52 protein-coding genes and 1 pseudogene (1 of these 53 only partly in view) are annotated in these 57,671 nt (G+C 40.7%); 4 read left to right on the top strand and 49 right to left on the bottom strand.

What is annotated here, in order from left to right; genetic code table 11:
- Nucleotides 1–900 carry the 3' portion of a site-specific integrase gene (locus tag KCX82_RS09565; protein ID WP_319633346.1) on the top strand. Its footprint begins 231 nt before the window's first position, so 900 of the gene's 1,131 nt are visible here — the last part of the coding sequence; its start codon lies beyond the left edge, outside the window; it ends in the stop codon at nucleotides 898–900.
- 92 nt (nucleotides 901–992) lie between these two features.
- On the opposite strand, the pseudogene KCX82_RS09560 reads toward KCX82_RS09565, so the two are convergent.
- The 9 genes and pseudogenes from KCX82_RS09560 to KCX82_RS09520 form a co-directional block, all read right to left on the bottom strand.
- Nucleotides 993–1,085: pseudogene (locus tag KCX82_RS09560) on the bottom strand (GMP synthase (glutamine-hydrolyzing)); the annotation flags it as partial.
- A gap of 133 nt (nucleotides 1,086–1,218) precedes the next feature.
- Nucleotides 1,219–3,750 (bottom strand): Spaf_1101 family AAA-like ATPase, encoded by a 2,532-nt coding sequence (locus tag KCX82_RS09555; protein ID WP_227018238.1) that lies wholly within the window; start codon nucleotides 3,748–3,750, stop codon nucleotides 1,219–1,221.
- Between the two features lie 37 nt (nucleotides 3,751–3,787).
- Nucleotides 3,788–4,642 carry a hypothetical protein gene (locus tag KCX82_RS09550; protein WP_227018237.1) on the bottom strand — a complete coding sequence of 285 codons (855 nt, stop codon included), beginning with the start codon at nucleotides 4,640–4,642 and terminating at the stop codon, nucleotides 3,788–3,790.
- A 251-nt stretch (nucleotides 4,643–4,893) separates the two neighbouring features.
- Nucleotides 4,894–5,538, bottom strand: a complete 645-nt coding sequence (locus tag KCX82_RS09545) for a recombinase family protein (RefSeq protein ID WP_227018236.1) — start codon at nucleotides 5,536–5,538, stop codon at nucleotides 4,894–4,896.
- A gap of 232 nt (nucleotides 5,539–5,770) precedes the next feature.
- On the bottom strand, nucleotides 5,771–6,910 hold the full coding sequence (locus tag KCX82_RS09540; RefSeq protein WP_227018235.1) for a radical SAM protein: 1,140 nt from the start codon (nucleotides 6,908–6,910) through the stop codon (nucleotides 5,771–5,773).
- 296 nt (nucleotides 6,911–7,206) lie between these two features.
- Nucleotides 7,207–7,545, bottom strand: a complete 339-nt coding sequence (locus KCX82_RS09535; protein ID WP_227018234.1) for a hypothetical protein — start codon at nucleotides 7,543–7,545, stop codon at nucleotides 7,207–7,209.
- A gap of 220 nt (nucleotides 7,546–7,765) precedes the next feature.
- Nucleotides 7,766–9,295 carry a DEAD/DEAH box helicase family protein gene (locus KCX82_RS09530; protein ID WP_227018233.1) on the bottom strand — a complete coding sequence of 510 codons (1,530 nt, stop codon included), beginning with the start codon at nucleotides 9,293–9,295 and terminating at the stop codon, nucleotides 7,766–7,768.
- A 7-nt stretch (nucleotides 9,296–9,302) separates the two neighbouring features.
- Nucleotides 9,303–9,515, bottom strand: a complete 213-nt coding sequence (locus KCX82_RS09525) for a DUF5659 domain-containing protein (protein WP_227018232.1) — start codon at nucleotides 9,513–9,515, stop codon at nucleotides 9,303–9,305.
- A 493-nt stretch (nucleotides 9,516–10,008) separates the two neighbouring features.
- Nucleotides 10,009–10,497 carry a hypothetical protein gene (locus KCX82_RS09520; RefSeq protein ID WP_227018231.1) on the bottom strand — a complete coding sequence of 163 codons (489 nt, stop codon included), beginning with the start codon at nucleotides 10,495–10,497 and terminating at the stop codon, nucleotides 10,009–10,011.
- 172 nt (nucleotides 10,498–10,669) lie between these two features.
- On the opposite strand from KCX82_RS09520, the gene KCX82_RS09515 reads away from it, so the two are divergent.
- Nucleotides 10,670–10,909, top strand: coding sequence for a helix-turn-helix domain-containing protein (locus KCX82_RS09515; RefSeq protein ID WP_227018230.1), 240 nt, complete (start codon nucleotides 10,670–10,672; stop codon nucleotides 10,907–10,909).
- Between the two features lie 89 nt (nucleotides 10,910–10,998).
- Here KCX82_RS09515 and KCX82_RS09510 read toward each other — a convergent pair whose 3' ends face one another.
- On the bottom strand, nucleotides 10,999–11,283 hold the full coding sequence (locus KCX82_RS09510) for a hypothetical protein (protein ID WP_227018229.1): 285 nt from the start codon (nucleotides 11,281–11,283) through the stop codon (nucleotides 10,999–11,001).
- Nucleotides 11,284–11,389: 106 nt separating this feature from the next.
- On the opposite strand from KCX82_RS09510, the gene KCX82_RS09505 reads away from it, so the two are divergent.
- On the top strand, nucleotides 11,390–11,593 hold the full coding sequence (locus KCX82_RS09505; RefSeq protein ID WP_227018228.1) for a helix-turn-helix domain-containing protein: 204 nt from the start codon (nucleotides 11,390–11,392) through the stop codon (nucleotides 11,591–11,593).
- 155 nt (nucleotides 11,594–11,748) lie between these two features.
- Here KCX82_RS09505 and KCX82_RS09500 read toward each other — a convergent pair whose 3' ends face one another.
- The 35 genes from KCX82_RS09500 to KCX82_RS09330 all read right to left on the bottom strand — a co-directional run bounded on the left by KCX82_RS09500 (nucleotide 11,749) and on the right by KCX82_RS09330 (nucleotide 53,639).
- Nucleotides 11,749–12,699, bottom strand: coding sequence for a tyrosine-type recombinase/integrase (locus KCX82_RS09500; RefSeq protein ID WP_227018227.1), 951 nt, complete (start codon nucleotides 12,697–12,699; stop codon nucleotides 11,749–11,751).
- Nucleotides 12,700–12,830: 131 nt separating this feature from the next.
- Nucleotides 12,831–14,396, bottom strand: coding sequence for a glutamine-hydrolyzing GMP synthase (gene guaA, locus KCX82_RS09495; RefSeq protein ID WP_227018226.1), 1,566 nt, complete (start codon nucleotides 14,394–14,396; stop codon nucleotides 12,831–12,833).
- A 15-nt stretch (nucleotides 14,397–14,411) separates the two neighbouring features.
- Nucleotides 14,412–15,920 carry an IMP dehydrogenase gene (locus KCX82_RS09490; protein WP_227018225.1) on the bottom strand — a complete coding sequence of 503 codons (1,509 nt, stop codon included), beginning with the start codon at nucleotides 15,918–15,920 and terminating at the stop codon, nucleotides 14,412–14,414.
- A gap of 49 nt (nucleotides 15,921–15,969) precedes the next feature.
- Nucleotides 15,970–16,422 (bottom strand): M15 family metallopeptidase, encoded by a 453-nt coding sequence (locus KCX82_RS23230; protein ID WP_405127688.1) that lies wholly within the window; start codon nucleotides 16,420–16,422, stop codon nucleotides 15,970–15,972.
- A 567-nt stretch (nucleotides 16,423–16,989) separates the two neighbouring features.
- On the bottom strand, nucleotides 16,990–18,354 hold the full coding sequence (locus KCX82_RS09480) for a sigma-54-dependent transcriptional regulator (RefSeq protein WP_227018223.1): 1,365 nt from the start codon (nucleotides 18,352–18,354) through the stop codon (nucleotides 16,990–16,992).
- The gene (locus KCX82_RS09475) at nucleotides 18,351–20,372 is read right to left on the bottom strand and encodes an ATP-binding protein (RefSeq protein WP_227018222.1); all 2,022 of its coding nucleotides are present in this window, start codon (nucleotides 20,370–20,372) and stop codon (nucleotides 18,351–18,353) included. The genes KCX82_RS09480 and KCX82_RS09475 overlap by 4 nt, the downstream gene beginning before the upstream one ends.
- On the bottom strand, nucleotides 20,365–21,795 hold the full coding sequence (locus tag KCX82_RS09470; protein ID WP_227018221.1) for an APC family permease: 1,431 nt from the start codon (nucleotides 21,793–21,795) through the stop codon (nucleotides 20,365–20,367). The genes KCX82_RS09475 and KCX82_RS09470 overlap by 8 nt, the downstream gene beginning before the upstream one ends.
- Nucleotides 21,796–21,990: 195 nt before the next feature.
- Entirely contained in the window at nucleotides 21,991–23,475 is a 1,485-nt protein-coding gene (locus KCX82_RS09465; RefSeq protein ID WP_227018220.1) for an APC family permease, read from the bottom strand.
- Nucleotides 23,476–23,766: 291 nt separating this feature from the next.
- Nucleotides 23,767–25,737 carry an NAD(P)/FAD-dependent oxidoreductase gene (locus tag KCX82_RS09460; protein WP_227018219.1) on the bottom strand — a complete coding sequence of 657 codons (1,971 nt, stop codon included), beginning with the start codon at nucleotides 25,735–25,737 and terminating at the stop codon, nucleotides 23,767–23,769.
- Between the two features lie 68 nt (nucleotides 25,738–25,805).
- The gene (locus KCX82_RS09455) at nucleotides 25,806–27,479 is read right to left on the bottom strand and encodes a thiamine pyrophosphate-binding protein (RefSeq protein WP_227018218.1); all 1,674 of its coding nucleotides are present in this window, start codon (nucleotides 27,477–27,479) and stop codon (nucleotides 25,806–25,808) included.
- Between the two features lie 163 nt (nucleotides 27,480–27,642).
- On the bottom strand, nucleotides 27,643–28,434 hold the full coding sequence (locus KCX82_RS09450) for an aspartate/glutamate racemase family protein (RefSeq protein WP_227018217.1): 792 nt from the start codon (nucleotides 28,432–28,434) through the stop codon (nucleotides 27,643–27,645).
- A 96-nt stretch (nucleotides 28,435–28,530) separates the two neighbouring features.
- Nucleotides 28,531–29,910, bottom strand: a complete 1,380-nt coding sequence (locus tag KCX82_RS09445) for a sodium-dependent transporter (RefSeq protein ID WP_227018216.1) — start codon at nucleotides 29,908–29,910, stop codon at nucleotides 28,531–28,533.
- A 169-nt stretch (nucleotides 29,911–30,079) separates the two neighbouring features.
- Nucleotides 30,080–31,282: an NAD(P)/FAD-dependent oxidoreductase gene (locus KCX82_RS09440; protein WP_227018215.1), complete on the bottom strand. Its 1,203-nt coding sequence runs from the start codon at nucleotides 31,280–31,282 to the stop codon at nucleotides 30,080–30,082.
- Entirely contained in the window at nucleotides 31,279–31,563 is a 285-nt protein-coding gene (locus KCX82_RS09435; RefSeq protein WP_319633345.1) for a (2Fe-2S)-binding protein, read from the bottom strand. Before KCX82_RS09435 ends, KCX82_RS09440 begins: the two co-directional genes overlap by 4 nt.
- Before the next feature lie 39 nt (nucleotides 31,564–31,602).
- Entirely contained in the window at nucleotides 31,603–32,097 is a 495-nt protein-coding gene (locus KCX82_RS09430) for a 4Fe-4S binding protein (RefSeq protein WP_319633344.1), read from the bottom strand.
- A gap of 34 nt (nucleotides 32,098–32,131) precedes the next feature.
- Nucleotides 32,132–33,247 (bottom strand): NAD(P)/FAD-dependent oxidoreductase, encoded by a 1,116-nt coding sequence (locus KCX82_RS09425; RefSeq protein WP_227018213.1) that lies wholly within the window; start codon nucleotides 33,245–33,247, stop codon nucleotides 32,132–32,134.
- A complete protein-coding gene (locus KCX82_RS09420; protein WP_227018212.1) occupies nucleotides 33,244–33,567 on the bottom strand; it encodes a (2Fe-2S)-binding protein in 324 nt (107 codons plus the stop codon). Before KCX82_RS09420 ends, KCX82_RS09425 begins: the two co-directional genes overlap by 4 nt.
- 151 nt (nucleotides 33,568–33,718) lie before the next feature.
- Nucleotides 33,719–34,861: a YkvI family membrane protein gene (locus KCX82_RS09415; RefSeq protein WP_227018211.1), complete on the bottom strand. Its 1,143-nt coding sequence runs from the start codon at nucleotides 34,859–34,861 to the stop codon at nucleotides 33,719–33,721.
- Between the two features lie 262 nt (nucleotides 34,862–35,123).
- Nucleotides 35,124–35,510 (bottom strand): RidA family protein, encoded by a 387-nt coding sequence (locus KCX82_RS09410; protein ID WP_227018210.1) that lies wholly within the window; start codon nucleotides 35,508–35,510, stop codon nucleotides 35,124–35,126.
- 50 nt (nucleotides 35,511–35,560) lie between these two features.
- On the bottom strand, nucleotides 35,561–36,559 hold the full coding sequence (locus KCX82_RS09405; protein ID WP_227018209.1) for a C-terminal binding protein: 999 nt from the start codon (nucleotides 36,557–36,559) through the stop codon (nucleotides 35,561–35,563).
- A gap of 47 nt (nucleotides 36,560–36,606) precedes the next feature.
- On the bottom strand, nucleotides 36,607–37,767 hold the full coding sequence (locus KCX82_RS09400; protein WP_227018208.1) for an iron-containing alcohol dehydrogenase: 1,161 nt from the start codon (nucleotides 37,765–37,767) through the stop codon (nucleotides 36,607–36,609).
- Between the two features lie 81 nt (nucleotides 37,768–37,848).
- A complete protein-coding gene (locus tag KCX82_RS09395; protein ID WP_227018207.1) occupies nucleotides 37,849–39,126 on the bottom strand; it encodes an aspartate aminotransferase family protein in 1,278 nt (425 codons plus the stop codon).
- A 19-nt stretch (nucleotides 39,127–39,145) separates the two neighbouring features.
- Nucleotides 39,146–40,522, bottom strand: a complete 1,377-nt coding sequence (locus KCX82_RS09390; protein ID WP_227018206.1) for an acetyl-CoA hydrolase/transferase family protein — start codon at nucleotides 40,520–40,522, stop codon at nucleotides 39,146–39,148.
- A 123-nt stretch (nucleotides 40,523–40,645) separates the two neighbouring features.
- Nucleotides 40,646–41,824, bottom strand: a complete 1,179-nt coding sequence (locus KCX82_RS09385) for a thiolase family protein (protein WP_227018205.1) — start codon at nucleotides 41,822–41,824, stop codon at nucleotides 40,646–40,648.
- Between the two features lie 56 nt (nucleotides 41,825–41,880).
- Complete coding sequence (locus KCX82_RS09380) at nucleotides 41,881–42,648, bottom strand: enoyl-CoA hydratase/isomerase family protein (RefSeq protein ID WP_227018204.1); 768 nt, start codon at nucleotides 42,646–42,648, stop codon at nucleotides 41,881–41,883.
- A gap of 41 nt (nucleotides 42,649–42,689) precedes the next feature.
- Nucleotides 42,690–43,544: a 3-hydroxyacyl-CoA dehydrogenase family protein gene (locus KCX82_RS09375; RefSeq protein WP_227018203.1), complete on the bottom strand. Its 855-nt coding sequence runs from the start codon at nucleotides 43,542–43,544 to the stop codon at nucleotides 42,690–42,692.
- A 37-nt stretch (nucleotides 43,545–43,581) separates the two neighbouring features.
- Nucleotides 43,582–44,349 carry an acyl-CoA dehydratase activase gene (locus tag KCX82_RS09370; RefSeq protein ID WP_227018202.1) on the bottom strand — a complete coding sequence of 256 codons (768 nt, stop codon included), beginning with the start codon at nucleotides 44,347–44,349 and terminating at the stop codon, nucleotides 43,582–43,584.
- A 12-nt stretch (nucleotides 44,350–44,361) separates the two neighbouring features.
- Complete coding sequence (locus tag KCX82_RS09365) at nucleotides 44,362–45,492, bottom strand: 2-hydroxyacyl-CoA dehydratase subunit D (RefSeq protein ID WP_227018201.1); 1,131 nt, start codon at nucleotides 45,490–45,492, stop codon at nucleotides 44,362–44,364.
- On the bottom strand, nucleotides 45,492–46,715 hold the full coding sequence (locus tag KCX82_RS09360; protein WP_227018200.1) for a 2-hydroxyacyl-CoA dehydratase subunit D: 1,224 nt from the start codon (nucleotides 46,713–46,715) through the stop codon (nucleotides 45,492–45,494). Before KCX82_RS09360 ends, KCX82_RS09365 begins: the two co-directional genes overlap by 1 nt.
- Before the next feature lie 260 nt (nucleotides 46,716–46,975).
- Nucleotides 46,976–48,703 (bottom strand): sigma 54-interacting transcriptional regulator, encoded by a 1,728-nt coding sequence (locus tag KCX82_RS09355; RefSeq protein ID WP_227018199.1) that lies wholly within the window; start codon nucleotides 48,701–48,703, stop codon nucleotides 46,976–46,978.
- Between the two features lie 247 nt (nucleotides 48,704–48,950).
- Nucleotides 48,951–50,585 carry a chaperonin GroEL gene (gene groL, locus KCX82_RS09350; RefSeq protein ID WP_227018198.1) on the bottom strand — a complete coding sequence of 545 codons (1,635 nt, stop codon included), beginning with the start codon at nucleotides 50,583–50,585 and terminating at the stop codon, nucleotides 48,951–48,953.
- A gap of 48 nt (nucleotides 50,586–50,633) precedes the next feature.
- Nucleotides 50,634–50,918, bottom strand: a complete 285-nt coding sequence (gene groES / locus KCX82_RS09345; protein ID WP_227018197.1) for a co-chaperone GroES — start codon at nucleotides 50,916–50,918, stop codon at nucleotides 50,634–50,636.
- Nucleotides 50,919–51,129: 211 nt separating this feature from the next.
- On the bottom strand, nucleotides 51,130–51,816 hold the full coding sequence (locus KCX82_RS09340) for a DUF554 domain-containing protein (protein WP_227018196.1): 687 nt from the start codon (nucleotides 51,814–51,816) through the stop codon (nucleotides 51,130–51,132).
- Nucleotides 51,817–51,894: 78 nt separating this feature from the next.
- On the bottom strand, nucleotides 51,895–52,779 hold the full coding sequence (locus KCX82_RS09335; RefSeq protein WP_227018195.1) for a DNA-3-methyladenine glycosylase family protein: 885 nt from the start codon (nucleotides 52,777–52,779) through the stop codon (nucleotides 51,895–51,897).
- Between the two features lie 53 nt (nucleotides 52,780–52,832).
- Nucleotides 52,833–53,639: an Asp23/Gls24 family envelope stress response protein gene (locus KCX82_RS09330; RefSeq protein ID WP_227018194.1), complete on the bottom strand. Its 807-nt coding sequence runs from the start codon at nucleotides 53,637–53,639 to the stop codon at nucleotides 52,833–52,835.
- A gap of 100 nt (nucleotides 53,640–53,739) precedes the next feature.
- Here KCX82_RS09330 and KCX82_RS09325 point away from each other — a divergent pair, with 100 nt between their 5' ends.
- On the top strand, nucleotides 53,740–53,910 hold the full coding sequence (locus tag KCX82_RS09325; RefSeq protein ID WP_227018193.1) for a 4Fe-4S binding protein: 171 nt from the start codon (nucleotides 53,740–53,742) through the stop codon (nucleotides 53,908–53,910).
- 112 nt (nucleotides 53,911–54,022) lie between these two features.
- Here KCX82_RS09325 and KCX82_RS09320 read toward each other — a convergent pair whose 3' ends face one another.
- The 4 genes from KCX82_RS09320 to KCX82_RS09305 form a co-directional block, all read right to left on the bottom strand.
- Nucleotides 54,023–54,667 carry a redox-sensing transcriptional repressor Rex gene (locus KCX82_RS09320; RefSeq protein ID WP_227018192.1) on the bottom strand — a complete coding sequence of 215 codons (645 nt, stop codon included), beginning with the start codon at nucleotides 54,665–54,667 and terminating at the stop codon, nucleotides 54,023–54,025.
- Nucleotides 54,668–54,828: 161 nt separating this feature from the next.
- Nucleotides 54,829–55,059 carry an acyl carrier protein gene (acpP, locus tag KCX82_RS09315; RefSeq protein ID WP_227018191.1) on the bottom strand — a complete coding sequence of 77 codons (231 nt, stop codon included), beginning with the start codon at nucleotides 55,057–55,059 and terminating at the stop codon, nucleotides 54,829–54,831.
- A 120-nt stretch (nucleotides 55,060–55,179) separates the two neighbouring features.
- Nucleotides 55,180–57,168, bottom strand: a complete 1,989-nt coding sequence (locus KCX82_RS09310) for an ABC-F family ATP-binding cassette domain-containing protein (RefSeq protein WP_227018190.1) — start codon at nucleotides 57,166–57,168, stop codon at nucleotides 55,180–55,182.
- 7 nt (nucleotides 57,169–57,175) lie between these two features.
- Nucleotides 57,176–57,671: Kae1-like domain-containing protein (locus KCX82_RS09305; RefSeq protein WP_319633342.1), on the bottom strand; the 496-nt coding region annotated here is incomplete at its 5' end.

Raw genomic sequence — 57,671 nt, 5'->3', positions numbered from 1 at the left:
CTGGTGTCCATCTACATGGAGGATTGTAAGACACGGCTCAAGCCAACCACCTACAGTGGCAAGGAATGCCTTATCAACACAAAGCTGCTGCCTTTTTTCGAGGAGATGCCCATCAACAAAATTGAACCCGCAACGATTCGCAAATGGCAAAATACCTTGATGGAGGATGAGAGCGACTATTCACAAACTTATTTGAAAACCATCCACAACCAGATCTCCGCCATTTTTAACTTCGCCTCCAAGTATTATAAGCTTCAAACCAACCCCGCCAGAGTGTGCGGCAGCATGGGTAAGAAAAATGCAGAGTCCATGTTGTTCTGGACTGTAGAGGAATTCAGAAAATTTCTCCCCTTTGTCTCGGATAAGCCAGTTTCAAAGCTGGCCTTTGAAATCCTGTTTTGGACGGGTATCCGATCGGGTGAATTGTTGGCATTGACTTTGAACGATTTTGACTTTGATGCCAAAACATTATCTATCACAAAAAATTACGCCCGCCATGAGGGTGAAGATCTGATCATGGAACCCAAGACGCCCAAGAGTCGCCGACTGATCGCAGTGCCATCCTTTCTTTGTGCTCTGGTCCAGAAATACGCCGAACAGCTTTATGACTACGAACCAAACGAAAGGCTTTTCCCGGTGACCAAATCCTATTTGCACAGCGAGATGACACGAGGGACGAAGAAATCTGGCATCAAGCGCATTCGCGTTCATGACCTGAGACATTCCCATGCCTCCATGCTGATTGAGGAAGGCTTTTCAGCCCTCCTGATCTCAGAAAGACTGGGACACGAAAGCATAGAAACAACGCTTCAGACCTATTCGCATCTTTATCCCAATAAGCAGATCGAAGTCGCCAATCGCTTGGATCAAATGAATAAACCAGATAGTCCAAATGAATAATTACAATAGGACCTGTAGTACGCTTTTAGTACGGTCAGCAAAAAGCAAACCCTGAAACCACGTTATATCAATGGTCTCAGGGTTTTTAACTGCTATTCCCACTCAATGGTTGACGGTGGTTTCGAAGTAACATCATAAACAATCCTGTTGACTCCCTTTACCTCGTTGACGATCCGGTTTGAGATTGAAATTTCAACAGTCTTAAATTCTCAAATTATAGCTGTTTTAGATATCAAGAAGCGACTGTTTTAGATTTAATTGTATTTTATAGAAGTATATCATACACAGTAGAAATTTATCAATCTAATTTATAGAGTCTCAGTTGTTTCTTAAATAATCTTTATAAAGATAGTATTTATGTACAAAAGAATCGTTACCCCCTTCTAGGTGGTTTATTATTTCCATAACAATTGTTGATTTTGCAGGGTATCCCTTGCATTTTACCCAACCATTTCTATTATCCGATTCTAACACAATTACTTGTTCAGCCTTAGCATTAGTTACAATTGTCGAACTATGTGTCGCTATAATTATTTGCCTTAATGATTTGACCTCTCGTAATTTATTAACTAAATTTTTATAAATATAACTATTATCTAAGTTATCTTCAGGTTGATCAATAATTAAAGGTGTTTTATCATTAGTGAATTCACTATAACTCAGTACAAACGATAGCATAGCAACTACTTTTTGACCTTGTGATAAATATGCTACGTCCCTAAATAAATCATTCTTTTTCTCCCTATTTTCTTTATTATTAATATTAAATTGCAATGAAAAATACTCTAAGTTTGCAAAATATTCTTCTAGCATATCATTAATTACATAAACAGAATTATTTAATAAATTCTTCCTAATATAATTTAGTATTACTTCCTTATTTGACTCATTTAGAATCGTAAATCTTTCAACCTGATCAAAGTCAACTTCAAAGGCAAACTCAATTATGTTTTTTATATGACTTATTTGATCATATTTTCTATTTTTAAATAATTCTATTATATCAATAAAATGCAATTCTTTATTTAAAGAGTACATAAAATCAATTATATTATCTTCTGATATATTAAATTTTCTTATTGATTTTCTATCACTTTCATCAGGGATTAATACTTGTTCCCAATCCAACTCACTATTTAAATCGCCCTGCGTGTACACTATTTTCAGTTGATGTTTATGCTTTTCATTATATTTACCAATTATTAGATGAATTAATTCGAAACGCTTTCTCTTTATTTCAGATACTTTATTCTTAATATTTTGAATTTCATTATTTGATTTCAGCTTTCTAAATCTTATTTTGCTAATATCATTATTCTTAGATATTGTTTCATATATATAATTATTCAATTCATCTGAACCAGCTATATTAACAAGATCATTTATCGAATATCTTTTATTGAAGAATTTTTTCATAAGAGAAAGTTTATTTGAATTGATAATTTTTAATTCAAAATCTTTGCCCTTATTGATTATTTTCATTATAGAAATATAATTACTAAGTGTATATTCCGCTATTTCCTTAGGGTTAAATTGAAATTTATGTTTATATGATCTATTAATGCGAGTTGCTTCTTCAAAGTATTTTAATATATCATCATCACGGTATTCATAATATGGAGGATAGAAACCGATTAAAAAATCGTCTCCATTCAAAGAATACAATAAATAGATGCTGTCATAACTACATACCATTTCTAAACTCTTTTTATCACTTATTCTTTGCGATAATAAGAATTCCAAGATTACTAAAATGCTACTCTTACCAGTACCTTTTCCTCCGATAAAGCAATTTAGTGATTCTGTAAATGTAATCCAAAAAGGTTCTGGATTATTTTTTTCATTGCTTCCAAGAAAGCCATTTCCCTCAACCCATAGACCTTTTATATAACTATTTGGCTGCTTAGGGCTTTCAAATTCCATTGAAATATTGTAATCTCTAATAGCATCCTTAATCATCTTAAAATTGCATGTTTCCCCTTTAATCCAAAAAATGGACTTATTAATATCATCTATTGCATGCGAATCAGAATCTAAAACAAATCTAATATCATCATTTCTAAACTTACGTATTTTTCCTTCAATGTAGCTAATATATTTTATATCACTTACTCCAATGGTATTAAAACCCTCAATATCAAACAGCCTTTTTTTATAAGCTAATGATAGATACTTATCCTTAAATACATCCGACGAATTAATATGAGCTATATATGGAAATCCATTCATCTCATTCTTAATAGCATCTACAACGTCATATGAGGTTAAGTAAGTACCATCCTTTTGGGTCATAATGTTTGTCTCTAGCCACTTATTTATTAATCCTTTACTCCTCTCAGTGTTGTCAAAAATCCCTACAATATGATTCTTATCCCCACATGATATTTCTATTCCCAGGATTACTTCTGGGTATATTTTAATAATCTTACCTTTGCAATATATATCTATTGCCTTTGTTAATTTATCATATCCCGATATTGTGTTATGGTCTGTAATTAAAACCAAACCAATGTTATGCTCGATTAATTTTTGAGCAATTAAAAGATATGTGAAATATTCTTTATAGTTTACATAGATGCTATCTAAAGGGATATCGGTAATATCATCAAAAGGTATATCTTGAAATAGGTTTTCTGATTTTGCAATTAAGAAAATATCATTATCCGATAACCCAGTATAATAAGCATTATCTTTTTCAGTATATAACCTATAATCATGTGAAGCTGGTGTATGAAGGTGAAATATACTTTTATGAAATTTGCCAAATTTCTTTGAGTTAGAATTTAGCACTTCATAAACTTTTCTAAATTTTTCGTTATCTGTTTCATATTCACTATTCTGACTGAGCACTATATACTACCCCCGTTTCATTTAAAAATTCTTCAACTTAATTCTGCTTTGCTGAATTTCTGAATTCTTTAAGTGATAATTTATATTCACCGACCGTTCCATGATGCACAGCATATGCTTCAGATATTCCGACATATGGAATAAATGTTATTAAAGATTCATCAGGCATGCTCCAATACTTTAATGTAAAAATATCACTTTCGTTATAATAATATGTCCCATCAAACTGACCATTAATTCTACTGACTACACGTGAATACAGATCATCTGATCTGTAATATCCTTTATCGGTGCTACCAATTACTTGGCCATCGAATAAGGGGAATTCAAATAATGTTTTTAAATCCTTTTGTTGATAAATGATTTGTTTATCATCTTTAAAGAAGTCCTTTAATTCATTGATTTCATTTTCATCATCCACATATAACACTTTATTAGAATCAATAAAAAGGACAAATTCCTTATTATTTATTCTATCAATCATTTCCTGAAATTCTTCGTCTGTACCTTTTTCTAACTCAAAGTAGTCAATATTAAATATATCCCCTTTAGCGACCACTAGTTTAAGTCTGCCTTTTTCAATTGAATCTATTAGCTCCATTTTAATATTACTTTGATAAGACTTTATAGTATTTTTTTCTATTGTTGTTGTATAAGATAAATCATAAATCCATGAATTTCCCTTTTCCAATGGATAATATTCTTTTACTTTAAAATCATCCATAGTGTTTGTTTTCTTGATTTCATACATAATTGGTTTATTGTATTTAAAAACGTCATATTGAAAAAAATCTATCATGCCAGAAGAAGTTAAAATGACTGTGATTAATGCTGATACTACAGCCACTACAATAGAAATAACCAAGGTGTTTTTAAAACTATTATCTCCCATAGCTTTCAACTCCTACCTAATAAAAATTTACTATTCAGCAACAGATTACCATATATTTCAATGGAATTATATAAATTTCTGCAAATTCTGATCTGCAAAATTGTATATATTCGGTATCTAATTCGGTGGTTATGAGTGAGATACTTCAGATATGCCATTCTTCATCATCTGATAATCAATTAGAAATGTAAAGTACCCCCCATACCATAAAAAGGAGCAGTTTAATTAACTACTCCTTAATGCAAAATTCTTTATTGATACTGTTTAACCAACTTGTAAAACGTTGTCCTGGTTAGCTCTAGCGTTTCCATTGCTTTATTTGCTGTAATATTTCCGGCTTTCCAATCTGCATATACTTCTTTCCAATGATCTGGATACTCAGCTTTCGGTCTGCCTGTCGGTCTACCTGTTTTGGAGGATACTCTTTTACCGTCTAAAATTGGCATTACATCTATTCCCTGTCTTTGTCTCTTCCTAGTATTTTCTCTTTCCTTTTCTGCTGTATAACTTAATATTTGTAATACTAGATCGGCAATGAATCTTTTATCTAAATTATCTGTGGTGGTACTTGTATCGAGTAAAGGCATATCTAAAACTCTGATATCAGCTTTTAATTTCTTAGTGATATATTCCCATTGCTCTCGTATTTCAATATAGTTTCTTCCTAATCTATCAAGGCTTGTAATTAGAAGTATATCACCTTCATGTAATAAAGGAGCGGTATCTTCTGTACCCACTAAAGTATTGTATGACTTTCTATTGAAGTCTTTTCCACTTGCTTTATCGGTAAAGATATAGCGTTTATCAGAAATATGTTCTTGTAACTGCTGAAGCTGCCTATCAAGGTTTTGATCTATTGTAGAAACTCTAGCGTATCCATAAAGATTTCTTTCCATTGTATCTACTCCTAACATTTAATATTTTATCTGTTCTATGGTTAAATAATATCACATATGTTTGTAAAGGTCAATGTTTATTTGCGAATATTCTTATATTATTTTTTAATATTTGCGAACACATTATAATAGCACTAATACTATCTTTCTACATATTCGTATAGGTGTACCTTTGCAAACAAAATACCGCCACTATATAAATGACGGTACTGATGAATTATTATGTAATTCTTTAGGAAAGTATTCTGTTTAGGATACTCCCAAAACTCCTGCTTCTTTGATCGTTTAACTTTTCCAAGTCTCTAATAATCGTTCTATGTTTATTTATTATATCTTCCCCTAGGTATTCTTCAGTTACATGTTTTAAAGAGTTCTTCAATACTATACATTCTTTACGTGTTAATTTCGGATATTGGGAGTGCATATCTTCTAACCCTTCAAACTCAAGCATTTCTTGATTTTTCTTGTCCATACCTCGCATGGCTTTCTGATATTTTATACCACTGTAAAGCATTTCCAATGGATTAGAGTATAGTTCTAATATAGGTATTGTGTTTCCATCATCCAAAATCCCAAAGCAATTAGGCTTTCCTTTATTATAAGCTTTGATCTTATCGTATATACTAGAGGATTTATCGTTGACATTTCCGGCAATATTGACATTCATATCTTGCCACTTAAAATTCTTTATATAATCCGCACATATATTACCATTAGCTGTTATCGTCGTGGGACATATAGCAATAACCTGATCTGGTTTTTCAATTTTATGCTGGGAAGAAGTACAAGAAGGTTTTTCTCCGTATTCTAACAAAACTATCGGTCTTGGTTTATAAGATGGAAGATTATATAATTTTACATCTTTCAACTCAGCTGCTCTCCCTACTCGGAGTAACATTCGGTCAGCGGAATCATCCAGAAACACATAGCTTCTAAGCTTCAGCCGCTTCTTATAAAACGTTAAAGCTTCACAAGGATTATTATCGTGGTATTTATCAGCACTAACCCCCAATGCAATAAGATTATCTTTTGTATTGTATTGACTGCAATACAGGGCAAATTCGTTCAGCACATCACATAAGTCTTCCTTTAGAATAAGTCCATTTGTGTCCATATCAAAAGAATAGCATCTAATTTTTCTTTTCATTATTTCATCCAAGGTATAAATGATAATATCATCATTTAAGAGTGGTTCACCGCCAGTAAATATTAAAGTTCCAATATCATATGTTTGTTCTAAAACATTGTCTATTGTTTCTTTTGTCATGTCCATGTCCTCTGCATCTCCGCAGCTACAGTGTTTGCATGATAGATTACATCGCCTTGTAACCTGAAGCGACAACACATCAAATCCTATTTTCTTTATTGTCATTAATCAATAATATCTCCTTTTTTGCATTATTTTTGTTCATTTCGATAGAATCCTTATTTTATCCACTTTGTAGACATTTTTTCTGCTAAATTCAGTCATTTCAAAGTCGAGAGAAAATGCTTACAAACATTATAATTTCAATCCTTCCATGGATTTAGTCCATTTTTTATTTCGGTTCGGGCGAAAAAATGAACGTTAATTTATATAAGAAATAGAAAAAACCTTAAAAAATCCTTTTCACAAAGACGCTTTAGCGGATTTGTAATCGGTAGCGGCGTTAGCCGATGCCGCCTATCCTATTCAACAAGAGTAAAATCTTTGCTTATTATCAGTTCCATAATCTGATCTCTCATTACATTAGAAACAATATCCGATTTCTTATAACCCTTGATAATTTCTCTGATTTCCTCTAGCGGTGGACTATTTAGAATCTTCATGATGATATTCCTGAATCCTATGTACCTTTTAAAGTAATATTCGGAGTTATCTGAAAGCGCATATTTATATTTCTTCATCTCATACGCAGATTTTGATATCAATGGTTCTAAATTTGCGATACAGTTTATCAGCATTTCAATTGTTATTTCACGGCGATTTATCATTTCTGTATATTGATCTCTTTTCTGTTTTGTCATACGTTCTCCTTTATTCCTAGATAAATGGTTGAGTTGTCTGGCAGGGAGTAGCCCGCCCCGGAACAAGTTCCGAGACGGATTTGTCATCGAAATTTCCTGCGGTCATTTCGCTGCCAGAGCATAGTTCTCTACTAATTTTGATACCACAATCATATTAAAACCGTATACTACAGATACGCCCTCATTGTGGTCGCAAATAGTTAAATATTATAAAATCTGCTCATTCACGTTTCTTAAGAATCCAAGCCCTTTTACCGTAATATATACTTTTTCGACTGCCCTGTTTCTTGGTTCTTATATAATACGGTAATCCAATATTATCTAAATATCTGTTAATGGTATCTGCTTTATATCCACCCTGTAATGGTTTAAGAACATCTTTTTTAAGCATTTCAATAAATTGTGATTTATCAGATCCATATAACGGAGTATCAAGATATTGATTAAGCTTATCTTCTACAGTAATTTTCGTATAGTATAAGTCCAGATTCTCAAACAATTCAAAATCAATATCCAAGCAATCGCACAAATACATTAAATGTCCGAAATTCTTATCTCGCAAACAAACCTCTTCAGCCAATTTGCGATCATGTACATACTTCATTTTCTTGGCTTCATTAACTTCCCATCCTGATAATCGGTTGTCTGAATCCGCACAAACCGTATATAAAAGTCCATTCAAATTTTTTCTACCATATTTTTTATTAAAATGTTTAAATTCGTTATAGAAACAGTCTAAGGGTCTCAAAAATTGATTAATATTATTAATAGTCGCTTGTATACTCGGCTGCTTTTTCTGTTTAATATAAATACTTGGTAAATTGCTACTATCAGTAATCCGCTTTCTTCCAATACACTGTATTATGGTTTCAAAATCATAAATATCGGTAATAATATGCTTGATTTTATTATCTTTTAAATTAACACCATTCTCCAGTACTTTAGTAGTGATTAAAATCTGCTTATCAAAACTCTCTGATTCACGTATTTGATTCATTGTATCGCTATCAGATTTATTCCCATACTTATAATTATTCTTGCTACATACGAATGCTGATGTTTTAATAAATTCTCTGTGCAGCTTATACGCATTGTCTATGCTACTACAAAAATAAATAGCTTTTTCGTCGGCAGGAAGTGTAACAAGAAGTTTTTTAATGACATCAATATCGTTCCAGTAATAACAGTTATGAAATTCATATGGTTTTATAAATTGGTATTTGAAATCCAATTTATTATCTCGATCAAGATATTCTTCTAATGTTTGACTAGTAGCTGAAATAAATATTATCGTTGAATTTTGAGTATTTCCTGTTAGATACTTTAGCGGTATATCCGTCTCGTTTGCAAATGTCGAATCACTAAAAAACCAGTGGCATTCATCGGCTACTATAATATCAAAGCTATTATAAAAGTTATTATATTTAATCCGTTCAGAAAAAAACTGATAGTTCCATATTGTAATAACATCATTAACCTTATGATAATATTCTGTCTGAAGCTGATCTTTTAACAATGTTCTATTGGTAAGTAATAGAATTTTGTATTCCTTCTCTTCACATTGATTATGTAGAAAATTCATTATGAAATATGTTTTACCACTTCCTGTATTTCCAGATATTAAAATCCGATTTCCACGTCCCCATTGCTTTATAATGTCTAAAGTTAAAATATCTGAAATTGTTTCTCCGTTATTTAATGAGCGTTTGATATCCCATTTGCCCTTATCTATTTGATTGATGTTTGTCATTCGGTTTTTATGCCTCCTGACTAAACGTTGCCATAGCTTGTCTAAGTTCTGGCGAGTCATAAAATAGAAATACTTTTAATTTGTTATTCTTCTCTGAATTATCAACTTTCTTAATATCAAACCCATTTCTCACCAAATGATTTGCCATAGAAAGAGAATGAATAACGCAATAATTTTCGGGTTTATTTAAAATTAATAACCACTCCTTTTTCAATTTCACTGCAATAGTAATAACGAATAATGGTAGCTTAGTTCTAAATGAAGATTCCACCTCCTCTCAAATTTACAGCAGCGATAACAATTACATTACCCCCTAATAGGCTAAACAAAATCCAGTATTCGTTCAGCATATTAAACGAACCTGTTTTTAGGCGAAAAAAGGCCATTAAGATATAATGATATCCAATGGCTTTTAGTAATTATTTAATTTGTAGCAAGTGACTTTTTGAAACTTTCCTGTTGACACAGACGGCATTGTATGATAAGTTAAATACAGGCGAAAACATTTCGTTTATTAATGATACAAAAAATCTTATTGCTCGTCCCAATCTCATTATAGCAAATGAGAATTTTTTGTCAACCACTTTTCGGAAAATAATTTTATATTTTTTGTTATTTTTTTGTAAGCGTTCATATTTCAACGCTTTTTTATTTGTCTCACCTAATACATAAAATGTCGGAGCATACTACCCCGACATTAATGTTTTCGATATTTAGTTCATGTACTGTGTAATCACTGGCTGTAATGCTTTAATCTCTGTTTCCGATAATTGCACTTCTAGGAAATCCGTATTATCTTCCATGATTAATTTATTCTCGTTATGTAACTGTGCCATTCCAAAGATGAAGTTGTATAAGTCCCTTGGCGTTTCTGGTTCATCTGCGAAAATCGGTGTATCTGGATTAGCCATACTCTCAATTACGCTTTCAATTTCTTCCCGCGTCCAGAGTGGAGGATGTACTTCAAGCTGCAATGTCGTTTCCAGATTATCACTCAGCATATCAACACACAGGTTAATCTTAGTTCGGTTTGAATCAGGTAAAACCCAGTCGCAATTTCCAGCAATATCGCAAATCTGCTCTGCTAAAGTCATTTTCAAATCCGGGTCTTCAACAGGGATGGAAAGAATATCTCCATCTACAATATTATTCAAATCAAATGTATTCATCTTCAGATTGTAATTCATGTTGTTCAGTTTCATTTGTTTTTCCTCCGTTTAATTCGCATATACGCTAGATATGTGTTATTTACATTATAAATATAGCGTAAATTATTAGCATTGTCAATATAAATCTTTTGTTTTCACTATATATATTGCGTTTACGTTATTTTTATGGTATTTTAACAATATCGAAGAAAAAGGGAGGATTAAAATGCCACTTAGTTATAAAAAGTTATTCCATTTATTAATTGATAGAGGAATGAAAAAAGGAGAATTGCAAGATAAAGCTGGGATTACCGCTTCAATAATGGCAAGGCTAGCAAAAGATGAAATTGTAAGAACCGATACCATATCTAAAATTTGCGAGGCTCTGAATTGTCAGCCTTCAGACATAATGGAATATATTCCACTCAATAGAGAAAGCCTTAACATTACTTCACAGGAAAAGTAATTTTTTTTAGAGTATATAAAAATATAAAACCTCTGCTACGGTTGATTTTCCATAGCAGAGGTAAATATTTCAAAATTATTATACAGTCTCTACGATCCAGCTTTCCATCTATGCCCACATTGCAAGCATGTTATATAAACTGTTTGACTTCCAATTAGTCCAGTGGTAAGAGTTATACCTCTTTTATTTGCAGATGTTTGTGAAGATAGGCATTTGGGACACCTTATAACATCTTGTTGTGTGTTATCTTGCGAATTGATGATCTCAAGATTTTTCCTTTTCAATTCTTGCTGTTTAACTTCTTTATCTTTGCCGCCTTGAACTTTAGCATAAATAAGCAATCCAATCAATAATAGAAATATAAACGTTTCCATTTTTTCATTCCTCCTTTGACAGCTTTTTCTAAATTATAGTCTATTTTTCGAGCATAGTCAATATTTGGATATCCCCCTATACTTATCAATAGGAGGAGGTGCTGAAATGATAGTCTATGATCCATTCTGGGAGACAATTCAGAAGAAACATATATCTACATATGCCTTAATTCATAGCTATAATGTCAGTTCTAGCACTATCTCCAGACTTAGAAATAATCAAGGTATTAACACCAATACCATTAATGATCTTTGTAAAATGTTAAAATGTGATGTTTCAGATATTCTGAAATATATTGCAGAAGATTAGCCAGTTTTCATTTTTATAATCGCGCCATACAGCCGTTTTTATTCATAAAAGGTATAGTTATGCCAAAATCGCCGGAAACAAATTATATGAAGCGGATATCCCCCTAGAAAAGCTCTCATTTATCCCCGATTTCCCCATAAAATAGTCTCTTTTTTCTATTTAAAATAACTTTTCTTTCTGTTTGTCTTTGGTGCTATATCATCAATCACATCTACCATATCAATCGTTCGAGCATTATAATATCGGTTTAACTGATTCATTGTGCTGTGTCCTGTGATCCTCTTCAGAATCAAAGGATTTACGTTCTGATTGACTGCATTTGTAATAAAGGTATGTCTGAAGAGGTGCAGACTCGTTTTAAATACTCCCCTGTCATTGCAATACTTTTTAACGCTGTCCTGAAGTGATGACATAGCCAATATTTCATTGTACACCGTAGGAAATAAGTAATCCTCTTCATTCCCTCCCCGTAATTCAATGTAATAAAGAAGTACATCATATAGACTCTTACTGATTGGTACTCTTCTAGGTTTTTTATTCTTAGTTTGATTGACTGTAATAGCCCGATTTATCAAGTCTACATTCATGTTCCTTAATTCTCTTAGTTCCCTTGCTCGAATGCCGGTGCTGGCAAGCACCCAAATTATAGTATGTGTTCTTATGGTTATGAAATCTTTCTTGTTTGGTGTTTCAAGCAGAGCTTTCATTTCCTCTTCAGAATAAATATCCTTTAGAGTTTCCTGTCCCTTCACAAAAGGAAATACAAACTGATATAAGATATACCTTTTCTTGAATCCATATTTAATGATTGGACTGATATTCTGCAAATAGGAATTTAATGTCACTGGGTTTGATATGCCTTTTTTCTCTTTCATGAAGAGGATATAACCCTCTATCATTTCTAACCCGATATCTTTGCACATCAAATCTTCTCCTGCAAATTCAAGGAAATACTGCGTATGATACTTGTAACTTTTTATTGTCCATTCTGATAAATTCCTTATTTCTGCATGTCTGATAAATTCCTCTTCAAGATCCTTAAAACTCTTGTTTTGAATAGGCTTACTAGCCGTTACTCTGTTCGCTTTGATGTCTCCACGCTTCATGTCTAAACCGCCTCCTTTTTGGTGAAAAAAACAATAAAAAACTGTCTTAGATATTCAAAAATACTTCAAAAATCTAAAACAGTTTATATCTTTCCTAAAACTCTGTAATCATTGAAATTTCAAGACGAGCCTTATTCCCACTCAATCGTTGAAGGTGGCTTTGAAGTAACATCGTAAACAATCCTGTTAACTCCCTTGACCTCGTTGACGATCCGGTTGGAGATCTTCTCCAGCACATCATAGGGGATCCTTGCCCAGTCGGAGGTCATGCCGTCCACGGAGGTCACCGCTCTGATTCCCACGGTGTAGTCATAGGTTCTGAAGTCGCCCATGACTCCTACGCTTCGAATGTTTGGAAGAACGGTAAAGTACTGCCAGATTTCTCTTTCCAAGCCGTTTAAACGAACTTCTTCCCGCAAAATCGCATCGGATTCTCTGATGATTGCAAGCTTTTCTTCCGTGATTTCACCCAGGCAGCGGATCGCAAGGCCCGGCCCAGGGAATGGCTGTCTCCAAACAAGTTCTGAGGCAATGCCGATTTCTTCTCCTACCTTACGGACTTCGTCCTTAAATAACAATCTTAGGGGCTCCAAAAGTTCCATTTTCATGTCTTCAGGAAGTCCGCCCACATTATGGTGGCTCTTGATGACTGCCGCCTCACCGGTTCCGCTTTCAACAACATCTGGATAGATGGTGCCCTGCAGCAGGAAATCAATACCGCCTTCTTCTTCATACAATTTCTTAGATTCTTCTTCAAAGACACGAATGAACTCCGTGCCGATAATTTTTCTCTTGGTCTCCGGATCGGATATGCCCGCAAGCTTGCTTAAAAATCTTTGCTGAGCGTTCACACGCTTGATCTTCATATGAAACTGCTTGCCGTAAACCTCCATAACCTGATCCCCTTCATCCTTTCGAAGGAGTCCGTGGTCTACAAATATGCAGGTAAGGTTATCCCCGATAGCCTGATGAACCAAAACTGCAGCCACAGAGGAATCGACACCGCCGGATAATGCGCATAGCACCTTTTTATCGCCGACGATCTTCTTGATCTCTTCTATTTTTGTTCTGGCAAAATTGGCCATGGTCCAAGTCGGTTCACATCCGCACACATTATACAGAAAATTCTTTAAAAGATCCTGGCCAAATGGTGTATGGTGCACTTCCGGATGGAACTGTACCGCATAAAGCTTTTTCTCCACATGTTCCATGGACGCAGTCGGGCAATTGTCCGTATAGGAAGATACCACAAAGCCTTCCGGAACCTGCTTGATATAGTCCGTGTGGCTCATCCAGCAGATGCTGTCCGGTGCAATATCCTTATAGAGCAGGCTGCTGCAATCCTTACTTGCGGCATCGCCTCCCTGCAGAAGCTTCACTCTGCCGTATTCCTTATAATCAGGGCTTACTACCTCTCCGCCGAGTACGTGGGCCATAAGCTGCGCCCCATAGCAGATTCCGAGAACCGGAATCCCCATTTCAAAAAGTTCTTTCGGAAGGGTCGGTGCGCCTTCTTCATAGACACTGGCAGGGCCGCCTGTAAAGATAATCCCCTCAGGTCTGCTTTCCTTAACCCGGTCCAGGCACTTGGAATAAGAAACAATTTCACAATATACGTTTGCCTCTCTTACTCGGCGTGCAATCAATTGATTGTATTGACCTCCAAAGTCAACCACTAAGATACCTTTAAAATCCATCTGTTTTCCTCTCTCTTATCTAACCGGACTTGCGGTGGTGTCTTTTAATATAACATCATGTGCACCGCCTTCAACGATACTGGTAGCGGATACTAACGTAATCTTGGTATTTTGCTGAAGCTCTTCAATGGATATAACGCCGCAGTTGCACATGGTTGATTTTACTTTATTCAGGGATAATGTAATATTATCCTTTAATGGACCTGCATAAGGGACATAAGAGTCGACACCCTCTTCAAAGGAGAGTTTGCCGTCACCGCCCAGATCGTATCGCTGCCAGTTTCTCGCTCTGTTGGAGCCCTCACCCCAATATTCTTTTACATAATTCCCGTTTATGTTAAGCTTATTGGTAGGACTCTCATCAAATCTGGCAAAATATCTTCCAAGCATGATGAAATCAGCTCCCATGGCAAGAGCCAGTGTCATATGATAGTCATAAACGATTCCGCCGTCAGAGCATATCGGAATATAGATTCCCGTCTTTTCATAATACTCGTCTCTGGCCGCCGCCACTTCAATGACTGCCGTGGCCTGTCCTCTTCCGATACCCTTCTGCTCTCTGGTAATGCAGATAGAACCTCCGCCGATACCTACTTTCACAAAGTCGGCGCCCGCTTCTGCAAGGAATAAAAAGCCCTCTTTGTCAATGACATTTCCGGCCCCGATTTTCACTTTATCGCCGAAATTTTCTCTCACATAGGACAAGGTTTCCTTCTGCCATTCGGAAAATCCTTCAGAAGAGTCGATACATAAAACATCGGCGCCCGCCTCAACCAGTGCAGGAATTCTCTCTGCATAATCTCTGGTGTTTATCCCGGCGCCCACCACATATCTTTTCCCTGAATCCAGGAGCTCATTGGGGTTTGCTTTATGGGAATCATAATCTTTTCTGAAAACGAAATAGACAAGTCTGTCGTTTTTATCGATGATAGGAAGGGCATTCAGCTTGTGATCCCACAGCATATCGTTTGCCTCGGACAAAGTAATCCCTTCATTGGCGTAAACAAGAGAGGAAAAAGGTGTCATAAATTCCGAAACCTTGGTATCCATAGACATTCTGCTGACTCTGTAATCTCTGCTGGTGACAATGCCGAGGATTTTTCCCTCCGAGGTCCCGTCGTCAGTTACTGCAACCGTTGAGTGACCGCTCTTCTCCTTTAAGTCCAGAATATCCCTCAAGGTCTGATCCGGCCTGATGTTGGAATCACTCTTCACAAAACCGGCCTTATGACTTTTGACACGTTTTATCATCGCTACCTGGCTCTCTATGGACTGGGAAGCAAAAATAAAAGAAATCCCCCCCTCTTTTGCCAGTGCGATAGCCATTCGATCATCGGAGACCGATTGCATAATAGCCGAAACCAGCGGAATATTCATGGTAAGCTCTGATTTCTCACCCTTACGGAATTTTACCACCGGTGCTTTCAAACTTACATTTTCTATTTTGCACTCTTTTGATGAATAACCCGGTACAAGCAGGTATTCATTAAAGGTACGCGACGGTTCATTGAAATAAAATGCCATTTATATATATCCTCCTTCTAAGCTCGCCCAAATTGTGAAAAGAGCAACTCTATTCACTCTGTTGATCCAAATATTCTTCCAAAGTCAGTCCCTGCTCGTAAATTTCCGTTGCAGCCTCAACGCCTACATATCTGATGTGCCAGGGTTCATATAGATATCCGGTAATCGCCTCTTTTCCCTCCGGGAAGCGGATAATAAACCCAAAAAGGTGTGCATGCTCGGCAAGCCAGATTCCTTCCTTCGTTTCACCAAACTTATCGGTAAGCTGATACCCGACACTTGCCGAAGTGACATCCACCGAAAGTCCGGTCTGGTGTTCACTTTGACCTGGTTTCGCACTGTATCGGTTGGCTGCTTCCTCCCCTTCCTTTGCTACGTAATTATCAAATAATGTTTTCTGAAAATCATAGGAGCGATATGCGGTTGTCATGACCAATTCCATGTTTTCCAAAGCTGCTGCTTCCACCAGCTTATGAAAAGCATCTGCAGCTTCCGCTCTCATATATCGGGAGGAGGCGGACCGATCCGGTGCATAATATCGAATTTCCTTTAAATCTTCCGGTTTATAGTTTCTGTCTACGGTATGTTGTTTATTCACCAGTATCAGCAAGCCTTTTTCTTTTGCTTCCTGAATTAACGCTTTTCTGGTTTTCTCATTCTCAGTCTGTGCAGGCTCGTCTCCCGGAGGCCTGTCCTCTTTTGGAGGATTCTCAAGATCTTCGTTGTCCTTTTGTGTATTCCTATCCTCCGTGCCCTTATCAGAAATGATAATTTTCTCAGGGCCGTCAGCCCCGCCGATGATTCCCAAAGACCAAGCACTAATAGGGCTTGTAATTGTCCAAACAAAGCCCTCCATAACCATCAATGACACAACGATCAAGATTTTTATTCTTTTGCTATCCATCCTATGTTTTCCTTATCCTATCGTCTAAAACAGAGTTTTTCAGGCTTTACTATACTAACGGAATCCTTTTTTATAGTAAAGCTTATTTTACAACAAATTTCTGCAATTTTCAACTCTTAATAAGAAAGTATCACTTATGTAGGATCTGGATAGAAGAAGCTTGATCTATTTTTCCAGATTATATTCCGATATTTTATTAAACAGCTGTCTTCTAGTTATGCCCAAAACTTCTGCCGCTTTTGTCATGTTATTATTGTGTCTTCTCAATACACTTTCTATATGATTTTTTTCCGTTTCCCTGCGGATTTCCTTTAAGCCTCTTTCATCCTGGATTGATGCCTGGTTTTCTGGTTTACTTCTCTGTGAAAAGGTTGGCAAAGCCTCTTTTTGTACAACCCCATCTTCGGAAAGTACAACAAGGCGCTCGATGATATTTTTTAATTCTCTGACATTACCCGGATAGTGGTAATTTTTCAAGAAGTCCATCACATCAGGATCGATTCTGTGGATAGGCTTTTTCATTTCATTCTGGGATCGCTTGAAAAAATAATCAATCAAAAGGGGGATATCCTCCTGTCTTTTTCGAAGCGGAGGGATATTAATGACAATGGTGCTGATACGATAGAAAAAATCCTCCCGGAATCTTCCCTCTTCCATTTCGATTTCCAGATTTTTATTGGTAGCGGTGACCAGTCTGAAATCCACCTCCAGCTCCTCATTGCTGCCCATTCTGTAAATCTTTTTATTTTCAATTGTTTTTAGTAATTTTGCCTGCATAGTAAGGGGAATGTCACCGATTTCATCCAGAAACAAGGTTCCCTGGTCAGCTGCCTCGATCCGCCCGATTCTCCTATGCAGCGCTCCGGTAAAGGAGCCTTTTTCATGGCCGAAGAGTTCCGATTCTAAAACGGTTTCCGCTATGGCATGGCAGTTCAGGTCCATAAACTGCTTGTTTTTGCGCAGGCTGTTGCGATGAATATACTGTGCAATGACTTCTTTGCCGACGCCGGATTCTCCCAGAATCAGCACGTTGGTATCACTTGCAGCCGCTTTTTTGGCGATGGAGAGCATCTCCAAAAATCCCGGGCTTTTGCTGTCCAGCATCACATCAACATGGGCTACTTTCTCTTTCAGCAATTCATTTTCCCGCTTCAATTCCAGCATGCTCTGAAGCTTCTCAATTTCTCTCACCAGTTCTTCGGGATTTCCGCCTTTGGTTACGTAGGAATAGGCCCCTTCTCTCATGGCTCCGACAGCATTTTCGATCGTACCGTAAGCCGTCATCATCATGACTTCCGTATCGGGGTATCGGTTTTTTATTTCATGCAGCAGTTGATTGCCGTCCATTTCCGGCATAATGAGGTCGGTGATCACCAGGTCATAGGTGTTTTTTGACAACAGGCTCAAAGCATCTGCCCCGGATGTGCAGAGAGCAGTCTGATGACCTTTTGCATTCAGTATGACTTTCATTACATTGCAATAATCCTGTTCATCGTCTACCACCAGGATTCGTAAGCCTCTCATGCTCATTGGTACTGTTCCTCCTTCTCTATCGGAATTCTTATGGTAAAGGTAGTTCCTATGCCAACTTCACTTTCTACTTTAATCTCTCCGCCCATTTTCTGTACTTCATTATACACGATATAAAGGCCAAGTCCATTTCCTTCTCTTTTTTTCTTCGTCGTGAAAAAGGGATTGAAAATTTCATCTATAATATCCGGTTCTATACCCTGTCCGGTATCATTGACGCTTAATATAATATTGTGCCCATCTTCAACGCAATGTACCGTTATTTTACCCGGTTGAGAAATTGCGTCCACCGCATTGGTAATCAGGTTGATTAAAATGATCTCAATTGCTTCAATATTGATTGTAACGGTATCGCTGCCTAAATATTCATACTTCAGATCAATTTTATGCTTGACCAGCAAGTTTCTCTGGAGATCCAGGATTGCGCTGAGATGTACATTCAAATTTACAATTTCTTTTTTATTTGTGGTGATTCTTGAGAAATTCAATAAATTATCTATAATTCTGCTGGATTTGTCAACAGATTTTTCAATTACCTTTATGGCTTCATCTCTGTTGATATAATCCCGGTAATCAATTTCCTTCAGAACATAGCAATAATTTCTGATCAGTCCCAGGGGATTTCGTATTTCATGGGCCACACCCGTTGCAAGCTGTCCGACAGCGATCATTTTATGATTCTGCAGCATTTGTCTTTCCGTACTTCTTGCTTCCGTAACATCCACCATCATGGTCAGGATCTTCTGCACTTTTTCCTTATTGTCCTTGATTAAGAAAGTATGGATTTCCAGGATTTTTTTCCCGATAGAAATCTCGTCGCTCTTCTCCGATTCATCCTTGAAGGTTTCGCTGATCAGCTGAGACAGCTTCTGCTTTTCCTTTTCATCCATAGTGAAAAGAGAAATCAAAGGAAGTCCTACGGCTTTGTGCCGTTTCATTTGTAGGAACTGGGAAAAGGCTTTGTTAATACTTACCACCAGGCCGTCCCGGTTGATTTCCGCCAAATAATAGGTAACCCCGTCAAAGGTTGTCTGCATTTCATTCTGACTTTCGATGAGCAGCTCCATCCTCTGCTGCAGCTCTTCATATAAGCTTTTGTTGGATTGATAAAATAAAGAGAATATGCACAATACGGCAGCAAAGACAATCAGGATAATGATTCCTGCCCCTTCCAGCCGATTTTCCGATTTCAATGAATAAGAAAGGCCCAGCCATTTTGATTGAAGCTCGGAAACCACCTTGGTATTATCCAAGTAGTAGACTGCATTATTCAGAATTTCATAAAGCATGGTGTTTTCGGAGTCCACTGCAAGGCAATCATTTTTTTCATATAAATATCCTGAAGCCCGGCTCCAATTCTGTTCCATTTGTTCAGCGCCCATAAAATGCTGAAGTGCTGTCTCGCTTCCGGCAATGGCGTTGCCCTGTCTCGAAGCTGCTGCTGCGGCAGCCTCCTTCATATTTTCTACCGGGAGATAAGTTGCCTTGGGGAAACGATTCTCCAGGACTCTTTTCCACGGGCTGCCTTCCACCAAAATAATCCGCATGTCTTTGCCTTCTCTGCTTTCCCGGTTGGTAATGGTATTTTGGAAAAGTAAAATACCTTTTGTCTTCATGATAGGCATAGTAAATTCCAGTTCCTCTTCATAGGAAACATCCGGTGTGGAAATGACCGCATCCACCTCCTGGGAATCAAGCTTTGACAGGATCTCGTTCATAAGAATCGGTTCATACAGGATAGAAACATCATATTCCCGAGCAATGAATTCCATATAATCAATTAAAAAACCTTTCGGCTGCATGCCATCGTCCCAGAGGACAAACGGCGCAGAATTGTCCGTAATGCCAATAACCAAAGTTCCTTTTTCATCCAGCCATTCCTGTTGTTCCTGGCTTAACGGATGGAGCCTGATCCGATTCTGCATCTGCAGTCCGCCTTCATGCTCCGAACTGTTATAGGCAATCATGATTAATATCATCAGCCCTATGACAAGGGTTAAAATCAAATTTCTATTCATCTGTAAATTCCTTTCGGGAATATTCTTCTCCAAAAACCAAATTCTCTCGTTCTTGCTTTGTAACTTTTTGATAAGAACCCTTCGCCCAAAGAGCGAAGAATATACCAATAAAAGCCCAAATCAAAATTAACAGCCATTCATTAGGCCATTTCAGAGACACTCCTCCGGCAGGCGTATAAAAAACAAGAAAACTTACGGAAAAAATCACAACGACAATTCCGATAAATTTTCCGTATTTTACTTTAAATGGGCGCTCCAGGTCAGGCTCTCTGATTCTTAAAAGCAGGAAGGATACAGCTACCATCAGGTAGGAAAGAACGGACGCAAAGGCACTGGTATTCACAAACCAGACCAATGCATTCCTTCCAAGAAGAGGAGCTATGATACAGATCCCTCCCACTAGCAGAATCGCTCCTGTGGGTGTTTTATATTTATAATGGAGTTTACCGAAGAAGGGCGGCAGCATCTTGGCTCTGCCCATGGCAAAGATAATTCTGGTTGAACCTACCATAAAACCGTTCCAACTGGTCATAATTCCGCAAATACCGCCCAGAATAAGTATTTTGCCAAAGATACCCGAACCATAACTGTACGCCATGGCATCCGCTACAGGAACAATCCCTGAGGTCCTGATTTCCGGGGGAGCTGCAAAGCTGATTCCCAGTATGATCAGGCAGTACCATAGGGAGGCCATGATGATGGAAATGATAAACACCTTGGCAATCTGCTTTTTGGGCAGATTCATTTCTTCCGCCGATTGGGGAATAACATCAAATCCAACAAACATAGAGGGCACCATGATCAAAACCGCGATAATTCCTTTCGTGTTCGTAAAGAGCGGAACCATATTGGAGGTGTCACCGAAGGTAATTCCCCCAAAGATAAAGATCAGCCCTATCATGATCAAAAAGGAAGTAGTCATCACCTGAAAAATGGCTGTGGTTCTGGTGCCAAAATGATTGAGCAGCAGCAATACCAGCGCTGCCACCATACCGATCACCGACCATGATGCATAGACAGAGTAGCCCGCTACACTCCAGAGATAACCGATTTGTGGAATCGGAAAAATATAATCAATGGCTGTGGCCAGGGCAATCCCCTCCCAGGCAGCCACACCAATATAAGCAAAAGATATCGCCCAACCGACAAACCAGGAGAAGCCTTGTCCCAAAGCCCGGTAGGTGTATACCATTTCTCCTCCTGCCAGCGGCAAGGCCGCGGTAAGCTCCGCATAGGTCAAACCAACGCAAATACATAAAATCGCTCCGATTCCAAACGCTGTTAACGAACCGAGCACACCTGCTTCTTTAATCCAGAATCCCGATAACATTACCCAGGCCCAGCCTACCATAGTACCAAAGGCAAGGGTCATGATATCGGTTCTTCCCAGCACTCTTTTTAATCCATGGGATTCTTGCGTCATTCTTACACTTCCCTTAATGTTTCTCTTTGTCGTCATCACTTTCCTCGCAATTACTCTAGTAACATTAAATCATTTTATATAGAAACTAGCAAGTAGGATTCGGACTTATGGCAAAGTCCTATCCTACTTGCTAGCAAAGATAACCTATTTTAAATTTTAATACAGTTTTTATGGCAATAAATTTTCAATGTTGACTTACCCTATTTTTCTGTTCAGATCTTTTATAATTTCTTTTCTAGCATACTCTTCGCCAAAGATCAGATATTCTCTTTCCGCAGCGGATACAGGTCCGATAGAGGCCTTAGCAACTGCTGCAAGGATCACTCCCAGAATTACCCAGAACAGGATAAATGCCCATTCATACGGCCAAACCAAACCGCTTGGGCCGAACGGCAGATACAGGGAAATAAAGAACAAAGCACTGATGATCGCGGCTGCGCCTATAACCATCGGATGTTTGTTTTTGTATGGTCTGTTCAGATTTGGCTCATTCTTGCGGATGTATACAAAGGAGATCGCTACCATCAGATATGCTACAACGGTTCCGAAGGATGCCGTATCTACAAACCAGACCAGAGCGTTTCTTCCCATCAGCGGAGTGATCATGCAGATGATACCAACCAGAAGAATAGCAGCAGTCGGCGTCCCATACTTCGGACTTACTTTACCAAAGACAGCAGGAATCATCTTTGCTCTTCCCATTGAGAAGATAACTCTGGATGCTCCGATAAAGAATCCGTTCCAGCTCGTAACAATACCGCATAATGCGCCGACGATCATGATCTTGCCCCAGACAGGTGATCCGAAAGCATAAGCGGCGATTTCCGCAACAGGAACGCTTCCTGCAAAGCTGTTTCTGACTTCTTCAGGAGCTGACAGAGAAGCTGCAGTGATCATGAGGATATACCAAGCGGCTCCCATTAAAATGGATAAGAATACGACGTTTGCAATCTGCTTTGGAGGGATATTCATTTCCTCTGCAGACTGGGGGATTACATCAAAGCCGACATACATTCCGGGGGCCATCATCATAACGGCGAGAATACCAGCCCAGGGTCCTATGCCTTCAGCAATACCGCTGAACATCGGCTCCATATTGGATGGGCTTCCAAGGAAAGCTCCTCCTGTTAAGAAGATAATTCCGGACAGAATCAGTCCGGCAGTACCTACGGTCTGGAAAACAGCCGATTGCTTGATCCCTACCAGATTGATGAGCATAATCACCGCAGCGCCGATAATTCCTACCAGAGACCAGGTCAAATAAACAGTACTGCCATTGAGGGTCCACAGCGGAACTGCCTGCGGAAACGGAATTACATAATTGATCGCAGTGGAGATAGCAATCCCTTCCCATGCCGCAACACCTATGTAAGCAAGGCAGATCGCCCAGGCTGTAAACCAGGACCAGAAATATCCCAATCCTCTGTAGGAGAAAACCAGTTCTCCTCCGGCCAGAGGGAGGGCAGGCGTCAGTTCCGCATAGGTGGCACCAACAAACATACATAAAACTGCGCCGAACAAGAAAGCAATAATAGCGCCCAATACGCCGGCACTGGCTACCCAGCCGGCTGTCAGCATAACCCAGCCCCAGCCGACCATTGTTCCGAATGCCAGAGCGAGAATGTCTCTGCGGCTTAAGACTTTACTCAAGCTCTCACGTTGTACAGGTTCATTACTCATTTAAAAACCTCCTTTGTTAATAAAAAATATAAAGATAAGATCTTACGCGGTAATATAAAAGCAATTACTATGCCAAAGTGAAAATAAGCCGAAATACGTTGGAATTATTCTGAAAATTCAATATTGCATGTGAATTCTAGAAATAAAGTTCTCAATTTTCCGGAAATTAATTTCCTCCTTCTGATCTGCAAATGCCGCACAATGAAAAGGCAGAAGACCATAAATGGTACTTCTGCCTTTTTAAGAGGTCGGTATCTGCTTTTTTAGATTTTGATAAAATCAACTGTCTGATCAGACATTTACCAGTTCATACGCATCATTCAAAGCTTTTCCAATGCCCCCTATCCTTTGGGCATCGCCGATTACCTGATAAGGATACTGCCGGTTGGATGTCAGCCAGTCTATCAGCACTTTTCCCTGTGGCTGATAACCTGCTGCCAGAATCACATAATCCGTCTCCAGTATATTTTCTTTCCCATTGATACTGATGGTTACGGTTCCTTCCCGTATATCTTCCACTCTGGTACTCGCAATGAGATTGATGTTATATTCCTCCAATTCCTTTAGCATGAATCTTCTTAACCCTCCAAGGTCACCCCCCATTTTCTCTGCAATATCAACAATCGTAATATTTGATGGGCTTCTCAGCAATTCTTTGATTTCAGGCTTTACACGGTGCGAGAGAAATTTACGGCTTTTTGCATATAAGTCAGATTTACCGGATAAGTACAGTGCAGTTTCAAGTCCTACGGAGCCGCCCCCAACAATCAAAACCTTTCCTTTTAAAAGCTCCGCTATCAATTTATCTCCACCTTTTAATACCTGCTGTGCCGTATAAACATGCGGCTGGTCAATACCTGGAATCAGTGGTATCATAGGTCGGCTTCCTGTGGCAACGATAACCAAATCCGGATTGTAGCTTTCGACGTAACCTCCATTCACTTCGGTACTGCAGCACACTTGCACCTTGAAATACTCAAGTTCACTTCTCATAGCCTTGATGTTTCCAGCAATCGTTTTTTTATAAGGCGCTTTGGCTGCCACATGCAACAGTCCACCTACCATGTTTTCATTCGTGCAAAGCCTAACCTCGTGACCCTTTTTTGCATACTGTAGGGCGGATTCCATACCCGCCGGCCCGCCTCCCACTACCAGCACCCTCCTTGCCGAATCCGGGCAAGACTTCTCCCAAGTCTCTCTTCCTACTTCGGGATTGAAGATACAGCATATTTTTTGGTGCTTCAATATACGCTCAATGCATCCCTTATTACAGCCGATGCACCTTCTATATGGAGTCCCGTTTTTCATTTTATTGACAAAATCACTATCTATAATAAAAGCTCTTGCGCAACCGACAAAATCTGCACATCCTTCTTCAAGGATTTGTCTGGCTGTTTCTTCATTATTAATTCGATTGCAGGCAATGACAGGTATGTCCACCTGCTGTTTTACAGCTCTGGCCAGAAAAGCAAAGCCTCCCTCCGGCAGATGCATAGAAATCTGGGGGACTTCTGATTCATGCCAGCCCCCTGTGACATTCACTGCATCGATCTCCCGTTCCACTGATCGAATCAAGGCAATGGTTTCTTCCAATCCATAGCCCCCTAGCATATCGCTTGCGGAGACTCTAAGGATGACAGGATAAAAGGATCCAACGACCTTTCGGACTTCCTTTACCACTTCTATAGGAAATCGGAGTCTGTTCTTTAGTGATCCTCCATACCCATCTTCCCTTTTATTTGTAAGCGGGGAAATAAATTGGGAAAGAAGATATCCGGCACTACAGCTGATTTCTACCGCATCAACGCAAGCAGCCTTGCATACCCCGGCAGCTACCCCGAATTCCTTAATAATATTTTGAATTCCCTCCTCAGTCAATTCAAGGGGTATGGTTCTATAAATCGGAGAAGGTATGGAAGACGGAGCAACCGGAACTGCCGTCGGATCTGCAAGCATTGCGACGCATCCATTCCTTCCTGCATGGAAAAGCTGAACAATCAGCTTTCCTGATTCCCGGTGAATTGTTTTTGACATTTTACGGAGCGGTTCAATAATAGTTTCTTCTAAAACACACATATTTCCGGAAGCCCCTGTTCCCGATACTCCCATTACTGCTGTGACAGCGGCGGCTCCGCCCTTTGCTCTACGTTCCAGAAATCTGGTTTCCTCCTCCAGGGAAAAACCTGTATGAACAGCAGTCATGATAATTTTGTTTTTTAAGAAAAGGCTTCCTATCTTTCCCTTTTCAAATAAAAGACACATCTGCAGGCCTCCTAGGTTATATTGTAAGTTATGACAAACTTATTTATATTCCCATTACACGGGACAAATTAACCGCCACATCCATAGGCTCTTGTGAACGGGCAGGGGTACTCATCATGAACCTCCACATTAATAATCGAAGGTTTTCCTGATGCATAAGCCCTTTTTATTGCCGGTATGATCTCATTGACATCTTTAACAAGTTCTCCGTATCCATTCCAGACTTCAGACAGTTTCTGATATTGCCTCAGATAAGGAAGTGCGGTGGCAATATACCCTTTTTTAGTCTCTGCTGGGTTTCTAAGAGTTTCAGCCATCTTTACCATTCCCCATTGAGAATCGTTGGCAATCACACAGATAACCTGCATATCGTGGCGCTCCATTGTATCGAATTCCATTGCATAAAAGCCCACACTTCCATCCCCGGTATATAGTAACACGGGTTTCTTATGAGCCATCCAAGCACCCATTGCAAATCCTTGCCCCGTTCCGATCGTTCCATTTGCACCATAGCCAACAATTTGCCCTGGTCTATGTACTTTTACTGCTCGCATTATCCATTCGTAAGAGTCGCCTCCGTCGCATACAACAGACCAATCCCTTCCATACGTATCAAGAAATTTTCCGACTTGCTCCGCACACCTTGCCGGATGCATTGGAATGATATTTTTAAATTGATAACCGTCTGTCCATTCTTGTCGCTGGGCTGTATGTAGTTCTGCTGCCCTTTCAATCCACTTGACGTTTTTACAAGCATCTACCTTTGATTTTATTTCTTCAAGGATCTGTTTTGCGCAGGCACCGGCTCCGGCTACAATTCCTATATGTGCCGGGGCATTAAATCCAATCTTGGTGATATTGGGATGAACCTGAATGAATTTTGCATTTGAATTTACCATGGGCGCTTTGCCGAAGTTTAATCTGAAATTCATATTAACACAAAGGGTCAGGATTACATCTGCTTCTGAAAGAGCTCCTTCGCCAATGGCAAATAATTCATCATCCTCATCTCCAAAGGTGCCACGTGCCATTGTTGTTGCAAATACAGGAATGCCTAAATAATGTGCTAATTCCTTCACTGCTTCCCCGTATTGCTTAGAATAAATGCTTATATCACCCACTACAATCACGGGTGATTCTGCTTTCATCAACAGGTCTGCTGCCTTGCAAATTAAGTGAGGATCGCCAAAGGGCTGTGCTGCAGTGCGTGACATGCTGGGGAATTCTACAGATTTCTCTTCCACATTTCCTTTCATAATATTGACCGGACATTCAAGATAAACAGGTCCTGGTATTGAATCTAGCGCTATCCGAAACGCTTTTGAGACATACTCTGGAATTCGTTTTGTGCCGTATACTCTAGCCGACCAAAGTACATTCGTCTTTAAAATATGATAAGTATCGAAATCTTGTTCTGCACCTGTATCAGAATCCCCAAGGCCAATGGAACCCGCAATTAAAATCACTGGAGAATTTGCCGCTCTTGCTTCTGCGATTCCTTGCATTGTCTGCAGTACTCCGGGGGTTACTGTTGTTACAACCACACCAGGTTTCCCTGTCATTCTGGCATAAGCATCTGCTGCATAGACGCCTGCGTTCTCATGCCTCACATCAATAACTGCGATACCTTCTGCTCTACATCCATAAATGAGAGGCATTATTTGACCTCCACAGATTGTAAATATCTGCTCTACGCCCTCGTTTTTTAATGCCTTTGCAAATAGACTACCGCCATTTATCATTCCCAATGTATCCACCTGCTTTCCCTATATCAACTTACGAATCGTAATCCTTATTTTCAAAATTACTTTAATCAATCTAGTCAATTTTTTGACTGCATTCTATGTCAATCTTAAAAATAATGGAGCACAGCTTTCAAAACATGTGCCCCATTATATTGCATTCTTATATGTGACCGTAGTATGGTTTTTGAGTTGTTCCGTTATGTAACCATTTTATCAATGTTATGAAGTCAAATACGGGAAGCTGCGTGGCTTGCTGAACTGCGTAAGCATAAGGAGGCATATCGCTGCACTCCAGAAGGATGGCACCGATATCATCGTCGCCCTCTAGAAGTTCTAATGCAGCGCTGACCACTTCCTCTCGGACTTTTCCATTATCAAATTGCCCTCTGTATTCAAGAATGGCCGAAAACTCCTCTCCGTGCCTCAAATCCTTTACCACTAATAGATTCGGGTCGTCTATAAAGCAATTTTCCAGCAATTTATCAGTTAAAGAGGAAGCATCTGCTGTGAGTACGCCTATTTTCTGGCCAGGCTTGATAATAGCCTTTATCCATGGAATTTGCACCAAACTGGATAGTGCTACAGGAATATCCAGAGCAGCAGAAACCTGTTTATGGAAATTGCCAAAGAAACCGCAGGCCGAACATAGTGCTCTAATGCCTTCTTTTTCTATCATGTGTTTTCCAAGTGCAATGATATCATCGCCAATTGTAGGATCCGCTCTAAAAAGACGGTCGATATCTAAATTAGGAACCCCTCTCATTCTCACTGGGAAGTCATAGGTATAAGCATTTACAACGTTGCCTGGAACCATTGGGTAAAAAACATCTTCGATGTAGATAATACCCACTGAATATCCGCTGATCTGTTGATGATCTTGCATGTTTATCACAACAGAATTATTTTCCGGAGTCAGATATCCAAATTGTCTGTTCTTAAGTCTTTTATCCATTTTTGCCGCCTTTCTCTTTTTACCCATGAACACATCATGGTGTTTCAGTAATTTTATTTATTTTAGAACTGTAGTTCCGTTAGGCATGGAATTTCTTTATGCAAAGTAGACCGACTGGATTCCGACGATAATAACGATCGTTATGATAATAGGACAGATGATCGCCAATAGCGGTTTCCAAATTGTTGTGACTTTAAAGGAATTCGCACTACTATTTACGTCTTTCATAAGACGTTCAAATCCGAATTTCCAAGCGGCATAAAGCGAGATCATCAATCCCCCGACTGGAACCAGAATAGACATTGCCAAAAAGTCAAGATCTGTATATAAGTCCTTACCAAATAGTGTAACGTTACCTAGAACCGGTGAGTAAACCAACACTGGGATTAAGCCGATAACGAACATGATTGAAACCATAATCCACGTCATTTTCTTCCGATCCATCTCGAACTTATCTGCAAAAGTTGCTACGATGCCTTCAACCAATCCCAATACAGATGTAAAGGCAGCAATAAACAATAACAGGAAGAATAGGCTTCCGAATATTCTGCCTCCTGCCATGTTCTCAAACATCATCGGCATTGTTTGAAATACCAGGGAACTCCCCGAGGAAGGTTCTACGCCGTAGGTGAAAACTGCAGGGAATATTGCTGTTCCGGCAAGAAGTGCAACCACCATATTTGACATAACGATGATGACCCCGGATCTCGCCACGTTGGCATCCTCTTTCAAATAACTTCCAAATACGAAGGCTGAGGACAGACCCACTCCAGCAAGAAAGAAGGTTTGTGATAAAGCGCTTAACAGTACAGCAGGCGTAAGTTTTGAAATGTCAGGTGTCAGGAACCATCTCATTGCTTCTCCTGCGCCTGAAAGGGTCAAAGATTTAATTGCCAGTATAACGAGAAAGAGAAATAAAATCGGCAGCGCGACTTTAGCAAAAGCTTCGATTCCACCCTTTACACCTTTTGAAATTATAAAAGCTGCCAAGGCAAGTAATGCTGCATTATAGAACAGAATCAGAGGCGTATTCGCCATTAAGCCATTAAACATCGGGGCCATATCCGCGCCTGTGGTTCCTTTGAAGGAACCCATCACAGATAAGAAGAAATAATGTGCAACATTTCCTGCAATCATAACATAGTAAGACATAAGTAACGTAGCCGCAATAGCACCGAACCATCCGATGGCTACCCAAGGACTTTTTTTACCTGCTAACGCTTCCATTCCTACAATACCTGTTCTACCGGAACTTCTGCCTAAGGTCAGTTCGCAGATAATCAAAGGTACCGCAATTAATAGGGACATGACTAACATCACAACAAGGAAAATTCCTCCGCCATTGCTTCCGATCAAGTACGGAAATCTCCAAATAGCACCTAGACCCACTGCATAACCGATTGCTGACATTAGAAATCCATACATACTGCCCCACTGTTTTGGTTGGCCGATAACGACTTCATTATTATTATTCATTTTCTTATTCCTTTCAACTAATTAAATTTCGGAATTATATGAACAAATGTTTTTTAGAATTTGGTTATTATGGAATTGTTTTACCTTTTTTTGGGTGCACTTAATAAGCCTCTTTAAGTTCTACGAATTTTAAAGAGTTCATTTATATCAGACTGCAATGAACTATTTTTTAATTTCCGTGCGCTGCTAATTTTGCCAGATCCATATTCTTAAACCTGGACCAGCTAAGCTCGGATGCATCAAATTCCGTTTTTTCTTCAGAAATGATCTGTGACATCAGCAGACCTGTAATAGGGGCTAACGCAATACCATCACCCTCATGCCCTGCAGCTATGTAGAATCCCGGAACCTCTTCAACCGCACTTACGATTGGCAAATGATCTAAGCAAAATGGTCTTATACCTCCAAAAGTTCTGATGCAGTTCATATCTTTTAAAATTGGGAAAAACCGGATGGCCCTTTCAGCGATAGCTTGCATTATTTCATATTCTGATTTCGTATCATATCCTCTGAATAATCTGCAACCGCCCACAATTGTATTCCCGGAGTGGGTCGTCTCGATGTTTAAACAAACATTATGTTTTTCAACAAGTTCACTGACAGGTCTTTTAAACCCTGAAAAGAATTTCGCTAACCAATAACCAAACTCCAGTATTTCGGTATGTGCTATCGTTTCAGCTTTTTCCGTAACTAACAGCATACCTTTCCGAGGTTCGATGGGTATGTTTAAACCAACCATTTTACCGATAAATGGTGCCCATACGCCGCACGCATTTACAACTTTGTTTGTGTAAAAAGTTCCTCTGTCTGTCTCGACTGCTTCGACCTGTTTTTTCGCGTCCAATTTAATGCCGGTAACTTCATGATGTGTATACACATCTAAGCCATATTTTTTTCCTTCTTCGACAAATGCAAAGCATACCTTATAAGGATTTACCAATCCGTCAGATTCTGTCCAGAGGCCTCCTTTTAGATCTTTCGCTAAGTATTTTTCTCTTTCGCACATTTCCTTAGGATCGATGACCCTCATTTCAAAACCCTGAGACCTAACCTTTGCAGCATAATCTGCTGCTGCTGCCATTTCTTCATCCGTCTCACAAACATACATAAATCCACAGCTCTCAAATTCAATGTCATGGGAAAACTCTTTTGCAAGTTTTCTGTACAGCTCAACACTGTGATACCCTTGCAGAACATCAATTCCCGGCTGTTTATCACTGATCAGAGTTGCTCCATCAGTGTGACTTGCAGTACCCGAAGCAATATCATTTTGTTCCAATATTGCTACGCTGTATCCTTTTTTCGCCAATTGATACGCGGTGCTGGTTCCGATGATACCTCCACCAATTACGATCACATCATAGGATTTCATTCTCTCACCCCCCCTGCTAAAGTGCCAAAGGTTATGGGTCTGGCAGGCGGTCTTATACTGGAACTGCCTGCTTCTTCCGGTCTTATGCCGAGCTCTTGGCAAAGAATCTGCTGCACCATTTTTTCACAGGTCCGTCCCTGGCACAATCCCATGCCTGCTCTCGTTCTTCTTTTTACTCCTACCACATCTCTTGCCCCTTGCGCAATCGCCTGCTTGATTTCACCGACTGTTACTTCTTCGCATCGACAGACAAGCATATCGTCATCGAATTTATTATCCATTGGTTACGCCTCCTTCTAAAGACTTGACACAAACACTGTTTATTTTCTTTTCATACTCCTGACATCATCTGCAAATTCTTTTTGAATCGCTACGGTGACAACTGGAGTTCTGTCATATGATTTCGGGTTTAACACTTTAACGACTTTGCCTTTGCAAACCACTTTTCCTTCTCTGTTCACAGCTTCCACAATTTCATCCTTGACAGGAAGCGGGACATATTCATAGGGGAATGATACCGTGGCCTCAGTATCAGAATAGGTCTTATCTATCGTAAAGATAGCCAGACCCGGACATTTTGCAATACAGACACCACAACCCGTACACAATTCTTCATTGAGTTTTGGCAATGAAGTAATCGGACTTCCGATTCGGATTGCTCCTTGGGGGCAAGCGGCCTCACACGGATTACAAGGGATTTCCTGTATGCATTCAATTACTGCGACAGTGCCTTTTTTAAATCTTTCTTCTGATGTAATCAGATTGAACCGTTCCAGCTCTTCTCGTGTGATACATCCATTACGTTCTAATGTCATATTCATTCACCTCTTTCGGCTCTCGTTCAGCCTTTTACTTAGCGCATGTCGGAAAATCCGCTAGAATCGCATTCTTGGCTACCATTCTCTTTTCCCCAAACGGTCCCATTCTCAAGCCATCTAACCTTTCCCAGATATCATCTTTTAATAATTTTGCATCTGCATTTTTCAGATATCCTAAAGACTCAGCAGCCGCAACACCGGCTAACCTTCCTTCTTCCAATGCCGTATTTGCTTCTTCCACTCCTGTGGTATCTCCTACCACATAGATTCCGGGTTGTGTTGATTCCATATTGCGATCGTGTTTGGGCACCCATCCTCCAAATACAGCGTTATATGTACACTCAAGATCATGCAGTCTTACCAGATCAGAAATTGGCTTTAATCCTGCAGCCAGTGTCACTACATCCGCTTCCAATACTTTTTCCGTCCCGGGGATTGGCTGCCAGTTTTGATCCAGTTCTGCTATAATGACTTCCGATACCCTGTCAGTTCCCTTTGCTTCAATAATCGTATGGCTGGTATAAATAGGCACCCCAGCTCTTCTGATCTTTGAAGCATGTACACCGTACCCTCCAATCTTTGGAGCCGCCTCTACCAGAGCAACTACATTGCATCCGGCCTGCATCAGCTGATAGGAAACGATCAATCCTACATTTCCGGAGCCAAGCATTACCACCTTGTTTCCAGGTTTGACCTTATTTACATTAATCATTGTTTGAGCCGCACCTGCCCCCATGATCCCGGGTAATGTCCAACCTTTAAATCTTACGACATTTTCCGATGCACCAGTGGCTAAGATGACTTTTTTTGCCTGAATATTTACCAGTTCTTTTTCACCGCTGTCCAATCCTTTTTCGATGGAAACAATCCGTTCATGATATAGTCCGACCACAGCGCTGTTAACCCATATCTCCACACCGTACTTTTCAGCCTCGGCAAGTAGCTGATTTCCGATATCAATTCCCCTTGTCCCTGAGCGATGAGCGCTGGATCCAAAAAATTTATGGATTTGCTTAAATAGCTGACCGCCTGGCTTTATGTTTAAGTCTACCACCAGAACTTCTTTCACACCTGCCTTGGCCGCTTCAATTGCTGCTGCCAAACCAGCCGGGCCAGCTCCAACAATCACGATTTCTTTGCTAATCATTTTTCCCCGCCTCCTTCGCCAACTCCATACTGGGTCTTAATAACCATACCTTGTTCAACTGGCGTTATACAGGTTCTGACATTTGGCTTGCCATTGACAACCATCGCACAATCCGTGCACTGTCCTATCCCGCAAAACAATCCTCTTGGCTCTTTTCTTTTTACTGTGTAACGGTTAATGATGATATTCTCAGCTAAAAGAGCTGCTAAGATAGGTTCTCCTTCTTTTGCCATAAGCTTTTTCCCGTCAACAGTGATCTCCACCATCTTTGTCGCCTCTTCCTGACCCAATATCACATGTTCCTTGATTCTCATACACATTTTGTCACCTCCTCTGGCTTTTCGTATTCACATACGCCAGTTTCTAATAAAACTATATTTTTAGATTCCTCGCATTGAAGATATTCTCACATTTCTTTCGTATCCAGCAACATCTCCATTTTTAAGTGTAATAAAGTCGAATGATCCATGCTCAGCCTTCTTGCGGTTCCGAGGTTTTTTTCTTTTCCGAGTAAATTTTAACATCCTTCACGATAATGAATATCAGGAATGCGCACCCAACAAGTCCTGAGAAAGGATAGAGAATATTGATAATTTGATTGAATGGGATAAAGGCTCCTCCGAATATGCCGGCAATCGTAACGGCAGCCGTAATGATTCTTGATTTTGTTGATTTATCCTCCGCAAATCTACCTGAAATCAACCAAAGATACCCTGTAATCGTTGTGAATATGCCTAGAATCAGAATAATTGCAAATGACCAGGATAATTCGGGAATCATATTCTGCATTGCGGAAAGAAGTGGAATCTGTCCTCCTGTTTCAATGATAGAGTCGAGGTTAATAAGAATAGCGATTAGTACGAGAAGCACTCCCGCATGGAAGAAAATTCCCGAAAAGATACCTGAAGTTAAGGCCTCTTTTTGATTTGTCGTCTGCTTTCCGAGAGAAATCAGAAACGGTATCGAGACAATCAAGCATAGTCCGGCATAGAATAGAGCGGATAAAACTGGATTGTAGATTCCAAAAACACCAGCTCTCAAGACTTTACCTGCAGAAAGATACTCCGGAAGTCTAGCTGTAGACTCTGCCATTCCAACAGGATTTCTAGCTAATGCATAAATTCCTATTACTACGACATAAACGATAATTACAATACCAAGAAAGCCCAGGACATTTACCACCTTCTTTAATCCCAGCATTACCGTGCCTCCGGCGAAAACACCTAAGAGTATTGCCCCTATATACACCGGAATCCCAAAGTATTGATTGATCGTAGCTCCACATCCGGCAAACATGGCAATTGCAATACCAAATACGATAATCAGACAGAAAAAATCAAAGAAATAACCGACATATTTACCGCAATAGTAGGCATAACATTCACTCGGGTTTCCAAATTGCTTCTCCTGACCGGTTCTATAGCAGCTAACTGTGAAATACACGGTCATGACCATTGAAACAAATACTGCCAGAAAGTTGGCGGGGTTACCCCAGGATCCAAAGAATTGTAAAACCTCCTGCCCCGTAGCAAATCCTGCACCAATGGTGTATGATGCATACGCGCCACCTATTTTAATCATGTTTGTAATGTTAACTGTTCGCTCGTTTTCCATAATTACACTCCTCGTATAATATTGTATTTCGCTGATTACTTAATCGGCAAAACATTAAACGGTAACGGTTTCTCAGCGCACACATTATGATGTCATGGATATATTTTGAATATTCTGAATTTTTTAGTTGGGGTGGTTCTATTCTTCATTACAATCACAGCTCACTCATCCCCTAAGATGGGTTACGTCTGGCATAATCCATCTTAGGTTTCATGAGGTGAATAATGCTTAGTGCATTGACTAATACTTAAATGTTAATATATCATTCGGGTACACTGCAGATAAATTCCATCTCCACTTTTACTTCAGGAATCATACCTGCCACCTGAACACAAGCCCTTGTCGGGAATGGATCGTTTGGCATCAATTCTCTGTAAGCTTTGTTCACCGCAGCATAGTCATTCATATCAGTGAGATAAATTCTGCAGGTAAGTACGTCGGCCAACGTACCGCCAACTTCTTTCAGCGCAAGCTCAGCGTTCCTAAGCGTCTGAAGCGCCTGTTCATAAGGATCGAGACTGATGATGTCACCGTTTTGGAGAGTGGCGATCTGAGTTGTGAAGAACAAGTCACGATACTTGGTTCCCTGTACGTAGGGGCCATGAACCTCTCCCAGTGTTTTTTCATTAAAGATGGCTTTCTGTTTCATAATATAATCTCCTGTTCTATAAATATAAATTAAATTAACGATCTCAGAGCTTATCTCATGTTGTCAGCTACCTCTTTGTTAACTAGATTTTTCGGTACTTTATTGTCGTGCAGTCTTTCAACCAGTTGTTTTAAGGCAATAATTCTGGCTTCAGCGAAGGAATCCTCGGATACGAAGGCGGCATGCGGTGTGATCACACAATTTTCGATCTCAAACAGGTCGCTTTTTTCATTGGCTTCATCCTCGATGACATCAACTGCAGCACCTTTGATCCAACCTTCTTTTAATGCCTTGACAAGGGCCGGCTCATCTACAACTTTGCCTCGGGCAGTGTTGATAAAGTATGCGGACTCTTTCATCATCCTAAACTGTTCAGCCCCCATCATATGCTCTGTAACCCCTGGAATCAATGGAGTATGCATGGATACAAAGTCGGATTCCTTTAAAAGCTGTTCTAAAGTATCCATTTTTCTAACACCGAAATCTTCTAAATATTCCTTTGTTTTGGTCGGTGCATAGCAGACAATATTCATCTGCATCGCCTTAAGAATAGGAATCATATATTTGGGAATGCTGCCGAAAAATACAAGGCCGACGGTTTTTCCGGACATTCTGAAGGTCTTTCCCCCCAGCAGCGGATCCCATTTTCCATTTCTAACGCTTCTGTCAAGAAAAGTCAGTTTTCTGACACAGTCAATCATCATACCGATTGTATGTATTGCTACTTCCTCAGTGCAAAAGCCCGGACTATTCGTTACACAGATGTGATTTTCTGTTGCGGCAGGGATGTCAACGTTACTATAACCAATTGCCTGTAAAGCAACAATTTTTGTTTTCTTCATTCGTGCAAGCACATCACTTGTAATCTGGAAGAACTCTACAACGACACCGTCGGCATCCTTTACTGCTTCAAGAAATGCTTCCGGGTTATCCCGGTCTTCACCGTTTTTAATTTCAATCAGTTCTATATCATGAACGCCCCATTCTTTTAATTTTTGATTTTCAAAATTCAGGGTATCATCGATATTGTAATAAACTACTTTACTCACAGTACACCTCCATACGATTGTTTTACTGAAACTGATTTATTGATTTGTTATTCATAAGCACTTTCAAGTATTTCTGTGATGTCTTTCTCCTGCAGTTTACATGGGTTTACCGCCAAAAGCCTGTAAGCCATGGTCCCCTCAATGATAGCGGGAAAATGTTCTCTGGTTACCCCAACATCTTTTAACTTCAGAGGAACCCTGGTATCCTGCGCCAGTTTAAGAACTGCTTTAGGGGCTTTTTCAGCTGCTTCACGAAGGGAAAGGCCGTCTACATTTTCTCCCAGTGCGATGGCGATTTCCTTAAACTTCTCTAGATTTCCAACTACATTTCTTGCCATTGCATAGGGAAGAATCAGACTGTTTGCAACGCCATGAGGAACATGCGCAACACCGCCCATGGATTGAGCAATACCATGAACAACACCAAGTCCTCCGTTGAAAAATGCTGTAGCTGCGATGGAGCTTGCAATGGCCATATTGCTTCGGGCTTCAATATCGTTCCCATTAGCAACCGCGTTTCTTAAATGCTTTCCAATCATTCTCATGGCCTGAAGAGCCATTGCGTCACTGACCGGACTTGCATTCAGAGATACATACGCTTCGATGGCATGGGTTAAAGCGTCGATTCCGGTGGTGGCTGTGATAAATCCAGGCATTCCAACGTGCAGCAGCGGATCAATTAAGGCCACCCTTGGAATAATATAATCATGAGTAACAGATAATTTAATCTGATTCTGATTATCGGTGATGACAGCTGCTGCTGTCATCTCACTTCCGCTCCCTGCTGTTGTTGGAACGCAGATGAGTGGCATGCCCGGATTGGTAACCGTTCTGCTTCCGCCGAATAAATAATCCCTTACCGAACCCTCATTCGTCTGGAGCATGCAGATAGATTTTGCAGCATCGATGGGGCTGCCTCCTCCAACTGCCACAACCAGATTGGCCCCGCTTTTCCTTAAAATCTCGGCAGTACTGTCCACCACTTCAATCGCGGGATCCGGCACAATATCCGAGTAAATTTCATAGGGCATATTCGCTTTTTCAAAGCTTTCCTTAACAGAATCCAGAATATTTGTTTTAATAATCATAGAATCCGTGACAACAAAGACCTTTTTCGCACCATATTCCTTACAGACATCGGCGATGTTTTTACTAATTCCAACGCCAAATCTGATTTTTGTCGGCATTCTATATTGAAAATCTTTCATTTTACTTTCCTCCATGTGCTGTATCAGCATGGCATAAAGCTAACTGAATGAGATGATACAATTGAATTTTAGCCAGCTGTCCTATAGATTTTTAAGAGCATCTTCGAATATTGCCAATCCTTTATCCAGATCCTCACGATTGATATTAAGAGGCGTTGCAAATCTGAAGCCGTTGCCATAAACGCCGCAGCTTAATGTGAGGAGCCCATGATGCAGACAGTAATCCTTTACCTTGTTCAACGCTTCTGCACTTGGTGACTTATCAAGATTCACAAACTCTACTGCCATCATGAGTCCCAGGCCTCTGACATCTCCCATAACAGGATATTTTTTCTGCATCTCCAGCAATCTGGCCCTTAGATAATCTCCCTGTGTATTTACATTTTCCAGTATATTTTCTTCTTCGAAGACCTTTAGCACTGCCAATCCTGCCGCTGCGCATACCGGGTGACCTCCGAAGGTGGTTCCATGCATGCCTGGCTTCCAAGTTTCCATAATTTCATTGGTACTGACAATTGCCGACATCGGAAGGCCGCCTGCAATGGCTTTTCCCAGCGTCATAATATCGGGCATGACATCAAAGTGTTCGCTGGCAAACATTTTACCGGTTCTTCCGAATCCGGACTGAATTTCATCAAAGATTAGCAGAATACCATGCTTTGTACACAATTTTCTGAGCTCCTGAACAAACCTTTTAGGAGGCACTACATATCCGCCTTCTCCCATAACCGGTTCCATGATAATTGCTGCTACATTTTCAGGCGCAATCAGATAGTCAAAAGTTCTTTGCAGCTCTTGAAGACAGTCTAAAGAGCACTTATCTTCAGTCGTGTTATATGGGCATCGGTAACATGTCGGATAAGGTGTGAAGTATACAGAGGGCAGCAACGGCTCTTGATTCTTTCTATATTTTGAATTAGAGCCGGTGATACTGGCAGCACCAATCGTTCTGCCATGAAAGGAACCTCTGAAAGAGATAATCCCAGGACGATGTGTAAAATTACGTGCTAATTTGAGAGCACCATCATTGGCCTCAGCACCGCCATTGCTGAAAAAGATAACGTCAAGGTCTCCAGGCGTCACTTTTGAAAGTTCTTTGGCTAATCCCAATGTCGTAGGATAATTGACAAGATTGAAAGAAGCTGAAATCAGCTTTTCAGTCTGGGCACATATTGCCTTCACGACTTCCGGATGACAATGCCCCAAGGCATTTACTGCGATTCCTTGCACAAAGTCTAAATATGTATTGCCGTCCACATCTGTAATATAGCTGCCTTTGGCGCTCTCTACTACGAGATTTGTCGCTTTCGCCAGAACAGGGCTTAAGTATTCCTTGTAATCGTCATATTTCATTTTCATTTTTCCTCCTCCTCACAACTTAATAACATATTTTACTGCTATTTTTCCAAATTCCCATTTTCTCTGCTTCTTTGATCAATTCATCCTGGAACTCAGGATGTGCGATGGAAATGAGCAATTCCGACCTTTCCCAGGTGGATTTCCCTTTCATATTAGCAGCGCCAAATTCTGTTACGATATAATGGCTGGCGCTTCTTGGCGCAGATACGATAGAACCCTCGGGTAATCTTGGCACGATCAGGGATTCCTTGCTTCCATCTTTATTGATTCTTACAGATGGTGTACAAAGGAAGCTTTGGCCTCCATTGGATTTAAACGCACCCATTACGAAGTCCAACTGCCCCCCGGTCCCTCCAATGTGCTGAAGCCCGGCTGATTCCGAATTTACCTGTCCAAAGAGGTCAACCTGGAGACAGCTATTGATGGAAACGAAATTATCGTTAGCGGCAATGACCTCCAAGGCGTTGACATAGTCAACCGGTGCCATATAGCCCATGGGATTATCGTCCAGAAAATCATACACTGCCTGTGAGCCCATAGCAAAGGTAAACACCATTTTCCCTTTGTTTGTGTTCTTATTGCCCGTAATCTTACCCTCATTATAAAGATTTACATAAGCGTCTACAAACATTTCCGTATGTACACTCAAATCATTAATATCGGATTCGGATATCATGGATCCCACGTAGTTCGGCATTCCGCCGATACCTAGCTGTAATGTGCTTCCGCTTCTGATTCTCTCTACAATATGTCCGGCAATCTTCTTTTCCGTCTCACTGGCAGGTTTTGCGATCAGGTTTGGCAGCTTCCCATTGGAACCTTCTACGATCATGTCTACCTGTGAAATATGTATGCTATTTTGAACACCATGAACGACCGGCTGGTTTTCATTTACTTCTACAATGATTTTTTTTGCGGCAGCGAATATTCCCCAATACTCTGCTGTCTGGGGACCAAAGTTAAAATGTCCGAATCGGTCCATAGGCGAAACCTGAAGCATGGCCACGTCGATATCCCCTACGTTTTCAGCCCAAAGCTTAGGATTTTCACGGAATTGTACCGGAATGAACCAGCATCTTCCTTCTTTGTTCATCTTTCGATCCAATCCGCTCATATGGGTGCTTAGATACTTGAAGTGCTTTGAATCAGGGTCAGCCTTCAAAATGGCCGGAATCTCATCGTAAGCCCAGATGGTGTCGCATACCAATACATTCTGAAGCTCCTCAGTACGTTTTGCCAATGCTTGGTCCAAATCTCTGACGATTCCGCAGAAAAGGCCATAATGGACACGATCACCCGATTTTACTACTTTTACGGCCTCGTCTGCTGTTACAAGCTTTTTTTTGTATTCAGCTGCGAGTTCGCTGTTTTTACAAAGTTGCTTTAAATTAACCATCTTCTCTTCTCCTTAATAAAACTGTGGTTTCGTTAAACAGTAGCATCGGTTGACAAAGTACAACACGGTTTGCAAAGGCAATTTTGCTCAATGACTTTGTTAGCCGCCGATGCTAACCCCGAATTAAATTCTTTCGACAATGACAGTGGTGCCCATCCCCCCTCCTGCGCAAAGGGTGGCGAGTCCATACTTGTTGTTTCTTCTCTCCATTTCATACAGTAAGGTAATTACAATTCTGCTTCCCGTCGCGCCCACCGGATGACCTAGAGAAATACCTCCACCATTTACGTTTAGAATATCTCTGTTAATTCCCAGCTCTTTTTCTACTGCAACACATTGTGCGGCAAAAGCCTCATTAATTTCGAACAGTTCAATATCCTCAATGGTAAGCCCGGCTTTTTCCAACGCTTTCTTTGAAGAACTTACCGGACCAATGCCCATAATTTCAGGTTCTACTCCGGTAGTGGCTACGGATACGATTCTTGCTAAGATCGGAAGTCCTAATTCTTTTGCCTTCTCTTCTTCAACCAGCAGTACGCCTGAAGCGGCATCATTCATTCCCGATGCATTTCCGGGTGTTACAGTTCCTCCATCCTTAAAGGTTGCTCTTAGCTTTGCAAGTCCTTCCAATGTTACATCTCTTTTTGGGTATTCATCGGTATCAATTACCGTGTCTGCCTTTTTTCCGGGGATAGTTACTGGAATAATTTCTTCCTTGAACTTCCCTGCATCGATTGCAGCTACGGCTCTTTGCTGGCTTAATAGTGCATACTGATCCTGCTCTTCTCTAGAGACTCCATATTTTTCAGCGACATTTTCTGCCGTGATACCCATAGCAGGGCCTACTCCTAAATTCGTCAGGGAATCCCACATCGAATCACGAAGCTCGCTGTGTCCAAATTTCTTGCCATATCTGGCATCAAAAGTCATGTGGGGTGCTGTGCTCATGCTGTCAGCACCTCCTGCCATAATGCAGTCAGCCTCTCCAGCCTTAATCTGGTAGTAGCCCATCTGTATGGATGACATTGAAGATGTACAGTTTCTATGGATTGTTATCCCTGGAACGGTAACAGGCAGACCCGCTTTTACGGCAGCTACTCTTGCAAGGTTGTTCTCTTTATAGGTTCTCTGGTAGTTGCACCCCCAGATCACATCGTCAATGATACTTGGATCAATGCCTGATCGTTCTACTAATTGCTGCATGACTGGAATGGACAGATCCAAAGATGTAATGGACTTGAATTGACCTCCGATGGTGCCGATTGGCGTTCTGCAACCTGCTACGATTACTACATTTCTCATATTTCTTCCTCCTTTATATGATTGTGAATTACTGATCTTTGATTGGAAAACGCTGGTCATTTTCCTAGATAAACCGCTTTTCTCTTTTCGATAAAGGCTCTCATACCTTCTTTTTGATCTGATGTTGCAAATAGTCCGGCCCAATTTTGGTCTTCGATTTTCAGGGCCTCCCTCAGCCGAGGCTCTTCCAGCCCCGCTTCAATGGTTTCTTTTGCCGCCTTCAGTGCAATTGGCGCTTTTTCACTTAACTTTCGGGCCCATTCCATGGCAGTGTCCATGAGTTGTTCTTTCTCCACGACCTGATTCACAAGCCCAATACGTTGCGCTTCATTTGCATCTATCATCTCCCCAAAGAAAATCAATTCCTTGGCTTTCGACTCTCCGATCAATCGGGGCGCTCTAATGGTTCCCCCGGCCCCGGGCATAATACCCAGATTGATTTCCGGGAATCCCAGCTTAGCAGCGCTAGAGGCGATTCTGAAGTCACAGGTCAGTGCAAGCTCCAACCCGCCACCCAAAGCATAACCATCTATCGCTGCAATGGTTGGGATCCTCAAACCATGAATATTTTGAAGAGAATTGGAGAACGAAAAGGACTTAGCTTCTTCTACATCGCAGTCCACCATTCCTTTGATGTCCGCACCTGCTGCGAAATGATTATTGCTTCCCAAAATGAGTACCTTTACATCGGGGCTTTCCTCAATCTCTTTAATAACAGCATCCAGCTCTTTTATTACCAAAGGATTTAAGGCATTTAACGCTTTGGGCCGATTGATCTTAATCACGGCAATTTGACCGATGATTTCATATATTAGAAATTCCATAGGTTCCTCCGTTTCATCTCGAGAAAAAAGGATTATCAGGTTTAATATTGATAGAATCCCTTTTTGCTCTTTCTCCCGTACTCACCTCTTGCATATCTTTCTACAATGGCAGGGCTGGGTTTATCCGACAGGTCCCCTGTCATCCTATATTTCTCAGTCAATACGTCATACTCCAAATCAATTCCCGTCATATCCAAAAGTTCAAAGGGGCCCATGGGATGTGACAGGCCGAACTTTACCGCCTTGTCGATATCTTCGAAGGAGGCAACGCCCTGGTCGTACATATAGCATGCCTCTTTTGTTATGGCACTGAAGATGCGGTTTACGATAAAACCATAGATTTCCTTATTCACAAGCGCCGGCACTTTCCCAATCGATTCTACGAAAGCAAGCATGGTTTCGATGGTTTCCTCACTGCAATGGGGACCTTTCACAACCTCTACCAGCTTCATGATCAATGCCGGATTGAAGAAATGAAGATTTAATACGTTTTCCGGATGTGATACAACATCACAGAATTTGGAGCTTACTATGTAAGAACTATTGCTGGCGAAAATCGTATGGTCGGGTGTCAGCGCATCGATTTGTTTCAGAATGGCTCTTTTGACTTCCAATACGTCCACCACTGCTTCTATGACCAGATCCACATCTTTGACTGCTGCCGCCAGATCCGTTGTAAACGTAAGACGGCTTTGGATTCCGGCAGTCTCCGCTTCGGTCATTTTTCCCTTTGCCACACTTTTCTCAAACCAGCCTTTTGAAAAGGCTTCTGCCTTTTCCACAGTTTCTGCTTTTCTGGAATAACAGGTAACTTCATAACCGGAAATCGCCACTTGCATTGCGATTTGATTTCCCATCGTTCCCCCGCCTACCATTGCGACTTTTTTAATATTCATAATTTCCTCCATTTCCCACAGGCTTAAGCCCGGTATCTTAATCCATTTCCAATGCGAAGATTGCTGCCCCCAGAGCACCCATAGCCTGAGGATCCTCTAATCTGATAATTGAATGTTTAATTTCTTTTTCTATTGCTGTGACCACATTGTAATTTAGGGCAACGCCACCGGTCATCACCACAGCATCTGCAATTCCGATTCGATTACATAGGCCTGCAATTCTTTGGGCGATAGAGGTATGCGCTCCCAGCGCCACATCTTCCACACTTTTTCCGGAAGCAAGCTGAGAGATCACCTCTGATTCTGCAAATACAGTACAGGTATTACTAATCACAACACCAGGTTTTCCTTTGGCTGCCAGTCTGGCAAGATCTTGTATTTTACAGTCCAGAACTCTTGCCATCACTTCCAGAAATCTTCCCGTCCCTGCAGCGCATTTTTCATTCATTACGAAATTCTCCACTGTTCCGTTCACCGATACACGAATCACTTTGGCATCCTGCCCACCGATATCAATGATGGTGCTTGCATCCGGCCATAAATGTTTTACGCCCTTGGCATGGCAGCTAATTTCGGTTATCTGCCTGTCCGCACCTTCATACATCATTCTGCCGTAGCCTGTTACCACGCACTTTTTGATATCCTCTTTTTCGATTCCAGCCTGCTCTAATGCCATGGTAACGGATAACTGGGGCCCTTTGCTTCCTGTACCGATATTGACGATCCCTTCCCCGCAGACAACACCGTTTGTGTCGATAATCACAGCCTTTGAGGAAGAGGAGCCAATGTCTACTCCTAAATACATATTGTTTCTCCTTTATGCCAACATTTCTGCAAAGCTTTGGATTCTGGTTCTCAATTGCTCCAAGGAATCCATCTGCTGTTCTATCTCTATATACAAAGTGGGGATTTCTTTTAACTGCAACTCTTTCTTGATGATAGGATAGTCAAACTCTTCGGGATCACAGAATTTTAATTGGCAGAAGATAATGCCATCTGCATCATACTTCTTTACCATGTCGATGAGCATGCTGCCTCTGGACTTTGCTTCGTCATACAAAAAGGCGCATCCGTCCTGCAAGGCAAGCCTCTCAGTCATTCTGTCTAGCGCATCTCCTTTTTTGGGAGCAATGGACCGAAACTGCCTGGATTCATGTGCCAGGTCATCTGCAACAATAACCATACCGTTTTCCGTCAAAATATCCAACATGCCTTGTGGTTCGCTGATTAATCCGGTAATGATGATCTTTTTCTTTTTCCCCTGTTCCACCGGCATTTTCTTGATCTCCTGAATCAGTTTTTTCAACTTTTCTGTATAGATTTTCTTATCCATAAAATAGGCTGCTTTAATGATTAAATGTCTTCGCTTTGCGGAAAGGAGTTCCTGATGCTCCGGAACAAGATCAACAAATTCCTGCATGGTTCTTCTATACTCATCATATAGCTCTACGCTCTCTTCCAGTGCTTTGACGGTGATCTCCCTTCCCGTCACCTTTTCCAGCTCAGCAATGACTCTCATCAGCTCTTCCCTCATAAATTGTTTCCCTGCATCAATTTTTCTGTTTTGCGGATATACCATGGGAATCAAGCAGAGCTGCGGCAAGGCCACTTTCCAGTTTTCTACAATACACTTGAGAGTATCGCAGAAGGTGGTAAGAATGACCGCAGAAAGGAAATCATAGCTCCCGATCAATGCCTGTTCCGTGTTTGCTTTCATAATGGAGCAGCAAAAGCTTTGAAGATATCTATCTGATTGCCTGCCAACGATTTGCCCTCCCCACATGCCAACGGGCAGCATTCCTGCAGCATATACAATCTCCTCCGGCGTGTATATCGGAAAGCATCCTACCGCTTCTTTCCCTGTCTCTTTCATGGATTTCAGAATGGATGGGCGGGGATTCTCTCCAATTTCCTCTAGCTCCCTTATCAGTTGCATCAAATCGTTCATTATCGTATCCCCCCATTCTTCTTTCTGGCTTCCATCATTTCCACCAATGCCTGGATTCTGGTTTCATACTGCGCAAGAGAAAATGCCCTGGGATCCGTCTGATCCCCGTCAAAGATGACGGAAGGAATACCGGTTGCTGCTTCCACCCTGCGCTGTACTTCAAACTGTCTGAAGTCCATCAGTTTACAGCTTCGGTTGGAATGATAAATAATTCCGTCTAAACTGAAGTCCTTCACAATATTGATGATGTTATCCGCTCCAAAATCAAGATTTCTGTTTACATAATTGGAACTGTAGGCTCTTGCCATTCCATCCAGATCATTTTCCTCATAAACGATATACCAGGAGTCCGGATAGGTGGAGGTCACCATGTTGATGCCGTTTTTCTTCAGGACCTTATACGTATCGGCGAGATACGGCCAGCATGCGATGCCGTCCCACATTACCCTGTACTTTTCTTCTCCGTCCTTCCATGGACCAATTCCCTTTTCACTCTTTTCTGCCAGCTCGTCGTGCCAGAGCTTGAAAAGTTCCAGCCCTTCTCTTGTTCCCCGCATACATACGATGGTTGCCATATAATTGAACAAGTCAAATCCGTTCAGCGGCGAAGGTTTTGCCCTGGCTAACAGAGATGCTTTTTTCCACCACTTTGATGTTTCCGAAGAAATTTTCATAACTTCCCGGAACCGGTCATAATCAAACCGCTGTTCGGTAATTTCCTCCAATTGTGCAATGGCGTGAAGAAACTGCCCTTTTATGTATTTCACGTTCTGATCATTCACCTCATATTGGTGGTTAAATGGCAGATCGAACAAAATCATCGGGATATTTAATTCTTTGGCGATATTTTCATACCATTTGATTACCGTGTTACAGATGTTGTTGCAGCAAAAGATAAAATCCGGCAGCGGCATATTTGCTGCTTCACATTCCTGAATGTCCATATATGCAAGATTGACTCTGGCATAGGAACAGATATCCACGGAATAACCGTTCCCTTCTGAGTGATTAATGAATTGCTGTGCATGCTTCCTGGCACCGATGGCGGCAGCATGATTTTCAGGATAGACAACATGAATGCCCATGGTTTCAAGAAGCTCCTGGGGTGCTATGGAAGTTGACCAAGCGATTTTTTTCCCTTCAGCTTTTGCCTGCAAGGCATCTGCATAATGTTTATCCAGCAATTCGCCTAACAATTGCTTTGATGTCTTCTGCTCTTCCAATTTGATACCTCCTATTTCTCTATCATCGAATGTTCTGCATTTTCTCATCTCCTATATGAGCAACGCCTGTGCCAACTTTCAGGTTCTCATCCAAATAAAAAAATAGAGAATCTGAAAATATTACAAATACACGGATTGTCGTGATTTATAATTTTCAGATTCTCTTATTTGTTCGTTTATTCAACTATTTTCTGACGAAATGATCCTGCGGAAACGATGCATTTATACATCGTTTCCCATATGTTTTTAGCAGTTTTACATCATAGGTTGTACTTTTTTAGTTTCCGAATGATGGTAGATTGATCTACTTTAAGAATTTCTGCCATTTTTCGGCTGGATCCGTATTTCTTTTTTGCATCAGTCAATATTCTAAGCTCGACTTGATCCAAAGCCTCTTGCAAAGAAAGCATCTCATCCTTTTTGGCATCTGCTGCTGATGAGGCTGTGGAAAGCCATGGCAGATCATTGAGCTGCAAATATTCATTGTTGCTCACTACCACCATATTTTCAATGACATTCTTCAGTTGTCTGATGCTGCCCGGCCAAGAGTAGGATTCCAGTTCCTTCATGACTTCATAGGTAAATTTCTTGTTCTGCCCATAAAGCCGGTTAAATTTATGTATAAATTTTAACGCCAAAGGTGCAATGTCAGCAGTGCGTTCCCTGAGTGGCGGGATCTCAAGACTTACCACATTGAGCCGGTAAAACAAGTCGTCACGGAAGGTTCCTTCTTCTACCTTTTCCGTCAGTTTCTTATTGGTGGCTGCTATCACTCTGATATTTACCGGTATCGCTGCAGAGGAGCCCAGTCTGGTTATAGTCCGGGTTTCCAATGCTCTCAGCAGTTTTACCTGAAGATTTAAGCTCATTTCCCCAATTTCATCCAAAAAGAGCGTACCACCGTCAGCAGCCTCAAATAAACCTGCTTTACCGCCCTTTGCCGCACCGGTAAAGGCGCCATCCACATAGCCAAAGAGCTCAGATTCCAGCAGCTGTTCAGGAATGGCCCCACAGTTGACGGCAACAAAGGGACGGTCCTTCTTTAGCGTATTCTCATTGTGAATATAGTTGGCTACCACTTCCTTCCCTACACCGGATTCACCGGATATCAAAACAGTGGTATTAAAATTACTGATCTTTTTCGCCAGGGAATAAATTTCTTTCATTTTCTCATCCACCACAACCAGGTCACTGTTTTTATCTGAAAAGGAATCATCTTCCTCTGTGCTTTGCTGAAAATATATTTTTTCCATTTCTTTAGCTTTGGACAGTTCCGCACGAAGCTCGTAAATCTCAGAAATATCTCTGGAGTTGATCACGACTTTCTTTATATTTCCTTCCCCATCAAAGATGGGAGTTCCTGTGACCATGATATTCTTTCCATGCTGGGTTGTATGATGAAGAGATACAGGCTGTCTCTGCTCGATTGCCAGCAGAGCTACAGAATTTTTCATCCAAATCGGATTGATGAGCTCTTTCATGTTATGTCCGATAAGTTCTTCCTTTTTAATAGCCGTATTTCGCACATACGATTGATTTACAAGCAATACATTGGCCTCTCCATCTGTAACGAGAATACCATCAAAAGAACCTTCTATTATCTCCTGAAGCTCTGCCATGATCTGCTCAGTCCGCTCTAGCTCCGTCGCCAGCGCCAGTGCCTCATAGTAATCATGCATGATAAAGACACGATTTTTTCTTGTTTCGAAATTTTCGTCCTTTTCATGATTTTCAAAATATCTTACGCACAGGTTCTTCTCATTGATTTCAATACGATTCAGTTTATCTTCATCAAGAGCATCTCGATAGGGCTTCATTTGAGGGAATACTTCAAAAAAACATTTCTCCATGGCATTCACTTTTTTAATACCCGTCAGACGTTCTGCTGCTGCATTAAAATATTTCACAACAAAGTTAGGGTCCGTAAAAACAATCCCGTTGGGAGACTGTTTAATAATTTTTTCATAATCCACATGTTTCGAAGCCATCTTTCATCCTCCTTCGCAGAATAAACCTGTTCTTAATTCCACATTATAACAGAAATGAATGTTGATACAAGTGCAATAAACAAATAAAAAACCGTACCAACGCTGCCATTTTCTTTTCCAATTATGATCCATCCTGCTCAGCCGAAGGTTTTCTTATGGCAAAAAATAGGACTCCCTGTGGATCCACAGGGAGTCTTGCATTCAGCTTTTTATACGATTTATTTATCTCGGATCGAGCGATGCGAAATTACATCATTCCGCCCATTCCACCCATTCCGCCGCCCATTGGAGGCATCATTGGTTCATCTTTTTTAATGTCTGTCACGCATGCTTCTGTTGTCAGCAGCATGGAGGATGCTGATGCAGCATTTTGAAGAGCAGATCTGGTTACCTTAGCCGGATCAACGATACCAGCTGCGATCATGTCCTCGTACTTTTCTGTGGAAGCATTAAAGCCTACACCTGCATTGCTGCCCTTGATCTTAGCTACTACTACGGAGCCTTCAAATCCGGCATTTTCTGCAATCTGTCTTACCGGTTCTTCCAGAGCTCTCTGAATGATAACCGCACCTGTCTTCTCGTCGCCGGAGAGGCTTTCTACATATTTTTCTACCGCAGGAATCGTATTGACCAGAGCAACTCCACCGCCGGATACATAACCTTCCTCAACAGCAGCTCTTGTCGCATTCAATGCATCTTCGATTCTCAGCTTTCTTTCTTTCAATTCAGTTTCGGTGGCAGCTCCAACCTGGATAACAGCAACTCCGCCGGACAGTTTTGCCAGTCTTTCCTGAAGTTTTTCTCTGTCAAAGTCAGAAGTGGTTTCTTCAATCTGCGCTTTGATCTGGTTGATTCTGGCGGCAATTTCCTTCTGGTCGCCTGCACCGTCAACGATAACGGTATTTTCTTTATTCACCTTAACAGTGTTGGCAGTTCCCAGCATGTCAATGGTAGCTTCCTTCAGGTCATAACCTAATTCTTCGGTGATTACCTGGCCGCCGGTCAAGGCTGCGATATCAGCCAGCATTGCTTTTCTTCTTTCACCAAAGCCAGGAGCTTTTACAGCGATGCATTCGAAAGTTCCTCTGAGCTTGTTGAGAACCAGAGTAGCAAGAGCTTCGCCTTCAACATCTTCTGCAATGATCAGGAGCTTTCTTCCCTGCTGAACGATCTGTTCTAAAATTGGCAGGAGTTCCTGTATATTTGAAATCTTTTTATCTGTAATTAAAATATATGGATTGGAAAGAACCGCTTCCATTTTTTCAGTGTCGGTAACCATATAAGCGGACAGATATCCTCTGTCAAACTGCATACCTTCTACTACCTCAAGAGTTGTTCCCATGGATTTGGATTCTTCAACAGTGATAACGCCGTCTTTTCCTACCTTATCCATAGCCTCTGCTATCAGCGCACCGATTTCATCATCTCCGGCAGAAACGGAAGCAACCTGAGCGATGCTTTCCTTGCCTTCAACTGTATGAGCAAGCTTTTTGATTTCTTCTACAGCTACGTCTACAGCACCCTTGATTCCTCTCTTCAGGATCATAGGATTGGCTCCTGCGGCAACATTTTTAAATCCTTCTTTAATGATGATCTGCGCTAAAAGAGTAGCAGTTGTTGTTCCGTCACCGGCAATGTCATTCGTCTTGGTAGCAACCTCTTTTACAAGCTGTGCTCCCATATTTTCAAATGGATCTTCCAGTTCAATTTCCTTTGCGATGGTTACACCGTCATTTGTGATCAGTGGTGAGCCGAATTTTTTATCAAGAAGAACATTTCTTCCTTTGGGTCCAAGTGTTATTTTTACTGTATTAGCAAGCTGATCTACACCTGCCTGCAGTTTTCTTCTGGCTTCTTCGCCATAGTTGATCTGTTTTGCCATTTTCTATCTCTCCTTTTTAATATGTCTTTTTTTATCCTCGTCCTGATTTTAGCCTACGATTGCCAAGATATCTCTTTGTGAAAGAATCGTGTATTCTTCACCTTCATATTTAATTTCAGTTCCAGCATATTTGGAGAATATGACAACGTCTCCAACTTTGACTTCCATGGTAATTTCCTTACCATCTACAACGCCCCCTGGTCCTACTGCAACAATTTCTGCCATCTGAGGCTGTTCCTTCGCCTGTCCCGGAAGCACGATACCACTTTTGGTTTTTTCCTCTGCTTCTAATCTTTTAATAACAACTCTGTCGCCTAATGGTTTCACATTCATTCTTAAAATCTCCTCTCCTTGTTAGTTATTTGTGCACAAATGTACTTTTTAGCCTGCCCGATTTGCAGGGCAAATAAAGGCAGACTGATATATTGATTTTCATTTTTAACTTGTTAGCACTCTTTACGAGTGAGTGCTAAGACTAATTTAATATGTTACCACAAAAATGTCAATACTTTTTCCTAAAATTTCTTTATGAATTTTTATATGCTTACAGAAAAGCAGCCTCAATTGCCAAAAAAAGCCAAGGTAAAAAAATTGCCGGTATCATGTTTGCAACTTTGATTTCCTTGATTTCGAGAAAATTAAAACCAAGTGCTGCAATGAGGAGGCTTCCCACCGCCGACATTTCCGTAATGATTTCTGTGGTAAGCATATCTTTTATAAATCCTGCACCTAAAGCAATGGCTCCTTCGTAAAGGAACACCGGTACGGCGGAAAAAGCTACGCCGATGCCCATGGTAGAAGCAAAGACAATAGAAATGACGCCGTCCAGAATTGATTTGGCAAAAAGCATTTCATGGTTCCCCTGCAAACCGCTCTGCATGGCGCCTACAATAGCCATAGAGCCTGTGCAAAACAGGATGCTGGCAGTAACGAAGCCCTTGGCAAAATTTCCTTCTCCAAAACCCATTTTCTTCTCTGCCCAGATTCCGATACGGTTCATTCCCTTATCAATATTAATCCATTCTCCAATGATACTCCCCATGACCAGACTGATGATCAGCAGCATCACTCGTTGATTTTCCATGGCACCTGCTATACCGATATACATAATGGAAAGACCTAGAGCCTTCTTGATGATTTCTTCAAATCTTTGCGGCAGGCCTTTTACCAGAAATCTTCCTACCAAAGCGCAAATAATTATAACGATTCCGTTGACAACTGGTCCTAACATGATACGATTCCTTTCTGGTCCGACCTTAATAGATTTCTTTTTCTTTATAACACAAAGGCAACAAGGCAGGGGTTATCATCACGCCTCATTATTTTTCTGACGTATATAATAGAAAAGATATTGTTGAGCGATACCGCCGTAATCTCCAAAGTGTTTAGAGGAATAAGCATACATCGCTTTCGTATCCGATTCTTCAATGCCGTATAATTGGGTCATGACTCTTCTGATCCATACATCCACAGGAAAACTTTTGGTTTTGCCCATAGAAAATAAGGAGATGCAATTGGCTACCTTGGGTCCTACTCCGCTAAGTCCAAGCAAATAGGAATGCGCCTCTTCATCGGAGGCTTCACCCATTCGGTTTAGCGTCTCCGTTCCGCCCGCTGATACCTTAACAGCCGTTTCAACTATGTATTTTGCACGGTATCCCAGCCGGCAGGGTTCAAGGTCCATTTCACTCAGCCCGGCAAGTACTTCAGGTTGGGGAAATGAGAAATATTTCCTTCCTCTATATGTACCTGCTTCTTCTCCGAATTTTTCACAAATTCCTTCTATACATTTTTTAATTCTCGGAATATTGTTATTTTGAGAGATAATAAAGGAAACCAAAGTTTCCCATTTCTCCTGATTTAATATTCTAAGTCCATAGCAGCAAGCGACGGCCTCTGTCATGATCTCATCTTCCAGGCATAATTGTCTTTTGATTTCACCATAATCCCGATCCAAATCAAAATAATGCTTCCATATTGTTTCATAATCAGACAGTGTCGTTTGATCCAGTACCAGAGTTTCCGAATCTTCAAAATAACTGACGTTGATCACCCTGCCATGAGCGATGCCTGTATAACTCCCATCCTCCTCTTTATTCCAACGGAAACATTGGCCGCAGTCAAATATATGATCCGGATGGAAATCCCTTACTCCCTGGATGATAACCTTACTGTCTTCTTCCCATATTTTCATTTTTAAATCCTCTTATTTGGCCCTTTTACTTTCGTTCTTTTCTTTTCGACCTCTTATTTCAGGCCTCTTATCTCTATGTCAACCGATCTGATATGAAAAGCAGTCATGGTTTCCACCTGCTTTGCAATTTTTTTCTGCAGATCCTTTGCAACGTCCATAAGTTTGATACCGTAACTCATCATGACCAGTACGGTAATACTGATTCCTTCGGAATTGCTGTCTGTGTTTACCCTCAAAATAGACTCCACGCCATCCGTTTCTCTGCCGATATAGTTCACAACATCCCCGATTACTTTGTCAGAGATGGAATAATCTCCAAGATAGCTATAGGTAGGGCGCACTACCGACCTTTCGGAAAAAGAAGCCTTGCCGCCTCTCCAACCTCTGAATATCCGCAGGGGATCCAGAAAATAACCGGAAAACTCTCGTTTCAGCTGGAAGGTAGGAACGGGAATTACATGCTTACCCAGCTCATGCCTTTGTTTTCTTGCGGCTTCTCTCTCGCTCTCCGAAGTGATGGCTTCTATTTGGATAATGCGTTCTATCTTCGGCAGCTCCAGTCTTTCAGCGATTCGATGCAGCATTTTAATGGAAGTGCCCAGGATCAGGATACTATCCGGCTGAATTTCTTTAATTTTATCAGCGACAGTTTTCCGATGCTCTTCATCGGTAAAAAGTGCCGTTTTAATTGCAGCAATTTTCGTACTTTGTCTTTTGGCAGAGATCCCTGCCATAATACTGTTTCCAAAAATGAACAGGCCATCATCAATTATGCTTTCGACATTTATTTCCCTGCATAAATTCATAGCCTGATAACTTTTTCCAGTTCCGCTTCGACCTACCAAACCGTATACTTTCACTGTTCTACCTCAAAATTATCTAAAATCGTATTGTTAAATTTTCATTCATCTGATATAATTATTCTACTTGTTTAAATCACTGTTTAAGGAGGAATTACATATGGCATACGTAATCAATGATTCTTGCATCAGCTGTGGAGCCTGTGAACCAGAATGTCCAACAGAAGCAATTTCAGCAGGAGATGACAGATACGTTATCGACGCTGACAAATGTATCGATTGCGGCGCATGCGCAAATGCATGTCCGGTTGATGCTCCAGTAGAAGGTTAATTGAAGCATTCAGCGACAATTATCAGAACCCTATTGAAAGCGAATGAATAACCGTTTCTAGCGAAACGGTTATTTTTTATTCCTTATACAGTTTCATTTTCATTTTCGAATCCTATGAATCTTTTTGTTTGTTGCGGTTGATGTAATAGGCAAGAGAATGCAGACTATCACTCAGATGAACATTTTCCAAAGCAATATCATCACTCAGATTCAGATCCGTCGGTGCAAAATTCCAAATGCCCTTAACACCCCCTGCACAAAGCTTATCAACAACTTCCTGTGCACTGTCTTTATTGGTGCAGATAATACCGATATCAATGGTATTATTTTTCATAAACTCATCAAGCATTTCATAATCCAGTACTTCAATGTCATTGATTCTAAGTCCGATCAATTTGGGATTTACATCAAACATAGCGGCAACTTTAAAACCAGACTTATAGTAGTGTGTGTAATTTGCAATGGCCTGACCCAAATTACCGGTACCTACTATAACCATTTTATATTCCTGATCCAGGCCGAGTATGGCGCTGATCTCATTGTAGAGACTCTGGATATTGTATCCATAGCCTTGCTGGCCAAAGCCTCCGAAATTATTTAAATCCTGTCTGATTTGAGACGCCGTATATCCGATTAAATTGCTAAGTTCATTGGATGAGATCCTGTCCACGTTTTTCTTTTGAAGATCATATAAATATCTCCGGTACCTTGGCAGTCTCTTAATTACTGCGCTTGAAATCTTTGAATTATCTTTCATCTTCTTTCCCTAACTTTACTTTATAGATTTGATATGATATTATAACACCATTTTTTCCAAGGCACAATACATAAATTGTCTGATAACTTTTTATCTAAGTCCTTTTCAGCCTTTCACTTAACGAAAAAACCCGCCGACTGCGGGTTTTTTCTTCTAATGTATTAGCTTAATTTTTCTTCTACATACTTAACAATGTCGCCTACGTTCTGGAACTTTTCTGCTTCTTCATCAGGAACTTCGATTTCGAATTCATCTTCGATTGCCATGATGATTTCCACTGCGTCTAAGGAATCTGCTTCCAGATCTTTCATAAGGCTAGTTTCCGGTGTAACGGCGGATTCATCTACTCCTAACTGCTCTACAATAATTTCTCTTATTTTTTCAAATGTCATGTTTTACCTCCATGTTATAAGCAATTCAATCTATTCTTGCTTTCAATGCTTCCTACGCTAAAACCTATTATAAGTTACTCTTTTAAATACTGCAACACCTTTTTCATTTTTTTTTATTTCTCACTCATGAACCAAAATCCAAGCTTCGTAGGTGTTGGACAAGAGTTCCTGAGCATTCTTTAAATTGTCTTGGTACAAGGCTATTTTCTCGTGATCCGAGTAGATTTCTTCCCTGCACATTTCACTCTGTATCCACTCAATTTTAGTTTCCAATTCAGCAATTGCAGCTTCCAGCCGTATCCGTTCTTTTTCCTTTCTTTTTTGCTGAGCCTGCAGCTCTTTGTCTCGCTTTCTGGCTTCCATTGGTGTAAGCCCGGCCGAATTCCCGTTTGAGCCGTTCCGAGGATCGCCGTCACTGTCATTCCCGTTCTCTGTCATTGCTCGTTTTCCCAACTCGTCAAGATAGCTTTTTGCGGAACCCAGCGACTGCTTCTTTTCCATATAATAATCATACCCGCCTAAATAGTTTGTGACACCATTCTCAGATAATTCTAGGATTCTAGTGGGAATTTTATTCAAAAAATATCGGTCATGTGATACGACGATCAATGTTCCCGGATAATTTAACAGGGAATCTTCAAAAACTTCCTTAGATGCAATATCCAGGTGATTGGTTGGTTCATCCATCAGCAGCAGATTTGCGCCGGAAAGCATCAGCTTCAGGAGAGAAAGTCTTGCCTTCTCGCCTCCGCTTAATGAACCGACCTGTTGAAAAACAGTATCATTCTTAAAATAAAACCTGCCCAGCAGACTTCTGACTTCCGTATCGGTATAAAGCCGATATGCCGAATGGACTTCTTCCAGTACGGTCTTGCTGTAATCCAAACTGCTTTGCTCCTGATCATAATATCCAAAAACAATATTATGACCGAGCTTCACATAACCCTGATCCGGCGATGCCTGATCCATCAGGATCTTCAGTAAAGTTGTTTTTCCGATTCCGTTAGGTCCAACGAGACATATTCTCTCTCCCCGTTTGATATCCAGATCAACATTGCGAAACAGCTGACGCTTTTTCTCCCCGTATCCGAAACTTTTCGCTAAATCCTTAACGAGAATGACGTCATTGCCGCTTTGATGGTTTTGGCGGAATTGAATTTTCATCCTGCCTTGGGAGATTTCCGGCTTTTCCAGCACTTCAAGATGGGTAAGGCGTTTTTCTCTGGATGCCGCACGCTTTGCCAGTTTTTCTGTTCCATGCTGTTTGAACCTTCGTATGATCTCCTCCTGTCTTTGGATTTCTTTTTGCTGATGTTCATATTTACGGAATTCGTCCTCTTCTTTTTGCCTCTTTTTCTCAGCAAAAATAGAGTAATTTCCTTCATATGTAAAGAGTTTATGATTTTGAATTTCAAAGATTCGATTTACCGTCTGGTCCAGAAAATAACGATCATGGGAAATTAATACGACGGTCCCCGAATATGCCTTCAGGTACTGCTCCAGCCATTTCAGCGTTCCAATGTCCAAATGATTGGTAGGCTCGTCCAAAAGCAATAAATCCGGCTTTTTCAAAAGTAAAGCAGCCAGGGCCAGCCTGGTTCTTTCCCCTCCGCTCAGCAGAGAGATTTTTTTATGGAAAAACTCCTCCGGAAAGGCCATACTGTTTAGAATTCCATGGATTTCACTTTTATATCCATAGCCGTTTCTTTTCTGAAAAGCTTCTGTCATATCGTCCAATTCATGAAGCAGCCTGTCAACCTCTTCCCCTGCCGCAGAGCGCTGTGAGATCTCATGTGACAGGCGCAGCATATTCTCTTCCATCTCAATCAGATCCTGAAAGATCAGAAGCATTTCTTCATACACGGTTTTGTCCGAATTGAAATTATCGCTCTGCCTTAGGTACCCCATTGTGGTTTGATTGGACACAAAAAAATCACCCGAATCATAAGCCAGTCGGCCTGAAAGGATGTTCAGCAATGTGGTTTTACCCGCTCCGTTGGCTCCCACGATACCGATTCGATCGCCCTGATTGATATGAAAGGAGACCTCGGTCAGAATAGGGTCTATCCCATATGTTTTTGTAATATTATTGGCTGATAAAATAATCATAACATTCCTATAAAGCTAAATTAGGATAGGCATCCAGATAAAAATTATCCGTGATTCCCGCCTGGTATTTATAATACGCCGCACACCCGATCATCCCGGCATTATCGGTACATAAAACCGGAGAGGGATAATATAGTGCCAGTCCCTTATTATCACAGGCTTCCTGCAGCATGCGGCGAAGGAGACTGTTTGCCGCAACACCGCCTGCCAATACAATTTTATCTTTTTTCATGCGCTCCGCTGCGGTAATGGCTTTCGAAACGATCACTTCAATCACTGCCATCTGGAAACTGGCAGCAATATCCGGGACGTTGATTTCAGCACCTTTCAGTTTTTGCGTATTCAGATAATTCAGTACACCGGTTTTGATGCCGCTGAAACTGAAATCCAGACTATCCTTTTCTAAGTAAACACGTTTAAATTCAACAGCATTGGGGTTACCCTGCTTTGCCACCTGATCAATCAGAGGTCCTCCGGGATATCCCAGGCCCAACACTCTGGCT

Origin of the sequence: Sinanaerobacter chloroacetimidivorans, assembly GCF_018128545.1 — a bacterium.
GTDB lineage: Bacteria > Bacillota > Clostridia > Peptostreptococcales > Anaerovoracaceae > Sinanaerobacter > Sinanaerobacter chloroacetimidivorans.
This window is presented reverse-complemented; position numbering and strand designations above follow the sequence as displayed.

What these genes read in the sequence shown, in the direction of transcription:
- KCX82_RS09445 (WP_227018216.1), bottom strand. Translation starts at nt 29,910, where the DNA reads ATGAATAATAATAATGAAGTCGTTATCGGCCAACCAAAACAGTGGGGC.
- KCX82_RS09500 (WP_227018227.1), bottom strand. Translation starts at nt 12,699, where the DNA reads ATGAAGCGTGGAGACATCAAAGCGAACAGAGTAACGGCTAGTAAGCCT.
- KCX82_RS23230 (WP_405127688.1), bottom strand. Translation starts at nt 16,422, where the DNA reads ATGAGAGCGGAAGCTGCAGATGCTTTTCATAAGCTGGTGGAAGCAGCA.
- KCX82_RS09410 (WP_227018210.1), bottom strand. Translation starts at nt 35,510, where the DNA reads ATGAAACAGAAAGCCATCTTTAATGAAAAAACACTGGGAGAGGTTCAT.
- KCX82_RS09480 (WP_227018223.1), bottom strand. Translation starts at nt 18,354, where the DNA reads ATGAGCATGAGAGGCTTACGAATCCTGGTGGTAGACGATGAACAGGAT.
- KCX82_RS09370 (WP_227018202.1), bottom strand. Translation starts at nt 44,349, where the DNA reads ATGTATTTAGGAGTAGACATTGGCTCCTCTTCCTCAAAGGCTGTGATT.
- KCX82_RS09530 (WP_227018233.1), bottom strand. Translation starts at nt 9,295, where the DNA reads ATGACAAACATCAATCAAATAGATAAGGGCAAATGGGATATCAAACGC.
- groES (WP_227018197.1), bottom strand. Translation starts at nt 50,918, where the DNA reads ATGAATGTGAAACCATTAGGCGACAGAGTTGTTATTAAAAGATTAGAA.
- KCX82_RS09385 (WP_227018205.1), bottom strand. Translation starts at nt 41,824, where the DNA reads ATGAGAAATGTAGTAATCGTAGCAGGTTGCAGAACGCCAATCGGCACC.
- KCX82_RS09545 (WP_227018236.1), bottom strand. Translation starts at nt 5,538, where the DNA reads ATGGAAAGAAATCTTTATGGATACGCTAGAGTTTCTACAATAGATCAA.
- KCX82_RS09355 (WP_227018199.1), bottom strand. Translation starts at nt 48,703, where the DNA reads ATGGCTTCGAAACATGTGGATTATGAAAAAATTATTAAACAGTCTCCC.
- KCX82_RS09490 (WP_227018225.1), bottom strand. Translation starts at nt 15,920, where the DNA reads ATGGCATTTTATTTCAATGAACCGTCGCGTACCTTTAATGAATACCTG.
- KCX82_RS09540 (WP_227018235.1), bottom strand. Translation starts at nt 6,910, where the DNA reads ATGACAATAAAGAAAATAGGATTTGATGTGTTGTCGCTTCAGGTTACA.
- KCX82_RS09335 (WP_227018195.1), bottom strand. Translation starts at nt 52,779, where the DNA reads ATGAAAATATGGGAAGAAGACAGTAAGGTTATCATCCAGGGAGTAAGG.
- KCX82_RS09550 (WP_227018237.1), bottom strand. Translation starts at nt 4,642, where the DNA reads ATGGGAGATAATAGTTTTAAAAACACCTTGGTTATTTCTATTGTAGTG.
- KCX82_RS09455 (WP_227018218.1), bottom strand. Translation starts at nt 27,479, where the DNA reads ATGATAAATGGCGGTAGTCTATTTGCAAAGGCATTAAAAAACGAGGGC.
- KCX82_RS09390 (WP_227018206.1), bottom strand. Translation starts at nt 40,522, where the DNA reads ATGGTTAATTTAAAGCAACTTTGTAAAAACAGCGAACTCGCAGCTGAA.
- KCX82_RS09400 (WP_227018208.1), bottom strand. Translation starts at nt 37,767, where the DNA reads ATGAAAGATTTTCAATATAGAATGCCGACAAAAATCAGATTTGGCGTT.
- KCX82_RS09395 (WP_227018207.1), bottom strand. Translation starts at nt 39,126, where the DNA reads ATGAAAATGAAATATGACGATTACAAGGAATACTTAAGCCCTGTTCTG.
- KCX82_RS09520 (WP_227018231.1), bottom strand. Translation starts at nt 10,497, where the DNA reads ATGAAACTGAACAACATGAATTACAATCTGAAGATGAATACATTTGAT.
- guaA (WP_227018226.1), bottom strand. Translation starts at nt 14,396, where the DNA reads ATGGATTTTAAAGGTATCTTAGTGGTTGACTTTGGAGGTCAATACAAT.
- KCX82_RS09450 (WP_227018217.1), bottom strand. Translation starts at nt 28,434, where the DNA reads ATGGATAAAAGACTTAAGAACAGACAATTTGGATATCTGACTCCGGAA.
- KCX82_RS09430 (WP_319633344.1), bottom strand. Translation starts at nt 32,097, where the DNA reads ATGACATTAGAACGTAATGGATGTATCACACGAGAAGAGCTGGAACGG.
- KCX82_RS09310 (WP_227018190.1), bottom strand. Translation starts at nt 57,168, where the DNA reads ATGATTATTTTATCAGCCAATAATATTACAAAAACATATGGGATAGAC.
- KCX82_RS09470 (WP_227018221.1), bottom strand. Translation starts at nt 21,795, where the DNA reads ATGACGCAAGAATCCCATGGATTAAAAAGAGTGCTGGGAAGAACCGAT.
- KCX82_RS09320 (WP_227018192.1), bottom strand. Translation starts at nt 54,667, where the DNA reads ATGAAAGATAATTCAAAGATTTCAAGCGCAGTAATTAAGAGACTGCCA.
- KCX82_RS09425 (WP_227018213.1), bottom strand. Translation starts at nt 33,247, where the DNA reads ATGATTAGCAAAGAAATCGTGATTGTTGGAGCTGGCCCGGCTGGTTTG.
- KCX82_RS09415 (WP_227018211.1), bottom strand. Translation starts at nt 34,861, where the DNA reads ATGGAAAACGAGCGAACAGTTAACATTACAAACATGATTAAAATAGGT.
- KCX82_RS09510 (WP_227018229.1), bottom strand. Translation starts at nt 11,283, where the DNA reads ATGGAAACGTTTATATTTCTATTATTGATTGGATTGCTTATTTATGCT.
- KCX82_RS09380 (WP_227018204.1), bottom strand. Translation starts at nt 42,648, where the DNA reads ATGGAATTTCTAATATATGAAATCATCGGTCAAATTGCCGTGATTAAG.
- KCX82_RS09475 (WP_227018222.1), bottom strand. Translation starts at nt 20,372, where the DNA reads ATGAATAGAAATTTGATTTTAACCCTTGTCATAGGGCTGATGATATTA.
- KCX82_RS09375 (WP_227018203.1), bottom strand. Translation starts at nt 43,544, where the DNA reads ATGAATATTAAAAAAGTCGCAATGGTAGGCGGGGGAACGATGGGAAAT.
- KCX82_RS09435 (WP_319633345.1), bottom strand. Translation starts at nt 31,563, where the DNA reads ATGGATAATAAATTCGATGACGATATGCTTGTCTGTCGATGCGAAGAA.
- KCX82_RS09340 (WP_227018196.1), bottom strand. Translation starts at nt 51,816, where the DNA reads ATGTTAGGACCAGTTGTCAACGGAATCGTTATAATTATTTGCGCTTTG.
- KCX82_RS09325 (WP_227018193.1), top strand. Translation starts at nt 53,740, where the DNA reads ATGGCATACGTAATCAATGATTCTTGCATCAGCTGTGGAGCCTGTGAA.
- KCX82_RS09515 (WP_227018230.1), top strand. Translation starts at nt 10,670, where the DNA reads ATGCCACTTAGTTATAAAAAGTTATTCCATTTATTAATTGATAGAGGA.
- KCX82_RS09440 (WP_227018215.1), bottom strand. Translation starts at nt 31,282, where the DNA reads ATGAAATCCTATGATGTGATCGTAATTGGTGGAGGTATCATCGGAACC.
- KCX82_RS09535 (WP_227018234.1), bottom strand. Translation starts at nt 7,545, where the DNA reads ATGACAAAACAGAAAAGAGATCAATATACAGAAATGATAAATCGCCGT.
- KCX82_RS09460 (WP_227018219.1), bottom strand. Translation starts at nt 25,737, where the DNA reads ATGTGTCTTTTATTTGAAAAGGGAAAGATAGGAAGCCTTTTCTTAAAA.
- groL (WP_227018198.1), bottom strand. Translation starts at nt 50,585, where the DNA reads ATGGCAAAACAGATCAACTATGGCGAAGAAGCCAGAAGAAAACTGCAG.
- acpP (WP_227018191.1), bottom strand. Translation starts at nt 55,059, where the DNA reads ATGACATTTGAAAAAATAAGAGAAATTATTGTAGAGCAGTTAGGAGTA.
- KCX82_RS09365 (WP_227018201.1), bottom strand. Translation starts at nt 45,492, where the DNA reads ATGAACGATTTGATGCAACTGATAAGGGAGCTAGAGGAAATTGGAGAG.
- KCX82_RS09420 (WP_227018212.1), bottom strand. Translation starts at nt 33,567, where the DNA reads ATGTGTATGAGAATCAAGGAACATGTGATATTGGGTCAGGAAGAGGCG.
- KCX82_RS09465 (WP_227018220.1), bottom strand. Translation starts at nt 23,475, where the DNA reads ATGAGTAATGAACCTGTACAACGTGAGAGCTTGAGTAAAGTCTTAAGC.
- KCX82_RS09505 (WP_227018228.1), top strand. Translation starts at nt 11,390, where the DNA reads ATGATAGTCTATGATCCATTCTGGGAGACAATTCAGAAGAAACATATA.